The organism is Flavobacterium sp. 90, assembly GCF_004339525.1.
Lineage (GTDB): Bacteria > Bacteroidota > Bacteroidia > Flavobacteriales > Flavobacteriaceae > Flavobacterium.
On sequence record NZ_SMGE01000001.1, the window covers coordinates 4,151,958 to 4,209,628 of the forward strand.

Annotated in this window: 50 protein-coding genes and 1 other RNA gene (2 of these 51 cut by a window edge); 25 read left to right on the forward strand and 26 right to left on the reverse strand. The window is 32.6% G+C overall.

Features of this window, described 5'->3' with window-relative positions; translation table 11 throughout:
* From C8C83_RS17470 to C8C83_RS17505, 8 genes are all read right to left on the reverse strand, one after another.
* Positions 1 to 244: the 5' portion of a YceI family protein gene (locus C8C83_RS17470; RefSeq protein ID WP_121329684.1), read on the reverse strand. The gene continues 311 nt to the left of window position 1, outside the view; the window shows 244 of its 555 coding nt (coding positions 1-244); it begins with the start codon at positions 242 to 244; its stop codon lies off the left edge, out of view.
* Positions 245 to 249: 5 nt separating this feature from the next.
* Positions 250 to 654, reverse strand: coding sequence for a cytochrome c (locus tag C8C83_RS17475; RefSeq protein ID WP_121329685.1), 405 nt, complete (start codon positions 652 to 654; stop codon positions 250 to 252).
* Between the two features lie 23 nt (positions 655 to 677).
* The gene (locus tag C8C83_RS17480) at positions 678 to 1,520 is read right to left on the reverse strand and encodes a DUF5777 family beta-barrel protein (protein WP_121329686.1); all 843 of its coding nucleotides are present in this window, start codon (positions 1,518 to 1,520) and stop codon (positions 678 to 680) included.
* A 7-nt stretch (positions 1,521 to 1,527) separates the two neighbouring features.
* Positions 1,528 to 1,932, reverse strand: a complete 405-nt coding sequence (locus C8C83_RS17485; protein WP_121329687.1) for a hypothetical protein — start codon at positions 1,930 to 1,932, stop codon at positions 1,528 to 1,530.
* 217 nt (positions 1,933 to 2,149) lie between these two features.
* Complete coding sequence (locus tag C8C83_RS17490) at positions 2,150 to 3,052, reverse strand: hypothetical protein (RefSeq protein WP_121329688.1); 903 nt, start codon at positions 3,050 to 3,052, stop codon at positions 2,150 to 2,152.
* A gap of 311 nt (positions 3,053 to 3,363) precedes the next feature.
* Complete coding sequence (locus C8C83_RS17495) at positions 3,364 to 5,871, reverse strand: TonB-dependent receptor (protein WP_233566117.1); 2,508 nt, start codon at positions 5,869 to 5,871, stop codon at positions 3,364 to 3,366.
* A 27-nt stretch (positions 5,872 to 5,898) separates the two neighbouring features.
* A complete protein-coding gene (locus C8C83_RS17500) occupies positions 5,899 to 6,798 on the reverse strand; it encodes a FecR family protein (RefSeq protein WP_121330081.1) in 900 nt (299 codons plus the stop codon).
* Positions 6,799 to 6,847: 49 nt separating this feature from the next.
* Positions 6,848 to 7,363, reverse strand: coding sequence for a sigma-70 family RNA polymerase sigma factor (locus C8C83_RS17505; protein ID WP_121330082.1), 516 nt, complete (start codon positions 7,361 to 7,363; stop codon positions 6,848 to 6,850).
* Between the two features lie 199 nt (positions 7,364 to 7,562).
* Between C8C83_RS17505 and C8C83_RS17510 the strand changes: the two genes are divergently transcribed.
* From C8C83_RS17510 to C8C83_RS17525, 4 genes are all read left to right on the forward strand, one after another.
* Complete coding sequence (locus C8C83_RS17510) at positions 7,563 to 8,585, forward strand: hypothetical protein (protein WP_121329690.1); 1,023 nt, start codon at positions 7,563 to 7,565, stop codon at positions 8,583 to 8,585.
* Between the two features lie 97 nt (positions 8,586 to 8,682).
* Complete coding sequence (locus C8C83_RS17515; protein ID WP_099708680.1) at positions 8,683 to 9,504, forward strand: phospholipase A; 822 nt, start codon at positions 8,683 to 8,685, stop codon at positions 9,502 to 9,504.
* A 740-nt stretch (positions 9,505 to 10,244) separates the two neighbouring features.
* Entirely contained in the window at positions 10,245 to 11,348 is a 1,104-nt protein-coding gene (locus C8C83_RS17520; RefSeq protein ID WP_121329691.1) for a fatty acid desaturase, read from the forward strand.
* A gap of 50 nt (positions 11,349 to 11,398) precedes the next feature.
* Complete coding sequence (locus C8C83_RS17525) at positions 11,399 to 12,064, forward strand: M15 family metallopeptidase (protein WP_121329692.1); 666 nt, start codon at positions 11,399 to 11,401, stop codon at positions 12,062 to 12,064.
* Here the strand turns inward: C8C83_RS17525 and C8C83_RS17530 are convergent, their stop codons facing one another.
* The 8 genes from C8C83_RS17530 to tsaD form a co-directional block, all read right to left on the reverse strand.
* Positions 12,065 to 12,631 (reverse strand): hypothetical protein, encoded by a 567-nt coding sequence (locus C8C83_RS17530; RefSeq protein WP_121329693.1) that lies wholly within the window; start codon positions 12,629 to 12,631, stop codon positions 12,065 to 12,067. It lies immediately after the preceding gene.
* A 2-nt stretch (positions 12,632 to 12,633) separates the two neighbouring features.
* Positions 12,634 to 13,815: a class I SAM-dependent methyltransferase gene (locus C8C83_RS17535; protein ID WP_121329694.1), complete on the reverse strand. Its 1,182-nt coding sequence runs from the start codon at positions 13,813 to 13,815 to the stop codon at positions 12,634 to 12,636.
* A gap of 3 nt (positions 13,816 to 13,818) precedes the next feature.
* Positions 13,819 to 14,910: an AI-2E family transporter gene (locus C8C83_RS17540; RefSeq protein ID WP_121329695.1), complete on the reverse strand. Its 1,092-nt coding sequence runs from the start codon at positions 14,908 to 14,910 to the stop codon at positions 13,819 to 13,821.
* 112 nt (positions 14,911 to 15,022) lie between these two features.
* Entirely contained in the window at positions 15,023 to 15,973 is a 951-nt protein-coding gene (locus C8C83_RS17545; RefSeq protein ID WP_121329696.1) for a zinc metalloprotease, read from the reverse strand.
* Positions 15,974 to 16,278: 305 nt separating this feature from the next.
* Positions 16,279 to 16,776, reverse strand: coding sequence for a TrmH family RNA methyltransferase (locus C8C83_RS17550; protein WP_121329697.1), 498 nt, complete (start codon positions 16,774 to 16,776; stop codon positions 16,279 to 16,281).
* A 10-nt stretch (positions 16,777 to 16,786) separates the two neighbouring features.
* Positions 16,787 to 17,425, reverse strand: a complete 639-nt coding sequence (locus C8C83_RS17555) for a DUF4159 domain-containing protein (protein ID WP_121329698.1) — start codon at positions 17,423 to 17,425, stop codon at positions 16,787 to 16,789.
* Between the two features lie 112 nt (positions 17,426 to 17,537).
* On the reverse strand, positions 17,538 to 18,248 hold the full coding sequence (locus C8C83_RS17560) for a 16S rRNA (uracil(1498)-N(3))-methyltransferase (RefSeq protein ID WP_132011828.1): 711 nt from the start codon (positions 18,246 to 18,248) through the stop codon (positions 17,538 to 17,540).
* Between the two features lie 3 nt (positions 18,249 to 18,251).
* Positions 18,252 to 19,274, reverse strand: coding sequence for a tRNA (adenosine(37)-N6)-threonylcarbamoyltransferase complex transferase subunit TsaD (tsaD, locus tag C8C83_RS17565; protein ID WP_121329699.1), 1,023 nt, complete (start codon positions 19,272 to 19,274; stop codon positions 18,252 to 18,254).
* A 229-nt stretch (positions 19,275 to 19,503) separates the two neighbouring features.
* Here tsaD and C8C83_RS17570 point away from each other — a divergent pair, with 229 nt between their 5' ends.
* The 6 genes from C8C83_RS17570 (at position 19,504) to C8C83_RS17595 (ending at position 28,336) form a co-directional block, all read left to right on the forward strand.
* Positions 19,504 to 23,988, forward strand: a complete 4,485-nt coding sequence (locus C8C83_RS17570; protein ID WP_121330083.1) for a translocation/assembly module TamB domain-containing protein — start codon at positions 19,504 to 19,506, stop codon at positions 23,986 to 23,988.
* 316 nt (positions 23,989 to 24,304) lie between these two features.
* On the forward strand, positions 24,305 to 25,291 hold the full coding sequence (pfkA, locus tag C8C83_RS17575) for a 6-phosphofructokinase (protein ID WP_121329700.1): 987 nt from the start codon (positions 24,305 to 24,307) through the stop codon (positions 25,289 to 25,291).
* Between the two features lie 96 nt (positions 25,292 to 25,387).
* Positions 25,388 to 26,392 carry a type I glyceraldehyde-3-phosphate dehydrogenase gene (gap, locus tag C8C83_RS17580; RefSeq protein WP_121329701.1) on the forward strand — a complete coding sequence of 335 codons (1,005 nt, stop codon included), beginning with the start codon at positions 25,388 to 25,390 and terminating at the stop codon, positions 26,390 to 26,392.
* 122 nt (positions 26,393 to 26,514) lie between these two features.
* Positions 26,515 to 27,366 carry an N-acetylglucosamine kinase gene (locus C8C83_RS17585; RefSeq protein WP_121329702.1) on the forward strand — a complete coding sequence of 284 codons (852 nt, stop codon included), beginning with the start codon at positions 26,515 to 26,517 and terminating at the stop codon, positions 27,364 to 27,366.
* 13 nt (positions 27,367 to 27,379) lie between these two features.
* A complete protein-coding gene (locus C8C83_RS17590) occupies positions 27,380 to 27,754 on the forward strand; it encodes a methylglyoxal synthase (RefSeq protein ID WP_041518369.1) in 375 nt (124 codons plus the stop codon).
* A 195-nt stretch (positions 27,755 to 27,949) separates the two neighbouring features.
* Positions 27,950 to 28,336 (forward strand): methylglyoxal synthase, encoded by a 387-nt coding sequence (locus C8C83_RS17595; protein ID WP_121329703.1) that lies wholly within the window; start codon positions 27,950 to 27,952, stop codon positions 28,334 to 28,336.
* Here the strand turns inward: C8C83_RS17595 and C8C83_RS17600 are convergent.
* Positions 28,317 to 28,697, reverse strand: coding sequence for a Rid family detoxifying hydrolase (locus C8C83_RS17600; protein WP_121329704.1), 381 nt, complete (start codon positions 28,695 to 28,697; stop codon positions 28,317 to 28,319). The two genes, C8C83_RS17595 and C8C83_RS17600, sit on opposite strands and share 20 nt — an antisense overlap.
* 40 nt (positions 28,698 to 28,737) lie before the next feature.
* Entirely contained in the window at positions 28,738 to 31,437 is a 2,700-nt protein-coding gene (locus tag C8C83_RS17605) for a putative LPS assembly protein LptD (RefSeq protein WP_165877244.1), read from the reverse strand.
* A gap of 82 nt (positions 31,438 to 31,519) precedes the next feature.
* Between C8C83_RS17605 and C8C83_RS17610 the strand changes: the two genes are divergently transcribed.
* The 7 genes from C8C83_RS17610 to C8C83_RS17640 all read left to right on the forward strand — a co-directional run bounded on the left by C8C83_RS17610 (position 31,520) and on the right by C8C83_RS17640 (position 38,713).
* Positions 31,520 to 32,641: an N-acetylmuramoyl-L-alanine amidase gene (locus C8C83_RS17610; RefSeq protein ID WP_121329706.1), complete on the forward strand. Its 1,122-nt coding sequence runs from the start codon at positions 31,520 to 31,522 to the stop codon at positions 32,639 to 32,641.
* A gap of 50 nt (positions 32,642 to 32,691) precedes the next feature.
* Positions 32,692 to 33,657 (forward strand): MlaD family protein, encoded by a 966-nt coding sequence (locus C8C83_RS17615; protein ID WP_121329707.1) that lies wholly within the window; start codon positions 32,692 to 32,694, stop codon positions 33,655 to 33,657.
* A 5-nt stretch (positions 33,658 to 33,662) separates the two neighbouring features.
* On the forward strand, positions 33,663 to 35,000 hold the full coding sequence (locus C8C83_RS17620) for a (Fe-S)-binding protein (RefSeq protein WP_121329708.1): 1,338 nt from the start codon (positions 33,663 to 33,665) through the stop codon (positions 34,998 to 35,000).
* A 126-nt stretch (positions 35,001 to 35,126) separates the two neighbouring features.
* Complete coding sequence (locus C8C83_RS17625; protein WP_121329709.1) at positions 35,127 to 35,918, forward strand: (Fe-S)-binding protein; 792 nt, start codon at positions 35,127 to 35,129, stop codon at positions 35,916 to 35,918.
* Between the two features lie 96 nt (positions 35,919 to 36,014).
* Positions 36,015 to 36,497 (forward strand): ABC transporter ATPase, encoded by a 483-nt coding sequence (locus C8C83_RS17630; RefSeq protein ID WP_099708654.1) that lies wholly within the window; start codon positions 36,015 to 36,017, stop codon positions 36,495 to 36,497.
* 629 nt (positions 36,498 to 37,126) lie between these two features.
* Positions 37,127 to 38,278: an N-acetyl-alpha-D-glucosaminyl L-malate synthase BshA gene (gene bshA / locus C8C83_RS17635; RefSeq protein ID WP_121329710.1), complete on the forward strand. Its 1,152-nt coding sequence runs from the start codon at positions 37,127 to 37,129 to the stop codon at positions 38,276 to 38,278.
* Between the two features lie 12 nt (positions 38,279 to 38,290).
* Positions 38,291 to 38,713 (forward strand): protease complex subunit PrcB family protein, encoded by a 423-nt coding sequence (locus tag C8C83_RS17640; RefSeq protein WP_121329711.1) that lies wholly within the window; start codon positions 38,291 to 38,293, stop codon positions 38,711 to 38,713.
* A 305-nt stretch (positions 38,714 to 39,018) separates the two neighbouring features.
* Here the strand turns inward: C8C83_RS17640 and C8C83_RS17645 are convergent, their stop codons facing one another.
* The gene (locus C8C83_RS17645; RefSeq protein ID WP_121329712.1) at positions 39,019 to 39,516 is read right to left on the reverse strand and encodes a hypothetical protein; all 498 of its coding nucleotides are present in this window, start codon (positions 39,514 to 39,516) and stop codon (positions 39,019 to 39,021) included.
* Positions 39,517 to 39,677: 161 nt separating this feature from the next.
* A complete protein-coding gene (locus C8C83_RS17650) occupies positions 39,678 to 40,502 on the reverse strand; it encodes a UDP-2,3-diacylglucosamine diphosphatase (protein ID WP_099708650.1) in 825 nt (274 codons plus the stop codon).
* Positions 40,503 to 40,690: 188 nt separating this feature from the next.
* Here C8C83_RS17650 and aroC point away from each other — a divergent pair, with 188 nt between their 5' ends.
* From aroC to C8C83_RS17665, 3 genes are all read left to right on the forward strand, one after another.
* Positions 40,691 to 41,749, forward strand: a complete 1,059-nt coding sequence (gene aroC, locus C8C83_RS17655) for a chorismate synthase (protein ID WP_056249796.1) — start codon at positions 40,691 to 40,693, stop codon at positions 41,747 to 41,749.
* A gap of 53 nt (positions 41,750 to 41,802) precedes the next feature.
* Positions 41,803 to 43,089, forward strand: a complete 1,287-nt coding sequence (locus C8C83_RS17660) for a dicarboxylate/amino acid:cation symporter (protein WP_121329713.1) — start codon at positions 41,803 to 41,805, stop codon at positions 43,087 to 43,089.
* A gap of 618 nt (positions 43,090 to 43,707) precedes the next feature.
* On the forward strand, positions 43,708 to 45,852 hold the full coding sequence (locus tag C8C83_RS17665) for a response regulator (RefSeq protein ID WP_233566118.1): 2,145 nt from the start codon (positions 43,708 to 43,710) through the stop codon (positions 45,850 to 45,852).
* A gap of 111 nt (positions 45,853 to 45,963) precedes the next feature.
* Here C8C83_RS17665 and C8C83_RS17670 read toward each other — a convergent pair whose 3' ends face one another.
* Together C8C83_RS17670 and C8C83_RS17675 are read right to left on the reverse strand one after the other, a co-directional pair.
* Positions 45,964 to 47,214, reverse strand: coding sequence for a DEAD/DEAH box helicase (locus C8C83_RS17670; protein WP_099708647.1), 1,251 nt, complete (start codon positions 47,212 to 47,214; stop codon positions 45,964 to 45,966).
* 133 nt (positions 47,215 to 47,347) lie between these two features.
* Complete coding sequence (locus C8C83_RS17675; protein WP_121329715.1) at positions 47,348 to 48,385, reverse strand: formimidoylglutamase; 1,038 nt, start codon at positions 48,383 to 48,385, stop codon at positions 47,348 to 47,350.
* Positions 48,386 to 48,481: 96 nt separating this feature from the next.
* Between C8C83_RS17675 and C8C83_RS17680 the strand changes: the two genes are divergently transcribed.
* Entirely contained in the window at positions 48,482 to 49,360 is an 879-nt protein-coding gene (locus C8C83_RS17680) for a hypothetical protein (protein WP_121329716.1), read from the forward strand.
* A 608-nt stretch (positions 49,361 to 49,968) separates the two neighbouring features.
* Here the strand turns inward: C8C83_RS17680 and hutI are convergent.
* Complete coding sequence (hutI, locus tag C8C83_RS17685) at positions 49,969 to 51,204, reverse strand: imidazolonepropionase (protein ID WP_121329717.1); 1,236 nt, start codon at positions 51,202 to 51,204, stop codon at positions 49,969 to 49,971.
* Positions 51,205 to 51,309: 105 nt separating this feature from the next.
* Complete coding sequence (locus C8C83_RS17690) at positions 51,310 to 52,362, reverse strand: glutaminyl-peptide cyclotransferase (protein ID WP_121329718.1); 1,053 nt, start codon at positions 52,360 to 52,362, stop codon at positions 51,310 to 51,312.
* An 88-nt stretch (positions 52,363 to 52,450) separates the two neighbouring features.
* Between C8C83_RS17690 and ffs the strand changes: the two genes are divergently transcribed.
* The 4 genes from ffs to C8C83_RS17710 all read left to right on the forward strand — a co-directional run bounded on the left by ffs (position 52,451) and on the right by C8C83_RS17710 (position 55,209).
* An RNA gene (gene ffs, locus C8C83_RS17695) (signal recognition particle sRNA small type) lies at positions 52,451 to 52,548 on the forward strand.
* Positions 52,549 to 52,896: 348 nt separating this feature from the next.
* Entirely contained in the window at positions 52,897 to 53,700 is an 804-nt protein-coding gene (locus C8C83_RS17700; RefSeq protein ID WP_121329720.1) for an SDR family oxidoreductase, read from the forward strand.
* 269 nt (positions 53,701 to 53,969) lie between these two features.
* Positions 53,970 to 54,626, forward strand: a complete 657-nt coding sequence (gene fsa / locus C8C83_RS17705; protein ID WP_099708641.1) for a fructose-6-phosphate aldolase — start codon at positions 53,970 to 53,972, stop codon at positions 54,624 to 54,626.
* A gap of 88 nt (positions 54,627 to 54,714) precedes the next feature.
* On the forward strand, positions 54,715 to 55,209 hold the full coding sequence (locus C8C83_RS17710; protein ID WP_121330084.1) for a hypothetical protein: 495 nt from the start codon (positions 54,715 to 54,717) through the stop codon (positions 55,207 to 55,209).
* 142 nt (positions 55,210 to 55,351) lie between these two features.
* On the opposite strand, the gene C8C83_RS17715 is transcribed toward C8C83_RS17710, so the two are convergent.
* Together C8C83_RS17715 and C8C83_RS17720 are read right to left on the reverse strand one after the other, a co-directional pair.
* Positions 55,352 to 56,821 carry an MFS transporter gene (locus C8C83_RS17715; RefSeq protein ID WP_121329721.1) on the reverse strand — a complete coding sequence of 490 codons (1,470 nt, stop codon included), beginning with the start codon at positions 56,819 to 56,821 and terminating at the stop codon, positions 55,352 to 55,354.
* A 166-nt stretch (positions 56,822 to 56,987) separates the two neighbouring features.
* Positions 56,988 to 57,671 carry the 3' portion of a LytTR family DNA-binding domain-containing protein gene (locus C8C83_RS17720; protein ID WP_089353920.1) on the reverse strand. It continues 18 nt past the right edge of the window, so 684 of the gene's 702 nt are visible here — the last part of the coding sequence; its start codon lies off the right edge, out of view; the stop codon is at positions 56,988 to 56,990.

A 57,671-nucleotide genomic window follows, 5' to 3' on the forward strand; every position in this document is an offset into this window, starting at 1 on the left:
GTTCTTCCATTAAAGCAACCTTAAAACGAAAACCTTTTATAAGAACCAATGCCGCAAAATCTCCTGTCGATTGGTCTAAAACTGCAGATACACTTTTGTTTTCGGCAGCAACTTCTTCATTATTTGGCGTTGAAGCCTGAAATTTTATACTTCCTGTTTTTGTGATCAGTTTTTGTGCAAATCCATCTGTATTCACAGCAATAATTAGCAGGAATGCAAATAAATTAAGAAACGATTTTTTCATAATAATTAATTTTCTTTTAATCCGTCAGTATTCCATTTTACAATTAAGTCAATATTGGTCTGAGACATTCTTCCGCCTTGAGGCATAAGTCCCTGTTGACCATTTTGCAACTGAATTCGATTTAATAAACCAGCGTTTTGAACCGCCGTTTTAACTTGGTCATAAGTCGTTAAAGGCCTGAAAGAAGCCGATCCGCTACTGGAGTGACAACCGGCACAACTTGCATCAATAATAGATTTTACATCTTTATTGTAAGTAAGTGCTGTGGGAGTTGTTGGATTAGTTGGATTAGTCGGATTTGTTGGAGGAGTTCCTGTATCTATTGGTTTCTCGATATCCTGGTAAGTATCAGAATCACTACAGCTTGCAAATGCTGCCAGTAAAATTGTAAGTGCTAATGTTTTTTTCATGATTTTTTATTTGTTTGTAGTTATTAAAATACTCGGTAGAGGTTAAAGCCGAAAAAGAAGTCTCCTTTGCCCCAATTTCCGGAAGCATTGGTAAGATATCCGCTCTCACTCATCGATTGAGAATTGGTAAAGATTAACTGAAATACGTGTCCGCCGGTTTCGACATCAAGACCTACAGAAAGTGGATTTTTGTAAAACTCAGGTTTATCAAAATTGTGCATGTATTCTAAATTCACAGACAATCTTTTGGTGATTTTATAACGTCCGCCTCCACCAAAAGAAAACTGATTGTCTCTTTCGATATCAGGATTGTAAAGGTTTTTGTGTATAAATGAAGGCACTATTTCTAAGGATAGTTTTTGACCTATTTTTCTGGAAATCAGTAATTGTTGTACATAAGTCAAACGATCGTTAAATTCTAAACGTGGATATTGATCTTTTTCTAAAAACGTATTGATATCCGCAACGCTGTACCCAACAATATCAACCGGGAAATTAGCACTTTGTCTTGCCATTCGGTATTTTACTCCGGTTTCGTACATTTTGTTTAATGTATGTCTGGATAAACTAACAGACAACCAATCTGTAACGCCGTAAATACCGCCCAATTTTGTGGTAGCATTGTCAAGACCAAAAAAGCTGTCAAAGCCATTTTTAACACTTCCAAAACGGTGAGAAACCACAAAATAGAACTCTTTTTTTGCAGCCATTTTTGTGGTCTGTAACGTTACGAGTTGTAAAGCTTTGAAAGTTGCGGTAGAATACGTGTCTTCTACCTGAGTAGAATCAAGGCTTTTTAATAAATCATCTTGCGAATAAGACATCGTGACTAGAAAAAGGCAGATTGTAACTAGAAATTTTTTCATAAATAGATTAATTGGTTTGTTTATTAATGGTGCATTGGTCTATTTTAACCTCTTGAAATAGTTCGTCGTAACCAATGCATTTGCCTTTTACCGTTACTTTATTATTTAAAAGTGCAGGTTTAACTTTTTGAGTAAACAGACAAAAAACATTCATTTCAAGTATGATTTCAGAATCCTTTTGTTTGGTTACTTGGCCTGTTATTTCAATAGTTTTGTTGAGGTACAATGCGTCTGCTTTTTTGGGATCAGCATCATAATCTTCAAGTAATTTTTTTGCCGATATGCTGAAATCCGGCATTTCTGATGCTATATTTCGGGCTTCTTTAAATATAAAGCCGTAATAAAAATAAATGCCCGCCGAAGTCACTATCAATAAGGCCGCAATTACAAATACTATTTTTTTTCTTTTCATATTTTTTCATTTGGTAATAGACAATAGTCTAACAGCCTTGGTAGAAATTACGCTACCAAAGAATTGTTATTTGTAATAAACTAAAAGAGGAAAACAAGATTCTTTAAAATCCTGTCACAATAGAATTTTGAGATTCATAATATTTCAAATTAGCCCAAAAAATATTGGACTAATCTGAAATATTGCATAAAGGAATTAACTAAATTTCTTTGCTGCTTTATATCGCAAGTGGCGAATCTTTTACCGGAACTGGCCAAACAGCCGGAGCAGGAAAACTGATTCCTTTGTTTGAACCTCTTACGCTTGCGTCTTGTCCAAAATAGTACAAAGGCCAACCATTGTAAGCTATTTGAGATTTACCAAATACTGTAATTACACTAAATTTAGCTTTGTCAAGAACAGAAGGAACTACAATTTTATCAGTTTCATATATTGGCCAAACTCCATTGTTTGAAAAGTCTGATTTTGTAAAATTGTTTTTCTTGAAATTATCATTTTTGAATGTATACAAAGTCAAACCTTTAGCATCTGTGAAATAAGTAGTTGCACCATCTCCAACTGTATAATCTGATTTGTAGTTTTTGCCGTCATGACCTACAAGCTGGCTTCTTACAAGCATAATCGAATAATCTGGTTTTGCAATAAACCAAATACCGCCAACTCCGTCTCCTGTTGTTTGACCTGCAACTTCAGGTACGTTTTTACCAGCATTTCCGTATCCATCACCTGCAGAAACCGGTGCGTAGTAATACAAAGGCCAACCTTTATATGTTACTTGTTTTTTGCCGGATGCATTAGTTACTGTACCAAAATCTGCTAATGCTAATCCTGTACCTAATTTATCTGCCGTTAAATTATCTACGACAAAAGCTGGCCATAAAGCTTCACAACCGCCTGTGCACGAAACTTGTCCGTTTGCATCCGTTCCGAAAAAATATAGAGATCTACCGCTTTTATCTGTCAGATAAGAACCCAAAGTTGCACTTGTAGAAAGATTAACTTCTGTTTTTAAGACCGGAGGAGTAGGAGTGCTATTGTCATTGCTGTTATCACTACTACAAGCGAAAAATGTAGTTGCTACAAAAGCAGTCAAAACGAGTTTAATTTGTTTTAATTTCATTGTCTTTTTGATTAGATTAATTTTATATAAAGGGGGAAAAAGTACTTTACAGAAATAGTAAAGTGTTTTATTGTTTGATTTGATATCATGAAGTCATACTTGTTTTTAAGAAGTATTTCGTTCCGTTATTTTAGACTATGAACTGTCATGAAAATAAAGTGTCAAATTTTTTATAGGCGTCATATTTACTATTTGAAAGGATTCAATAGTAAAACAAGCTTGTAGTAATTTACCCTACCAAAAAAATGATATTTTATGAAAAAAAATAAAAATAAGAGAAAGAGTTTAGTAGAAACCTTGTAGAAATAGTATTATAAAGAAACTCTAAAGCTCACGTTTGGAGTTCTTTGCAATGCGAATGTTTCAACTTCTTCGATAGAATTTGTTAGAGAACTAATTCTATAATATTCGCTGATTTCGTTTTTTCTGTTTAGGATATTCAGGATTGAGATTCCTAGTTTGTACTGAATTCCATTTGTAGTTTCCCACTTATAAGTAGAAGAAATATTAACCTGCGAAAATATATGCAAATTCGTATTATTTGGTCTGTTGTAAATTAATATAGGATTCGCCTGATCAATTTGAGAAACATCCGGAGAAGTTTTTGGTCTTCCTGAGGTCCATTTTGTCCCTAAGGCAATTTTAAAATTATTTCTTTCATAAATTCCTGCCCAGGAAACGCTGTGCATTAACTCGAAGTTGTTTGGAAAAACAGGGGGTTCGAAATTCGGAAAATGATAATTATTATGATTATAAGTATAGCTTAACCATGTCAGAAAATGATTCATTCTTTTTTGAACAAGCATTTCTGCTCCCCAAATTTCATAATCGCCGGTTGTTCTGACAAATTCTAACTGATTTTGAAAGCCCTGACTCGAAGTTGTGATTCCGGTTACTTTTTTATAAAAGTTTTCGATATCAAGTAACCAGTCATTCTTTTTGTAGAATAAATTTAAAGACAATTGTCTGCTTCTTTGAATAGGAATTGTGGAGTTGTTGGAGATAATCCAACGTCTTTTTTCGATACCAAAATAATCCTTTTGCAAATCGATAATTTGTTGTGAATTTTGACTTTTTAGTTCGCCAAGTAATTCTAAATTCAGGCTTTTACTAATGCCATAACTAAATTGAACTCGTGGTTCTACAATGAATTTTTTAAATTTTTCGATATAATTTATTCGGGTTCCAACTTTAAAATAAGTTCTTGAAAGTGTGTCGTTGTATTTTCCTTCCAAGATTAAAGCGTGAGTTCTCAAAACGTCTTTTACTTTACGATAGAAATCAGGATTTGTAACTTCTTCCAGATTAGTAATGCCCATTTCGTTAAATTGATAACCATCGTCAAAACTAAATTTAGAATTAATAATATGATTGTTTTCTAAGTTAACTCCGTTATTGTTTACCGTATTTTCCTGAATTACAATTTGATCTCCAACAGTAGTTTTTTGGTTTGCCAAAAGTTCATACGAAGAATTATAAACATTAATTTTAGTGGTATTATAGTCGTTCCAGTTTCTCTTCCACGACAAATTTCCGCCATAATTTTGCTGGCGTAAAACATTGTTTTCCGATTTGTTTATATTATAAACTGTTGCGCTTTGAAAAACTTCCAGATTGTCTTTTATAGTAATCAAATCAAGTACCAGTTGATCTTTGCTTCCAATTTTTTGAGCGTATTTAAGCGTCGCATCGTAGAAATCAAATTTTTTGGCACTTTGATAATCGATGTTTTGTTTGTCCGAAAAATCAGTGATTGTAGTGTTCTGAAATACTTTATTGAAATATTCTTTATACGTAGGCGTTTCGATAAAATCAGTAATAGATTTACGTGCCGAAATTTCGATATAACTCTTTTTCGAAAGATTATATTTCCCGTAAACATCAGCATTAATCATATTGATTCCTGCGCTAAAAGAGTTTTTTTCGGTAGTTTCCGGAGTCGAAGAAATTGAAACAACACTAGAAACACTTTCGCCGTAAAAGGCTGAACTTCCGTTTTTATAAATAGAAATTGTGTGCGCTAAATTTGGATTAAAAACAGATATTAAACCAAAGAAATGTCCCGTTTGAAACATTCGGATTCCGTTCCACAAAAATAAATTCTGATCGTGAGTTCCGCCTCGAACATTAATACTCGATACGCTTTCGTCTAAACTGTTTACGCCCGGAATTTGCTGCATAGTCTGCAAAGCATCAGGTTCTATAAGTCCCGGCAGAATACCGAATTTCTTAGGTTTTATTTCGAAAGATCCATCGTTATTTTTTGAAATCCCCGAAGCTAAAATTGCAGTGGTTTTAATTTCTTCGAGCTCTGTGATTTGAGGTTCTAATTGTATTTGAAAACAGTTTTTTGGATCAGGATTATCTGCGGCGATTCTTTTGGTTACGAATCCAACGTGACTAATCAGGAATGTATTTGCATCTTGTTCCTGAAACTCAAAATAACCATTTGAATCCGTTGTCACCTGATTTTTATTGGTTAGGCTAATGTTTGCGTTTTCGATAGGTTTTTTATCTGTACTCGAAAAAACGTATCCACAAATTACTTTAGATTCAATGTCTTTTTTATAAATATTAATGAATTTGTTTCCAATATTTTCAAAAGAAAGATTGGTATTTCTGGCAAGATATTGCAGTTTTTGATCTAACGAAAGTGATTTTTTAGGAGAATATATTTGAAGATTAGCAATTAAATCTTCGGTATAATTAAAAGTTACCTGATGTTGCTTTTCAATCTCAATTATGATTTTTTTAATAGGCACAAGTTTTCCTTTGTCCTGAGCAAAAAGATTCAGGACAAGGAAAAATGTAAAGAACAAAAAATGAAATTGTTTGGGGGCCAACATTTATTTTTCGTCAAAAATTATTTTATTGTTTGAGACTTTTTTAGCCTCTAAATTATAAGTTGTACCAATAATTTGTAAAGCAATATCCAGATTTTTGGCTGGTAATTTTCCTGTAAATAAGGAGATTGTGTCTTTAGTTTTCAATTCGATTTTAATGTTATATTGTCTTTCAACTTCATCCAGCAAGGTTCTGATGTTTTCTTTATAAAAACAAATCTGATTTTCTGTCCATTCCGGTTTTAATGAAGTAATTGTCATTTTAATTTGTTTTCCGTTTTCAAAACTTACGCCTTGTCCGTGGGTTAACAGAATTTGTGTGTTTCCATAATTTACTTTTACGCGTCCTTCATAACATACCACATCAAACCTGTTTTTTCGGGCTTTCACGTTAAATTGAGTTCCTAAAACCGATACTTTGCCAAGATTGGTTTGTACTTCAAATCGTCTTCCTTTTGAAACTCTGAAATAAGCTTCTCCCTTTAATTCAAGTCGTCTGTTGTTGTCCCAATTCCATTTTTTATAATTTATTTCAGAACCTGAATTTAGAACCACTTCAGAATTATCTGGCAACGAGAAAGTTGTTTTTTCTCCAAAAGCTGCTTTTTCCGTATGAGGCACATAAACTTTCATTGCAAAGGTAATTCCAAGTGCAAGAATGAATATTGCCGCCGCTCTAAACATCCATTGTTTGTATAAAGGAACCACTTTTGGAGTCACTTTTTCCTGCTTCAAAATGTTCGATAACATGGCATTCTCATCAAAATCATCTACTTCTAAATGTTCTGTATAAATTTTAATTTTCTGGTATTTTTCAAAATCGGGACTTGCTTTAAATGCGGCTAATTCGTCTTCCGACAAATCATTGTTGAGCCATTTTGCTAATAATCGATTTTTTTTCATTGTACTGATATTATATATTAAAACAATTGGAACTAATTTTACCCTACTTTTATAAATCAATTTCTTTACGAAGACTTAACAAAGCCAGATGAATGCGCTTTTCTACCGCCTTTACGCTAATTTCTAACTCCAAAGCGATTTCGCTGTATTTCTTTCCATCAATTCGATGCATCAAAAAAGCGATACGTTGTTTTTCGTTGAGGTTTTCAATAGCTTTTAATAGTTTGGATTGAAATTGTTTTTCTTCTAAAAGATATTCGGGATTTTCATTTGTTTTGTCTAAACCGGTGAAGTTTTTTTCATATTTCAAAACAACTTTCTGATGTGCAATTTCGTTAAGACTGCTATTATTGGCAATCGTATAAAGGTATGATTTCGCTTTTTCGATTGGCACCGAAGCGCAGTTTTGCCATAATTTTACAAATGCTTCCTGAGCAACATCTTCTGCCTGATCACTATTGCCAAACTTGTATAAAAGAAAATTTCGAAGTGCTTTTACGTGACTTTTGAAAAAAGACGAAAAGATTATTTCATCGCAAGTGTTTGATTCGGGTTTATTTGGCATTTGGATTTTCAATTTGTACCCAACAAAAGTATTTGTTTTTATTTTAAGTAGGGTAAAAGTAAAGATGATTGTTTTATATAAGAATAAAATGGTATTGGCTTTTGATAATTTAGTACAGATGCAGCCATCGAAATCCTTGATACCAAATTTATTAAAAAACAATTTCTCTTAATTTTATTATCTTTGTAAAAACATAATTATGTTCCCTTTAAAAAAATATTTATCACTAGTAGCTTTCCTGTTCTTATTGTCTTGTCAAAGCGATATGGTAGAGGAGAATTATAATCCGCAAGGAACAGTTACTAATGTTTCGCCGCTTACGACCTATTTGCAAAGGGTTGCAATGGTTCCAACTGTTCAGGATAATGTTATAGACGGTTCTACTTATTGCACGATAAAACTCCCTTATACTGTTACTGTAAACAGCGCAAAAATTGCCATTAATACAACTGCCGATTATCAAAAAGTAATAGACAATATCAACGCAAGTACTTATGATGATGATATTGTAAAAATTGATTTTCCGGTAACAATGGTTTACTACAATTACATTCAGAAATTAATTCCAAATCAGAATGATTTTCAAGCCTTAATCGATTATTGGAATCTTCTTCCTGATCTTTTATCCAAGATAAATGGATTAAATATCAATTATCCTATCACAATTAATATTTATAACAGCGCCAATCAAGTAGGAAGTTCTGTATCAATTGCAAGTGATGAAGCGTTTTTTAATTTTATACAAAATTTAAACAGCAGTCAGTATATTTCACTAAAATATCCAATTTCTATAGTAGATTATAATAATCAGACCAAATCGATAACAAGTAATTTAGATTTCGAAAATGCAATCAAATATGCGATTGATTATTGTCCGGAAAACAATACGGTAGCACTTGATTTTGCAGCAACAATAACAAATGGTTCGTGGTCAATTCCTTATTTCTTTACTGATTCTGATAAAACTTCTTATTTTTCCGGATATTCATTTGTTTTTAATACTGATAAATCTGTGGTTGCAACCAAAGGTTCAACTTCTGAAACCGGACAATGGGATACTTCTTTGCAATATGGAGTTAGGCAATTGAAGCTAACTTTTAGTTCAGGTTTGTTTAGTAAATTGAATAATAATAGTTGGCAATTGTTTGAGTTTAATAATTCTCAAGTAAGATTACGCGACGTAAGTAGTAGCACGAAATATCTTTATTTCGAAAAAGAATAAATCCTGATTTTTTGAGTTAATTCTTGTTTTTATTGCGTCAATAGGATTCCTTAGAATGATAGATTTTTATAAAAGTTATTTAATTAAACTTTTATAAATGCATTTCAAATATCTATTGGTCTTTTTTGTTTTATTTTCGATCCAATCACATTCACAACTTTTAGAAGATAAGAAAAATTTTCGCGCAGCAGATTCGTTACTGAAAGAACCAAGTTTTTCGGTTCACAAAGACAATTATTTTTTAACTGGAGTTCCAATAAACGAACCCATTACCAGAAATACTGCCGATGTAAAATATCAGGTAAGTTTTAAATTGCGATTAAAATCAAAGCCTTTATGGGGCGGTTTTTTTCCTTATCTAATGTACACTCAAAAAGCCTTTTGGGATATTTATGCAAGCTCAAAACCATTTTCAGAAATCAACTTTAATCCCGGTGTAGCCATTGTTCGTCCGTTTTATTTAAAAGGCGGAAGATTAACTTACGGAACAATTTCGCTCGAGCACGAATCAAACGGAAGAGATTCTATTTATTCCAGAACGTGGAATATGCTTGCTTTCTCTTTAAAATCACAAATTTCTCCGCGTTGGGTTGTTGGCTTAAGAGGATGGATTCCGCTTGTTGATAAAGAAGATAATCCCGGATTGACCAAATATGTTGGATATGGAGAAGCAAGCGCAACGTATCAAATACAGCCTGGAAGATGGAGCGCCGATATTCTTTTCAGAAAAGGAAGCGGACTTATCAATTACGGATCTTTGCAAACGCAGGTGAATTGGAGACCTTATAAAAAGGAGAATTATTATCTCACCTTGCAATGGTTTGTAGGTTATACCGAAAGTTTGATTGATTATCAGGAACACAAAAGTATGATACGTTTGGGATTTACAATCAAGCCAGAAAGTATGGGGATATTTTAAAGTTTCTTTTAGACAATTATGGCTAATTTTTTTTCGCGTAAAGTCGCAAAGGTTTTGTCATTTCAACGAAGGAGAAATCACACTCGAAACTCGACAAAGATTGAAATGTGCCGTTAGGTAAATCGCATTGGTAGAAACCAATGTGTATAGACAAGGTTATAAATGTGCCGTTAGGTACATCACATTGGTAGAAACCAACATGTAATCAAGGTTAGAAATGTGCCGTTAGGTACAAAATATAGGTAGAAATAATATCAAAATGTAATCAAGGTTATAAATGTGCCGTTAGGTACATCATATTGGTAGAAAAAACATTGATTATAATAATTTAGCGTGCCGTAGGTACGCAATGGACATCGTTTTTGTTGCGTACCTACGGCACGCTTGCACATTCCTGCTATAAGTTCTACCAATATTTTGTACCTAAAGGCACATTTTTACTGTTGATTCTCATCATTAATGCAATCGCTCATTGATTAATTTCTACCGATATTTTGTACCTAACGGCACATTTTTTACTGTTGATTCTAATCATTAATGCAATCGCTCAATGATTAATTTCTACCAATATAATGTACCTAACGGAACATTTTTACTGTTGATATACAATGTCAAAAGCCAAATCTTAGCGATGAGATTTGGCTTTTTTGGTGATGTAATTTTTAGCGTAATGGTTTGTTATTGTGTGTTTTAACTTTTTTTTATTAAATTTGGTATGACAATTTCTAGCAATACCTGTTATGGAAAAATTAAAACGCCCGGTTTATTTGAAAGCCGGTACTGATGATTTTTTTAAAAAGTTGCGCACAGAAGTGAACGAAACTATTTTACAAAATTCATCCTTGTACCAATTCAATATTATTAAGTCTCTGGCACTTGTATTTTTTTTCTTTTTATTTTATTCCTGTATTTTGCTGTTTGGAGACCAAACGCCTTTATTATTTCTCTTTTATATTTTGTGCGGTATCACAATGATCGTACTTTTTATAAATGCCTTTCACGATGCGGCACATGGAGCATTGTTTAGGAAATCAAAACATAACGAATGGTTTATGTATGTTCTCGAACTCTTTGGTGGCAACCACTGGCTTTGGACACGCAGGCATATTAATCTACATCACGCTTATCCAAACGTTCCAGATTGGGATATAGACATAAAACAAAGCGATATTATTAGAATTTTTCCCAATAGTCCGTTGTTTGATTATCATAAATATCAGCATATTTATATGTGGATGATTTATCCTTTTTATAGTTTAAACTGGATCTATATCCGTGATTTTAAAGACTTTTTTGGGAAGAAAGACAACTACGTAAAAAAAGTTGTAGATAAGATTCCGAGAAACGAAATCTATAAAATGATTGCCGCAAAAGTGATTAATCTTTTCTATTTGCTTTTTATTCCAATGATGTTACTTCATCAACCGTGGTATATAGTTTTAGGAGGTTGGTTTGCCATGCATTTATGCGGAAGCACGCTTGGAGTTGTAGCGCTCGTATCGACTCATGTTGATGAAGATGCTCATTTTCCGGTAACGGACGATGACGGAAATCTTTCGGCAACATGGGCAATGCATCAAATGATTGTTACTAAGGATTTTAGTACAGAAAGTAAACTGGCGAATTTTCTGTACGGCGGTTTTACGCATCATGTAGCGCATCATCTTTTTCCCGGAGTCGGGCATACTTATTATCCTTATATCACGCCAATAATCAGGCGTTATGCGCAGGAATATGATCTTCCGTATACTTCTTATCCGTTTTATCATGCTGTACGCTCGCATTTCAGGATGTTAAAAAATAAAGGCGTGCATGAAAACATTATGATGACAGGCGAGATTTAGAAGATTAAACTGGTTTTGCTTATATTTACTTCTTTCAATAAATCATCGCTATGAAAATCAACCTGTCTGTATATTTTAGAACATTTTTATTTCTTGGATTTTTTTTCTGTGCTATTGCTGTAAATGCACAACATGAAGTATATGCAACTCCTGCACAACATCAGGTTGAGGATACAACTTTTGTGAATTTAAAGGATTACAGTCAGGATTTTATTTATGATATGAAGTATGCGACAGAAGATAATTTCCTGAAAGCTAAAGTTTATGATTGTGCCGAGTGTATGTTGCGTTATAAAACTGTAAAAGCTTTAATTGCCGCCAACAAAGAATTTATGAAACAAGGCTGCAAAATAAAACTGTTTGATTGTTACCGACCTTTATCGATTCAGAAAAAAATGTGGGAAATCGTTTCGAATCCGGAATATGTGGCAGATCCAAAAAAAGGCTCCATCCATAATAGAGGAGGAGCCGTTGATATTACTTTAGTAAATGCCCAAGGAGAAGAACTCGAAATGGGAACTGCTTTTGATTTTTTTGGAATTGAAGCAAGTCATAATTATAAAAAATTTCCAACATCAGTACGAGCAAACAGAAAGTATCTGAAAATGGTAATGATTCAAAATGGCTTTAATTCATTTGATTCAGAATGGTGGCATTATAATCTAAAAACAGGTTTAAATGATAAAGTTTCCAATCAAAAATGGGATTGCAATTAATTATTCAACACATCTGATGTTGTCAATAAAATAGGTATTTGGATGGTAAACTTTACCATTCAATTCAGATGTTAAATCAGGTCTGACAATATAATCTTCAACATCTGTTAAGTATTTTATTCTCATAATAGAAACCGGTGATTTTTTTAATTCTTCAAAATTATCTTTCAGGAACATAAAATATCCGGTGTTTACACGATTATCAAAACCTTTATCATCGCGAATAAGGGTTCCGCAATTTTCCTGATTGACGTGAATTAAAGTAACGATTTTACCGTTTTCTAATTGCAAAAATAGTTTTGAATTTTTGTCAAAACAATTTGCTTTTATAAAGTCTTTACTTTTTTGAATTAATTGCAGGTTTAAGGTTGGTAAACCATCAGTTTGAGCCAATGAAAAGAAAACATAATTAGATGTTCCTCCAAAGTTTTTCTCACTAATTAAGTATTCGTTAGTTATTTTATAAGTACCAATTGAGTCTGATACATTAGCACTGTATTCACATGGTTTTTGGGCAAATGCAGTAAGGGTTAATAGAAAAAAAGTTAGTGTAATTAGTTGTTTCATTTTTAAGTTATTTTTCTGCAAATTAAAACTATTTTGTTATCATTTTTATCTGTCGTAAAAAAACAATACAAATTTCCACCATTTTTTATTTTCCATTTTTTTCGAATGTTTTCTACCGTGTCCGGAAAGTTTCGTGTAGTAAGGTTTGCCTGTTGATTTGCAAGTTCAGATTTCATCTCATTTTTACTGTACGGAATCACTTTTTCGATTTCGAAAGTTCTTCCCGGAAAATCAATTAGTTCATCTGAAGTATACAAATGAGAATGTTTGTGTAATTTATTAATATCAAAAATAGTGCTTACTTCATCAAAACCGCCGGATTTCATAATCGCCGAATTGGGTTCGTAAACGTACTTTTGAGGTAAATGATAAAAAGCAAAAACAGAATCATCACCTAAAACAAATTCGAAAGTTTCTGTTTTTTGTTTTAGAATATTGGCAGTTTTAATTGTGATGTCGCCCTTGTAATGATTGTGAATTTCAAAAAGCAATTCTTTTACTTCATTTTCAAGCGCAATAATATGAATGTTTTTAACGAATTTGAGTTCAGATAAACCAGCAGAAATATCGAGTAAAGGAGCTGTTTTTATTAGAATAGAATCTGTTTTTTCAAAATAAAAATCTAAAGATTCCGGAACATTCGGCAAACAATCTTTTAGCATAAAAACTTTGCCTTTTGCGTCATTTCTGCGGGAAGGATCAATATAAATCCAATCCCATTTTTGATCTGATTCTTTCAGAACATTAGCAGAATCATTGGCATAACACACACAATTTTCAACTTTAAGCTGTTCAAAATTATGTTTTACAATTGCAGATAAATCTTCGTTTATTTCGCAATGTGCAATGTTTTTAAATCTTTTAGAAAAGTAATAATCATCAACGCCAAAACCTCCTGTAAGATCAATCAAAGATTCTCCCGAAATTAAAGAAGCTTTGTAAGCAGCCGTTTTTTCGGATGAGGTTTGTTCTACAGAGATTTTACTTGGATAAATGATGTTTTCTGTCAAAAACCAAGTTGGCAATTTATCTTTTGCTTTGGATTTTGCTTCAATTTGATTTAAAATCAGAATCCAGTCTACTTCCGGAAACGGATTTTTCTGAAGCGCTAATTTTGTAATTGGGGCACCACTATTTTGAGTTATAAAATCCTGAATATTTTGGCTTAAAATAGAAGTATTCAATGTTTAAATTCTTTCGGTTAATACGGAGACAATTTTGTTGTTAGGAAAAAACTCTTTCAAAATTACTTTCAGCATAGTAAAAACTGGAATTGCGATAATCATTCCGACGATTCCAAAAGTAATTCCGCTGATTAAAGTAACTAAGAATATTTCCAGCGGGTGCGAATTTACACTTTTTGACGAAATTATAGGTTGACTAATATTATTATCAATCGCCTGAACCAGCAAAAAGCCAATGATTACATATATAGTAGTAGGCAAAATTTCGGTTCTGAAATCACTTCCAATTAAACTAATCATCGTTAAAAGCCCAGCTAATATAGTTCCGATAATTGGTCCTATGTATGGAATAATGTTCAAGATGGCACATAAAAATGCAATTACAAAGGCATTTTTATTTCCGAAAATTATCAAAACAATAAAATAGAGAATAAACACAACGGTTAATTGAAGCAATAAACCAATAAAATAGCGTGTTAGAAAGTGATTTATTTTTGTAATAGAATTTAGAATTTTATCCTCGTTTGTATCCGGAAGAATTTTTCTTGCAGTTACTTTAAAAGCGTCCTGATCTTTAATAAAGAAAAAAGTAATAAAAAACACAGAAACTAATCCCATTCCCATATCGGCCATAAAGCCAAAAATCGAATTTAAAAATGCTGTGAAATAACTAAAATCTAATAACGAAGTTACTTTAGGATTCTTTAAAACTTTATCAAAATCAACGTGCTGAATATTGAAATAAGTTTCGATACTTTTCTCGCTTTCAATAAATTGCTGTTGCAAATGATTGGTATCTAATAAAGATAAATTATTGGCTTGCGAAATAATTAGCGGAACAAATAATAGTATAAAACCAACAATTGCGAGTATGAAAATAATCAGAGCAGTTGTTGCTGCAAGTGAATTACCGAATTTCAATCTCTTTTTTAAAAATTGTATCAAAGGATTGGCAATCAGACATAATAGCAATGAAACGCACAAATAAACAATTACGGTTTGTATTTCGTACAAAAAGTATAAAATGGCTGCAATAATCAAGATTGTTGCCAGAGCTCTTAGGATTCCGTTTGAAATAATTTTTGATGTTATCATGTTTCGATTTTAGATGATAAATATAGGAAAAAGCATTTAAAATTTTCGTGGAAACAAAAAAAAGCGAGATGAATACATCTCGCTTTTAAGTTTGCTATCTTGATTTCTTTTATTAGATTCCAAAAGCAGCTCTTGGACCTCCTGAAAGGAATATTGCAGCCATTCTGCTTTTTTGCCCGTTTGAAAACATGTACATTGCGTTATCGTCAACATAATCCATGTAGTTCATTGTCATTTCTACAGGAGTACCAGAACAAGTACTGTAGTGAGGGTAAGCAGGTACACCATAATTTTCCTCATTGTGAGTTGGAGTATCTGATACTAAATCGCTTCCGCAAGTTGCATCTCCCCAAATGTGACGTAAGTTCATCCAGTGACCAACTTCGTGAGTTGCAGTTCTACCTAAGTTAAAAGGAGCATTTGCAGCACCTGATAATCCAAAATATCTAGAATCAATTACAACTCCGTCTGTAGCAGAAGCTCCACCAGGAAATTGTGCATAACCTAGGATTCCGCCGCCAATTGCGCAAGCCCATAAGTTAAGTTTTGTAGTTGGCGAAGTTGGCGCTAAACCACCTTGTGCAACTTTTTTCACGGCGTCGTTTGTTCCCCATGAAGTTTTTGTAGTTGATTTTCTGATGATTTGGTCTAATACAAAAGAAATTCCAACATTAGCTTTTACACCAGCAAAAAGAGCAGGTACGCTATTGTAATCTGAGTTTAATGCATTGAAATCTTTGTTAAGAACATCAATTTGAGATTGAATTTGTGCATCAGAGATGTTTTGAGCAGCTGTTTTGTACAAAACATTTACTACAACCGGAATTTGAACTTTGCCATTTACAAGTTTTCCGGAAAGCATTGCTTTGTTTGTGTATGCTTCAATTTCATTCATTCTGATCGCTAACATCGGATCAGCTTTTAATTGTGCTTCTAAAACTTCTTGTGTGGCGCATCCACGACGAGCTGTTGCACTTGTTTCTGAGCTAGCAGCTTCAGATTGGTCATTTTGACAAGAAAACAGCACTAACGCTGTGAATGCGGTAATCAGAACTTTTTTCATAATAATTTGGATTTTTGTTATAAAAAATTACATTTGGTTAATTATGTAGCAATTTTATAACAAAAACATATTGCAGCAAAACTTTTGCAATAAAATATTTGTGAGAATTTTACAATCCCTTGTATAGTCTAGTTCCTACAAAAATGTTAAAGTTATTTTTAAGATGTTTTTTCTTACTTATTGTTTTTGAATGCACTTTAACGATGTTATTTGTCTTTAATCGAGTGTTTTAAATATTTCTGTTAAATACGATCCAGAATTGGTTCCCATTTTAGTTAATTGTTTTGTAATATTTTAACAAAAACTCACAAAGCAGTAATCTCGTACAAAGCAATACTTGCAGCTTGCACCACATTCATGCTTGAATTTTTGCCAAACATATTTATGTGGACAATTTGGTTCGAAATTTTTAAAAGTTCATCAGAGATTCCATCAATTTCACTTCCTAGTAAAAGTGCAATTTTTTGATTGGCGGGAATAACAACTTCTTTAAGAGGTTTACTATTGCTTGCGATTTCCAAGGCAATAATTTCGAAGTTATTTTGAAGTAAGTAATCTTTAAGAACACTAGTTTCTTCGATTACAGAATGAGGCACGTGAAGATGTGTGCTTCTTGAAGTTTTATTGATTTTACGAGGCGTCAGCGGAATATCTTTTCCTAAAAAGATAATATTTTCGACACCAAAAGCTTCAGCAATTCTAAAGAGAGAACCAATATTCTGTTGAAAATAGATGTGATCACAAACCAGTGTTATCGGAAATGTTTTTCTTTGAAATTGATTTTCTTCGTGAGTAAGCTGCACCTTTTTTAGTTTAATTGGTAAAGATATAATTGATAATATTAGCACCCATTTTCAATGCTTTTTCTCTAACGGCTAATGGATCATTATGCACTTCTGCATCTTCCCATCCATCACCTAAATCACATTCGTAAGTATATAATAAAACGAGTTTATTGTCTACAAAAATCCCAAAAGCCTGTGCTCGCGTTCCATCATGTTCGTGAATTTTTGGTAATCCATTCGGAAATGGAAACGGTTTTTGGAAAATAGGATGATTTGCCGGAAGTTCTACTAAATTATTATTGGGAAAGATTTTTTTAATTTCTTTTCGAATATATTGATCCATTCCATAATTATCATCAATATGAAGAAATCCGCCACCATTTAAATAATTTCGAAGATTTGCAACATCCGAATCGCTAAAAACGACATTTCCGTGTCCCGTCATATGAACAAAAGGATACGAAAGCAAATCCGGATTACTTGGTTCAACCGTAGAAGGTTTTGGTTTTATTCGCGTATTAATGTTTGCATTACAAAATTTAATCAAATTAGGCAAAGAAGTTGGATTTGCATACCAATCGCCGCCGCCGCTATATTTAAGCAAAGCAATTTCTTGTGAAAATGAAGAAACAGAAATCAGTAAAAACAGAAACAATATTTTTTTCATACGATTTTAAATTATCGGGTTGTCATTGCGAGGAACGAAGCAACCTCACTAGTAATTCGGCCTCTAAAGCTTTGTCAAAGTTTTAAACTTTGACAAAGCTAGCGTTAATCAACTAAATATTCTCATTAAAAAACACCACACTATGACAAGCCACAACTGCAGCAGTTTCAGTTCTTAAACGAGTATTTCCTAACATAACCGGCTGAAAATTATTTTCTAAAGCCAATGCAATTTCCTTTTCCGAAAAATCTCCTTCGGGACCAATTAAAAGCGTTACGTTTTCATTTGGTTTCAAAACTTCTTTCAATGATTTTTTATCGGTTTCTTCGCAATGTGCTATTAATTGTAAACCTTCATTTTGTTGTTTGATGAATTCTTTAAACGAAATCGCCTCATTTAATTTTGGTAAATAAGTTTCGTTAGATTGTTTCATTGCCGAAAGAATAATCTTTTCAAAACGCTCTAAATTAATCACTTTACGTTCCGATCGATCACAAATTATAGGCGTAATTTCCTGAATTCCTATTTCGGTAGCTTTTTCCAGAAACCATTCAAAACGATCGTTCATTTTGGTTGGTGCAACCGCAAGATGCAAACGATATTTAGGTTCAGGAGATTTTTTTATCGAAAGTACTTCAACAATACATTTGTTATCAGAAGCAAGCGTAATTTCGGTTTCAAACAATAATCCCAGACCATTTGTAACGTGTAGAATATCTGAATCTTTTTTTCGTAAAACCTTTATAATATGTCGGCTTTCTTCTTTATCAAAGAAAAAAGTTTCAGTCGTTTCGTCAATATCAGGATTGTAAAATAATTGCATAATTTAAAATTGAATTCGCGCTTTAGAAACTACAGCTGAAGTTTCAAAACGACTTGATAAATATTTTTGATATCCTACAATTCCAATCATTGCGGCATTATCTGTTGTGTATTCGAATTTTGGAACAAAAGTTTTCCAGCCATATTTAGCTTCACTTTCTTTCAATCGGGTTCTGATTCCTGAATTTGCCGAAACTCCGCCACCAATTGCAATTTGTGTGATTCCGGTTTCTTTTACGGCTAATTTCAGTTTATCCATCAAAATTTCGATGATCGTATATTGAATAGAAGCACAGATATCATTCAGATTTTCTTCGATGAAATTTGGATTCTTTAATTTTTCCTTCTGAATAAAGTATAAAATTGCGGTTTTTAATCCGGAGAAACTAAAATCTAATCCCGGAACTTTAGGTTTTGTAAACGCAAATGCTTTTGGATTTCCTTCTTTGGCATATTTGTCGATCAAAGGTCCGCCAGGATAAGGAAGACCAAGGATTTTGGCACTTTTATCAAAAGCTTCTCCAACCGCGTCATCAGTGGTTTCTCCGATAATTTCCATATCAAAAAAACCGTTTACTTTCACGATTTGAGTATGACCTCCGCTAATGGTTAACGCCAAAAACGGAAACTCTGGTTTATCAAAACCTTCTTCGTCTATAAAATGAGCTAAAATATGGGCATGCATATGATTGACAGCTATTAACGGAATCTTTAGCGCTAATGACAGCGATTTACTAAAAGAACTTCCAACTAATAAAGATCCCATTAAACCTGGACCTTGCGTAAAGGCAATGGCAGTTAATTGTTCTTTTTGTACATTTGCTTTACGAAGTGCAGCATCAATTACAGGAACAATATTTTGTTGATGTGCTCTTGAAGCTAATTCAGGAACGACACCACCGTATTGGTTGTGAATTAGCTGATTGGCCACAACATTTGAGAGTACTTTATCGTTATGTAAAACCGCGGCAGCAGTATCGTCGCATGAACTTTCGATGGCAAGAATAAAAACCTCTGAATTTTGCATATAAAGGCACGAATTTTGAATTATATTTGACAAATCAAATTATTAATTTTCTTTGACTGTAAGGAGAAGCCAAAATTAAAGAATTTTTATCAAAAACAGGCGTTCTTTGTCTGTTCAAAGTAAATTTAAAAAGAAAACTAAAATTAAAGCAGCTATCAAAAAAGTAAAGAAAATAATATCCAGAACCCTAATTGGGCTAATCTTACTTTTGTTGGCGCTCGCGATCATCTTGTCTTTGCCTGTAGTTCAGACAAAAATTGCCAACTATATTACGGATACATTAAACAAAGATTTTAATGTACATATTACTGTCGAAAAAACAGCAATAAACATTTTTGGTGGCGTAAAGCTGAAGAAAGTGTTGATTTTAGACCATCATAAAAAAACAATGATCTACTCAGATATTGTTGCAACTGATATTTTGGCATTAAAAAGATTGGTAGATGGAGATCTTATTTTTGGAGATATTCGTTTGACTGGTTTAATTTTTAATCTAAAAACCTATAAGAATGAGCATGAAAACAATCTTAATGTTTTTATTCAGGCATTCGAAAAAGGTCCAAAATCTCCTAAATCAAGCAAGCATTTTTTATTAACGGCAAAGAATGCATACATCGACAAAGGTGCTTTTTCTGTTGTTGATGAGAATAAAAACACACCAAAATTTCTTGATTTTAAAAAGTTAAACGCTTACATCAGTGATTTTAAATTGTATGGTCCGGATGTAAATACGATAATTCACAGGTTTTCATTCTTAGATCATCGTGGTTTGTATGTGTCTAATTTTGCAGGGAAATTCAGTTATACCAAAAAGCAAATAAAAGTTGAAAGCTTAGCGATAAAAACCAAAAGGTCCTGGATTTATGGTAAAGCTATTTTGAATTATAAAATTGAAGATTTCTTAGATTTTACAGACAAAGTAAAGTTTAATGTTGCAATGGATTCGGCTTCGATTGCTTCAAATGATATTCGTTATTTCTATGACGGATTAGGAAAAAATCAACATTTTAGAATCAGAACTAAGATTAGAGGAACGCTGAATAATCTTAATCTAAGACATCTTAAATTGAGTGATACAAATGGTTCTAAGATTGCAGGAACTATTAATTTCAGAAATCTTTTGGGTGATAAAACTCAGAAGTTTTCGATGCAGGGAAAGTTTGATAAACTGATTTCCAGTTATGATAATCTGGTTGTTTTATTGCCGGGCGTTTTAGGAAAAAAGCTTCCGAAAGAACTACAAAGAATTGGCAAATTTAATATTGTTGGTAAGGCAAAAGTCTCGACAACAGATTTAGAGACAGACTTTAAGATGATAACTGATTTAGGAAACGGTCAGGCAAATTTGCATATGAATAATATGGACTTTATTGATAAAGCATCTTATTCAGGAAATATTATTTTGGATAATTTTAATATCGGAGCTTTATTAAATCGGAAAGATATTGGAAAAACAACATTAAATCTAGATGTTGATGGTGTTGGTTTTACCGAAAAATATCTGAATACAATCATCAAAGGAGATATTTCAAAATTAGATTATAATAAATATACCTATAATAATATTGTTGTAAATGGTAATTTTAAATTGCCTTATTATAAAGGACAAGTGTCGATAAGTGATCCAAATTTGAATTTGACATTTGACGGTTTGGTTGATTTAAGTAAAAGAGAAAGCAAATATGATTTTCATATCAATGTTGAAAATGCCGATTTGCGAAAACTGAGATTTGTAGACGATTCTATTTCTAATTTTACAGGAGACGCTGTTGTTGAAGTAACCGGAAATTCGATCGAAAATCTTCAGGGAAATGTTTATATTAAGGATGCGGTTTATCAAAATCCAAAATCTACTTATGCTTTTGATGAAGTAACAATCAGTTCTAATTTTGATGCAGATCGCTTAAGAACAATTACCATTAGTTCGAACGATGTTGTAAACGGAAAAATTGTTGGTAAATTCCAGTTTGGACAATTGGATAAACTGGTTATGAATTCGGTAGGAAGTTTATATACCAATTATAAGCCTTATAAAGTCAAGAAAGGTCAGTTTTTGAATTTCAATTTCCATGTTTACGATAAAGTGGTCGAAATGTTGTATCCGGAAGTTAATATAGATTCGTCGACTGTAGTGCGTGGTAAAATCGATTCAGATCTTCAGGAGTTTAAGTTTAAATTTAGATCTCAGAAAATTACTGCTGCAAAAAATACTTTCGATAATATCCGAATTAATATTGATAATAAAAACACGCTTTATAACGCTTATGTCGAATTAGATAGTATCAAAACTCCTTATTATAAGGTACGTGATTTTAGTTTGATTAATGTTACTGCAAAAGACACGCTTTTTGTACGTTCAGAATTTAAAGGTGGAGATAAAGGTCAGGATTATTATAATCTGAATTTATTTCATACCATAGATAAAAACAAAAATAATATCGTTGGTATCAAGAAATCTGAGATGAAGTTTAAAGACTATTTATGGTATTTAAATGAAGACGAAGAAAAAGATAATCAGATTGTTTTTGATCAGTTTTTCAAGAATTTCACGATAGATAATATAGAACTATCGCATGAAAATCAAAAAATTGATTTAAACGGTATTATAAAAGGTGCAGATTATAAAGATCTTGTGTTGAATTTTGAAGATGTTGATATTAATAAGATCACGCCATTTAATTCGAAGTTTGTATTTAATGGTAATTTAAACGGGAAAGTAAATTTTAAGCAAAATAAAAACGTTTATCAGCCCACGGCATCCATTGTTATTGATCATCTTAATTTGAATAAAACAGAATTAGGAACCTTGAATTTTGACATTGCGGGTGACGAGAGCCTTAGGAAATTTACGGTAAACTCTTCGATACAAAATGGATTTACAGAATCATTTAGAGCAAATGGAACTTTTGCAATCGAGAATAAAGAAACTCTTTTAGATTTGAATTTAAAACTCGAAGGGTTTAATCTTGCAACTTTGGGATCTGTTGGAGGTGATGTTTTGTCAAATGTGCGAGGAAGTGTTTCCGGAAATGCTGCTGTTGTTGGGAATCTTAAAAAACCGGAAATCAATGGTCGTTTGTATGTTGAAAAAGCCGGAATGACAATTCCGTATCTTAATACAGATTATGAGTTGAGTGATCGAACGGTAATTGATTTGACGGATGAGAAGTTTTTGTTTAGAAATAATCAATTAACAGATACTAAATACGGAACTAAAGGATTGTTGAACGGAACGATTGAACATCATAATTTTGGCGATTGGAAATTAGATCTTACCATTACTTCTAAGCGATTATTGGCTCTTGATACAAAAGATAGTGAAGATGCAGCTTATTTTGGAACTGCATTTATTAACGGAACCGCAAGTATAAAAGGTCCAACAGATGGTTTGTTTATTAAGGTAGACGCTAAATCTGAAAAAGGTACCGAAGTTAAGATTCCTATTAATAATGCTCAAAGTGTTGGGGAAAGCAGTTGGATTCATTTTGTGACACCAAAAGAAAAATATAATCTTGCAAATGGTATTGTTGAGAAAACGAAAAACTATAACGGACTTGAATTGGAGTTTGATTTTGATATTACGCCAGATGCCGAAGTCGAAGTAATCCTGGATAGAAATTCGGGACACGGTATGAAAGGAAAAGGTTATGGATCGTTATTGTTTAAAATTAATACACTTGGTAAGTTTAATATGTGGGGAGATTTCCAGGCATACGAAGGAACTTACAACTTTAAATACGGAGGTTTAATCGATAAAAAATTCTCGGTTAAAAAAGGAGGATCTATCACTTGGGAAGGAAATCCAATGAAGGCACAGCTTAATCTGGAAGCAGTTTATAAAACATCGGCAAATCCGGCTGTTTTACTAGATAATACTTCTTCATTTAATAAGAAGGTACCGGTAGAAGTAGTTATTGGATTAAGAGGGGATTTAACAAGTCCGGAGCCTAATTTTGATATTCAGTTTCCATCTGTAAGTAACGTGCTTAAATCTGAGATACAATATAAGTTAGATGATAAAGATATTCGTCAGACTCAAGCCTTGTATTTGTTGTCTACAGGTTCGTTTATGAGTACAGACGGATTTAGCCAAGGCGATTTATCCGGAACATTGACAGAAACTGCTTCGAGTTTATTAGGAGGTATTATAAAATCTGATAATGATAAAGTCAATATTGATTTAAATTATATTTCGGCAGATAAGAGATTAGGTCAGGAAGCTGATGGTCAGTTTGTGGCTAATATTTCATCACAGGTAAATGAAAGAATTACGATAAACGGGAAAGTAGGAGTTCCGGTTGGAGGTGTAAACGAATCTGCAATTGTTGGTGATATCGAAATTCTCTATAGAGTTAACGAAGACGGATCTATGAATCTTCGTTTGTTTAATAAAGAAAATGATATCAATTATGTAGGGCAGGGAATTGGTTATACTCAAGGTGTTGGTATCTCATACGAAGTAGATTTTGATACTTTTAGCGAATTGGTAAATAAAATATTTAAAGATCATAAACTCGAACGAGCTATTAAAAGTTCTAATGATGATTTGCAGGATTCTTATTTAAATCCTGATTTTGTAAAATTCTCCAATAAGAAGGACGCTGAGAAGAACAAAAAGGAAAAAGATAAGAAAGACGCTGAGAAAAAACCAGAGCCGAAAAATCCGCCGCCACAAAACAATAATGAGGGTTTGATTCCTGATAACGACTTTTAATTCAGGCAACTTTGTTAAAAATATGATGATATAAAACCATTCGTGACTGCGAATGGTTTTTTTGTGCTAAATTTAGAGATTCAAAAATTTATTTTCGGATTTCTAAAAGCTCGGATTTTTGTAACACTTCATTAATGTATTGTTAATTTTAAACATTTAATTAAAATAAGAGCCTTTTATTATTTTAAATGAATTTTTTGCTATCAAAAAACTTATTAACGAAAACGTTTGAATTTAACACATTTTATTAATTAATGACAAACATCACCTATAAAGTGGTGAATGTTTGCTAATTTTACACTTTAATACTTAAATAATGCCAAAAACAATAAAAAAAGTTGGTGTTCTAACATCGGGAGGAGACTCACCTGGAATGAATGCCGCAATACGAGCAGTTGTTCGAACGTGCGCTTATCATAATATAGAATGCATAGGAATTTATAGAGGGTATCAGGGAATGATCGAAGGTGATTTCAAAGAAATGGGACCTCGTAGTGTAAATAATATTGTAAACAAAGGTGGAACGATCTTAAAATCAGCTCGTTCAGTTGAGTTTAGAACCCCTGAAGGTAGAAAAAAAGCTCATGAAAATCTTTTGAAAGCGGGAGTTGATGCTCTTGTTGTCATTGGTGGAGATGGAAGTTTTACCGGAGGTTTGATTTTTAATTCAGAATATAATTTCCCAGTAATGGGAATCCCAGGTACAATCGATAATGATATTTATGGTACAACTCATACATTAGGATATGATACTGCCTTGAATACTGTTGTAGATTGTATTGATAAAATTAGAGACACAGCAAGTTCACATAACCGTCTGTTTTTTGTAGAGGTTATGGGTAGAGATGCCGGACACATCGCTCTTAATGCCGGAATTGGTGCTGGTGCCGAGGAAATTCTTATTCCTGAAGAAGATTTAGGTCTTGATAGATTATTAGATTCTCTTCAAAAAAGTAAAGCTTCAGGAAAATCATCAAGTATAGTAGTTATTGCTGAAGGAGATAAAATTGGCAAAAACGTATTCGAATTAAAAGATTACGTTGAAGCTAACTTGCCTGAGTATGACGTAAGAGTTTCTGTATTAGGACACATGCAGCGTGGTGGATCACCATCTTGTTTTGACCGTGTTCTTGCAAGCCGTTTAGGTGTAAAAGCAGTAGAATCTTTAATCGAAGGTAAATCAAACTATATGGTTGGTTTACGTGAAGACAAAGTGGCTTTGACTCCGTTAGAGCAAGCAATTAAAGGTAAATCTGAAATTGATAGAGAATTGTTGAGAGTGTCAGACATTATGTCGACATAAAAAATACATACAAAGTTTAAAAAAGGAATGAAGTTTATTGTGAGGAAATTAGACTTTAAATTAGTGTAATAAAAACAAAAGCAAAAATTAAGTAAAATGTCAAAAGTAAAATTAGGAATAAACGGATTTGGACGTATCGGAAGAATCGTTTTTAGAGAAACTTTCAATAGAGATAACGTAGAAGTTGTAGCAATCAACGATTTATTAGATGTTGATCACTTAGCTTATTTATTAAAATATGATTCAGTTCACGGTCGTTTTAACGGAACTGTAGAAGTAAAAGAAGGAAAACTTTATGTAAACGGAAGAAATATCCGTATCACTGCAGAAAGAAATCCTGCTGACTTAAAATGGAATGAAGTTGATGTTGATGTAGTTGCTGAATGTACTGGTATCTTTACAACTATCGAAACTGCAAATGAGCACATTAAAGGTGGTGCTAAAAAAGTAATCATTTCTGCTCCATCAGCAGATGCTCCAATGTTTGTAATGGGAGTAAATCATGAGACAGCAAAAGCTACTGACTTAGTAGTTTCTAACGCTTCTTGTACTACTAACTGTTTAGCTCCTTTGGCTAAAGTTATTCACGATAATTTTGGAATTGTTGAAGCTTTAATGACAACTGTTCACGCTACAACTTCAACTCAAATGACAGCTGACGGACCTTCTAGAAAAGACTGGAGAGGTGGACGTGCTGCTTCAATCAATATTATTCCTTCTTCAACAGGTGCTGCAAAAGCGGTTGGAAAAGTTATTCCTGAATTGAATGGAAAATTAACTGGTATGGCTTTCCGTGTTCCTACAGCTGACGTTTCTACTGTAGATTTAACTGTAAAAGTAGCTAAAGAAACTTCATACGAAGAAATTATGGCTGTTTTGAAGAAAGCTTCTGAAAATGAATTAAAAGGTATCTTAGGATATACTGAAGATGCAGTTGTTTCTCAGGATTTTATTTCTGACAAAAGAACTTCAATCGTTGATGCTACTGCAGGAATTGGTTTGAATTCAACTTTCTTCAAACTTGTATCTTGGTATGATAATGAGTATGGATACTCAAGTAAATTAATCGATTTGTCTGTGCATATCGCTGGTTTAAAATAATAATTTATAATTTTGCAAAATCCCGTTATTTTATAGTAACGGGATTTTCTTATTTTGTTACTTCCTTAATTAATGTATAAAATACACTTATTAAAGAAGAACTAATCCAAAAACTGAATAAAATGAAATTAATAGTTGATAGTGGATCTACCAAAGCCGATTGGATTGCAATTGATGATAATGGAAAAGTATTATTTACCACACAAACTCTGGGACTAAATCCTGAAATTCTTGATGGTCCTGAAATTATAGAAAGATTAAATGACCGTTTTGATATTTTGCAAAACAAAAAAAATGCTTCACATTTGTTCTTTTACGGAGCGGGTTGTGGAACTGATAGAATGAAACAATTTTTATCTCAAATCTTTCAGGAATATTTTTCTAATGCAATTGTAGAGGTTCAGGAAGATACTTATGCTGCAGTTTATGCAACGACTCCAAAAGGAGAAGAAGCGATTGTAAGTATATTAGGAACTGGATCTAACTGCAGTTATTTTGATGGAAAAGTATTGCATCAAAAAGTTCAATCATTGGGGTATATCGCTATGGATGATTGTAGTGGAAATGTTTTTGGAAAAGAATTAATCAGAAAATATTATTTCAATAAAATGCCTAAAGAATTGGCTGTTGAATTTGAGAAAGAATATGATTTGGATCCTGATTTCATCAAGAATAAATTATATAAAGAACCAAATCCAAATGCTTATTTAGCTACTTTTGCGAAGTTCTTAATCAAACATAAAGACACTGAGTTTTGTAGAAAAATCATCTTCAAAGGAATGAAATCTTTCGTAAAAAATTACATTAAGCAATATGATAATTGCAAGGAGATTCCAGTTCATTTTGTTGGTTCTATCGCTTTTTATCTAAAAGATGAATTACAAGAAACATTTAATAAATACGAACTTCAATTAGGGAATGTTTTAAGAAGACCTATTGATGGATTAATTGCTTACCACGTTGCGAATCAATAAATAAACGTAAATGATAGAAATTGCTATTATAGCTCACGACGGCAAGAAGGCAGATATGGTTCAGTTTTTAAATAAAAACAAAACACTTCTTCTTAAAGAAAATATTAAGTTGATTGCTACGGGAACTACCGGAAGTAAGGCTGTAAATGCCGGTTTTAAGGTAAAAAGAATGCTTTCAGGACCAATGGGAGGTGACGCACAAATTGCTGCGCGTGTAGCCGAAGGTAAAACACAGATGGTTTTCTTTTTTAAAGATCCACTTGCAAGCCACGCTCATGAAGTCGATATTAATATGCTTATTCGTGTTTGTGATGTACACAATGTGCCTTTGGCAACAAATGAAGCTTCGGCTCAATTGTTATTAAATGCTGTTGCATTACAACTATAAAGTTTTAATTCATTAAACAATATAAAAAAACCGTTTCATTTGCTGAAACGGTTTTTTATTGCCTGTAAATTTATGATAATACTCTATTTGTAGTCTTTTATTGCTGTTTTGCTAATTGTTTGATATTTATTATCTTATGTTTTAATCTGTTTGCTTTTTTAGATTAAATTTGATTGGTTGAATTATTTGTAAATCATGAAAAAACATACTTTAATTGCGCTAATTGCTCATGATAATAAAAAGGCAGATATGATTCAGTTTTTAATTAAAAACGGAATTGCGCTACAGCATGATAAAGTGAAACTTATTGCAACAGGAATATTAGGGAGAAATGCTGAAAAATCTGGGTTCAAAGTAAAAAAGATGCTTCCTTGTTCAATGGGAGGTGATGCTCAAATTGCATCTAAAGTAGCAGGAGGTAAAATTAATATCGTTTTTATGTTTACAGATCCTTTAGTGACCAATGCTCACGAAGTCGATATTAAGATGCTAGTCAGGATATGCGATGTTCATAATGTGCCGTTGGCAACAAATGAAGCAACGGCACAATTATTTTTAAATGCTATTGTACAGCAATTATAGATATTTCTACATTTACATTTTTTGGTAAACAAGCTACCTGGACAGTTTCACGTGCAGGAGCCGTTTTTTCATTAAAATAAGATCCGTAAACGGTATTTATGGCAGCAAAAATATTCATATCCATAATAAATATAGTTGCTTTTACTACATTTTCAAAAGTCATATTTGCAGCTTCCAAAATTGCAGCAATGTTTTCCATTACTTGTTTAGTTTCATCATTGATATTGTCTGTAACAAGTTCTCCAGAAGCTGGATTAATAGCGATTTGACCAGAAGCATAAAGCGTATTTCCTGATAATACAGCTTGATTATAAGGTCCAATTGGTGCTGGAGCTTTTTCAGTAAAGATGATTTTTTTCATAATAAATTATTTTTATTCGATCAATTATGGTTTTGAGGAATTATCGATTCAAAGTACTTCGTTTGTTCCATTTGATATCACTAAGCATTCCGGATTTGATTCCGATAAAGAAGTTCCAGTTTGAATTTGTTCCCAATGGAGACCAGTTAAACGCCATTCTCCAGCTCATTAAATCTCTTTCAAAACGTAACTGAGTAAAAGTAACTCCCTTTTGTACAAAATCATAACCGGTAGAAATTCCACCTTTCCATTTTGGAGTAATATCCATGTTGACAGACATCATTATCGAGTTTCCTGAGATTTTGTTTTCTCTTCTTATATTGCTGTATGTCATTGAGTAAGCAAGTGTCATGTCCCAAGGGATTTTTGACTTAAAGAATTCACTAATTACATCTTTGTCGTCATCTTTTTCATTTGCAAATTGACTATTTCGAGGATCGGTTAAGTCAGTATTTGTACCAAACAAGTCATCTTTTCTACCACCATTTCGCTGACTTTGAACGTTCTTATCGTCCTTGCCTGTTCCTTTATTCGAGAAAGAATAGTTTAAGGTAACATTGGCATTTGTCATTCTGAATAAACTTCCTCCGTTATCAATATTATACGTACTGATTCTGTCGTTATTGTTATTTAAAGCATATGGATCTAAAGTAGCTCCAAAATTGACATTCATCTTATTTTGGAAAAGCTGTGTTCCACCACTAATAAGTAAAGGTTGCCAGGCTAAAACATCTTTACCATTAGCATTAAAATTATAATTTGTGCTAAGATTTAAGTTGTTAAGCAACATCACTTTTTTAGGTTCTGTTTTTGTACTGTCACGATCTCTTACTTTGGCCTCAAAAGTATTGCTTAAAGCAAAAGCTACAATATTTGAGTTGTCTCTCGAAGGAGCACCATAAACACCACCTTCAAAGCGTGTGTATTGATTAAGTTTTCCGGAAGCATCTACAGAATAGTTGTCATAGTATTTTTCAAAACTAGGAGTATATGAATAAGAAATCGTAGGACGCATTACGTGACGAATCGATTGGATTCTTTTGTCACTTCCAAAATTAAAGGTACCGTAGATCGTTGTTCCTAAACTAGAAGTAAAATTATAAGTTCTAAACGAATCAAAACCATTTACAACCGTATTTACAACTTTGCTCTGATTAGGATCGTAATTTTTGTCAATAGTTTTGGTAACCCATGTTTCCTGGTAGTTTGTCGCAGCTTGCGCACTAAAATATTTGAATAGTTTAAAGTTAGTACTTAACGGAATTGTGTGTTGCATTCCTATTTGGGCATCTCTAAACATTTGTGGTTTAAAAAACAAAGAATCCGTTGTTGTAATATTGTTTTTACCGCTTAAGTTATATTGTAAATTGATGTTTTTTATAAGTCCTTTCTTTACACCATCTTTTCCAACAAAAGGATAAACACGGTCGATACTAGCTTGCAAAGTAGGTAAAGTCATTGTAATGACTTCTGTTTGTGTATTTTGTTGATGCGTTGCTGATAATGAAAAACGAGCTTGCGGAATCGTATTAAAAGTTCTGCTATAGGATATAGAAGAACTCAGGGTATTATTTAAGTTCGAACCAATATTGGCCTGATTGATAGATTGTTTAAAGTATTTACTACTACCCATGTTTACGGAAGCAGAAAATGTCGAATTAGGACTTGATTTAGTGTCTCTTGAATGCGACCACTGAATGTTATAAATATTTTGTTTGCTATAATCGGGGTAACCACGTTCGCTGCTAATTAGATTTTCAAAACGAATATTAACATTTCCACGGTACTTATATCTTGTGGCATACGCCGATTCAAATCGCATGGCGTAACTTCCATTCGTATAATAATCTCCCAAAACCGTTAAATCATAATTATCGCTCAAGGCAAAGTAATAACCCATATTTTGAAGCGAAAAACCTCTTGTATTTGAGTCATTATAACTTGGAATAATAATACCGGAAACACTTTTTTCCTGACTCATCGGGAAATAAGCAAACGGCAATGCAAGTGGAGTAGGTACATCTGCGATAACCATATTGGTTAAACCGGTAATAACTTTTTTACCGGGAATAAATTTTACTTTACTGGTTTGAAAGTAGTATTCAGGATTGTCAACGTCTGAAGCTGTTGTAAAACGAGCGCCTTTTAAGAAGTAAACTGAATCATTTTCTTTTTTAGTAACGGCAGCTTTTATTTTAAATTCACCTTGTTCAGTTCTTGAATTGAAGATTAAGGCTTTTTTTGTTTTGAAGTTAAAACGGATAGAATCAGGTTGAACTTCGCTTGAACCTTGTTTAAAATTTGGGTATTGTGACAAAACTCCGGCAGAATCTTTTATCCTTCCGGCATAAACTTCATCTTTTTCATAGTTTAAAACAATTATACCAGATTTTAATTCTACATCTTTATAGTATAATTCAGCTTCATTATATAAAGTGATCAGTTTTCTTTTCTGATCGATTTTTGCGTAATCTTTAGCTCTGTACTTAACTTTTCCGTCAAGAAAAGTCTTTTTAGGTCTAACAGTATCAAGTTTTATGGTATCTGTAACAGCAGTTGTAGGTTTATCTGTTTGTTTTACAGTTGCTAACGGCTTTTTTTTGTTTTTTATCTCTTGCGAATATAATTTACCACTTCCTAGTGTTAGGAAAAATGATAATAAAACGATATTAAATAAGTTTGTATGCAAAGGTTTAAATGCTATTTTTGTAAAATTATGGCTTGTTTTTTGACATGTCAAACTTACATATAATTTTTTGTCAAAAATAATCAATTGTAAAAATTATAGCTGTTGCGTTTTATTAAAATTAACTTTTAGATTTATGAATAGATTTAACAAAATTAAGGTAATATTTACTTTTTTTCTAACGATAATGTCATTTTGTGCTTACAGTCAGTCAAATGTATTTAAGGTAACTCTTGATGCTGGACATGGAGATCACGATTTTGGAGCAGTTTATAGCGGACGAATTGAAAAAAATATTGCTTTGGCTATTGTACTAAAAGTTGGAAAAATTTTAGAACTTAACCCAAATGTTGATGTAATTTACACTCGAAAAACAGATGTTTTTATCGATTTAGTAGAAAGAGCGAACATTGCAAACCGCGCAAATTCTAATATTTTTGTTTCTATACACTGTAATGCAAACAAAAATACTGCAGCAGATGGAACCGAAACTTATGTAATGGGTTTGAGTAAAACGGCTTCGAATCTTGAAGCGGCGAAAAAAGAGAACTCGGTAATTACTTTAGAAAAAGACTATAAACGTAAATACGAAGGTTTCGATCCAAATTCGCCTGAATCTATGATTAGTATGACACTAATGCAGGAAGAATATTTAGAAAACAGTATTTCGCTGGCAAGTAAAATTGAAGATAATTTCGAGAAACTTGGTAAAAAAATAAGACAAGGCGGAGTTAAGCAAGCGCCATTTATGGTACTTCACAAAGCTTATATGCCAAGAGTATTAGTAGAAACAGGATTTGTTTCGAATCCAGATGAAGGAAATATTTTAAACTCAGAAGAAGGTCAGAACGATATTGCAAAAGCTATTGCCGAAGCTATTTTGAGTTATAAAAGAGAGTTTTTTGGTTCTGGCGCTCCTGAAATTGTAGAAGCAAGACCAGCGAGAGATACAACTCCTGCAAAACCTAAAGTTGCTGAAACTACGGCGGTGAAAAATGCTCCAAAAGGAATCTTCTTTAAGGTACAACTTATAGCAAGTATTAAAAAAACACCAACGGAGCCTAAAAACTTTAAAGGATTGAAAAATGTGACAATGTTATACGAAAATAATATTTACAAATATTTCTATCAGGAAACTGCAGACTACGATGCAGCAAAAAAATATTTGCAAGAGGCTAAAGACAAAGGATATGGCGCAGCTTTTTTAATTGCAACTAAAGACGGAGAAAAAATCAATATTCAGGACGCTATCAAATAATAAGCTTTTGTTCGAATATTTATATTAATTTTGTAGAAACACTTAGAATTTTGAAACTAACAAGAGAAATTAAAACGGCTATTTTAGTCATCGCGTCAATCTTATTATTTATTTGGGGCTATAGTTTTTTAAAAGGCAGAGACCTTTTTACGAATTATAAAACATTATATGTAGAATATAATAATGTAGAGGATTTGTCATCATCAGCTCCAGTTACCATAAACGGACTTACAATTGGTAAAGTAAATAAGATTACAATTAATGAAGTAACAGGTAAATTATTAGTTGAACTTCAATTAAAAACAGATTTTCCAATCTCAAAATCAAGCCAGGCAGCTTTGTATTCTCCAAGTTTAATTGGAGGAAAGCAAATCAAGATTATTCCTAATCTTGCAGACAAAGAACCAGTTGAAGATGGGCAAACGTTAGCATCAACAGTTGAGTTGGGATTAACAGAATCTTTGGGAGGTAAAATCGAGCCAATTCAGCAAAAATTAGATTTAATGCTAGCCAATATTAATACATTGGTCGGAGGATTAAACAATGTTTTAGATAAACAAGGGCAAGAAAATCTAAAAAAATCATTGGCAGAATTAAGCCAGACAATGGAGCAATTTCATAGAGCTTCAGGAAGTCTTAATTCTATTTTAGATACTAATAAAGGACAAATTAACGGAGTTGTAACCAACTTTAATAAAATGTCAAGTAACTTCAATAAAATATCAGATTCTTTGAACAAAGCCGATTTAGGAAAAACAGTTAAAAACCTAAACCAGACTTTGGCTAAAGTTGACAATCTTATGAGTAACTTAAACTCAGGAAAAGGTACTGCAGGTAAGTTGTTAAGTGACGATGCTTTGTATAATAATCTTTCTAAAACTTCAAAAGAATTAGAGTTATTATTGCAAGACGTTCGTCTTTACCCAACTCGTTATGTGAATGTTTCTCTTTTTGGAAAGAAAAACAAACCATATGTAGCACCAACAGAAGACGCTAACACAACTACTAAAAATTAATTAGAATGAGTTATTTAGATAATATTTTATTCGCTATACTTTTAATTGTAGGTTTCGGTTTTTTTGCATCGAGCGTAAAAAAAATCATCCGTAACATCAATTTAGGAGTAGATGTAAATCGAAAAGATAATTCTAAAGCACGTTGGAAAAACATGGCATTGATTGCTCTTGGGCAATCAAAAATGGTGAGACGCCCTGTAGCTGGAATACTTCATATTTTTGTATATGTAGGTTTTATAATTATTAATATCGAATTAGTAGAAATTATAATCGATGGATTATTTGGAACGCATAGAATTTTTGCTCCTTATTTAGGAGTAATTTATGATGTTTTAATTGCTTCATTTGAAATATTAGCAATACTTGTCATTTTTGCGGTTACTGTTTTCTGGATTAGAAGAAACGTGATTAGATTAAAGCGTTTTATTAATCCGGATTTAAATGGTTTTCCTAAAAGCGATGCCAATTACATCTTGTATTTTGAAACTGTTTTGATGCTTCTATTTTTGTTTATGGATGCTTCTGATTTGCATTTGCAAAATGTTCCGGGTGGATTTTCTCATTTTCACAGAGCAGGAAGTTTCCCGATAAGTCAGTTTATTGCACCAATTTTCAACGGAATGTCAAACGAATTAGTTGCATTGCTGTTTGAAGTATTTTGGTGGTTGCATATTGCAGGTATTTTAGTTTTTATGAACTATTTGTACTTCTCAAAACACTTGCATATTCTTTTAGCATTCCCGAATACTTATTTTGCAAACTTAAATCCTGAAGGACAGTTTGATAATTTAGAGTCGGTGACAAAAGAAGTTAAGTTAATGATGGATCCAAATGCTGATCCGTTTGCTGCTGCTCCGGTGGATGAAAATGCAGTTCCAAGTAAATTTGGAGCAAGTGATGTTCAGGATTTAAACTGGGTACAATTATTAAACGCTTACACTTGTACAGAATGTGGTCGTTGTACATCATCATGTCCTGCTAATCAAACGGGTAAAAAATTGTCTCCTCGTAAAATTATGATGGATACAAGAGACCGTTTGCAGGAAGTAGGAAAAAATATTGATGCAAACAAAGGTGTTTTTGTTCCGGATAATAAAACATTATTGAACGATTATATAACTCCGGAAGAGTTGTGGGCATGTACTTCATGTAATGCTTGCGTGGAAGAATGTCCGGTAAATATCAGTCCGTTGTCTATTATTATGGATATGCGTCGTTATCTTGTTATGGAACAAAGTGCTGCGCCAATGTCATTGAATGCAATGATGACAAACATTGAAAACAATGGAGCGCCTTGGCAATACAGCCAACAAGATAGATTGAACTGGAAAAACGAAAATTAAGATAGTTTAAACGGTTATTAGTTTAACCATTTAATCAATTGAATAAAATAAATTTAGGTTTTGGATTGGTTATTCAGAAGAGCGATTAACCAAATAAACGATTAACCGAATTAACAATAAAAGAAGATGTCAGAAAGTTTAGTAGTGCCAACAATGGCTGAAATGCTAGCCCAAGGAACACAACCGGAAGTTTTATTTTGGGTTGGTTGCGCGGGAAGTTTTGATGATAGAGCAAAGAAAATTACCAAAGCATTTGTGCGAATTTTAAATCGTACCAATGTTTCATTTGCAGTATTAGGTACAGAAGAGAGTTGTACTGGAGATCCTGCAAAACGTGCCGGAAACGAGTTTTTGTTTCAAATGCAAGCCATGATGAATATCGAGGTTTTGAATGCGTATGAAGCTAAAAAAATCGTAACCGCTTGTCCGCATTGTTTTAATACTTTAAAAAACGAATATCCTGAATTAGGAGGTCAATATGATGTAATTCATCATACGGAGTTTTTAAAGTCATTAATCGACGACGGAAGATTAACTGTTGAAGGCGGACAATTTAAAGGAAAGAAAATCACTTTTCACGATCCTTGTTATTTAGGAAGAGCAAATAAAGTATACGAAGCACCAAGAGATTTGATTCAGAAATTAGACGTTGAATTAGTCGAAATGAAACGTTCTAAAGCAAATGGTTTATGTTGTGGAGCTGGTGGAGCACAAATGTTTAAAGATGCTGAGCCAGGAAACAAAGAAGTAAACGTTTTGCGTACTGAAGATGCCTTAGAAGTAAAGCCGGATATTATTGCTGCTGGTTGTCCGTTTTGTAATACCATGTTAACGGATGGTATTAAACATCAGGAAAAAGAAGAGCAAGTTAAAGTAATGGATATAGCGGAATTAATCGCTAATGCACAGGATCTTTAATCTGAGGTTCTGAGTAGCTAAGATTCTAAGTTTCTAAGCTTTTTATTTGAAACTTTCTTAAATCTAAAATCCAAATAATCTAAAATCTAAAATTAAATGTATATACCTTTTGAAGATTTACCTGGTGAATCCAGAATCTGGATTTATCAATCGAACAGAAAATTTTCTGAGGAAGAATTTTCTGAAATAGAAACTGACCTGAAAGCTTTCGTTGAAGGCTGGGCAGCGCACGGAACGAGTCTTGAAGCTTCATATCTATTGAAATATAACCGATTCATTATTTTGGCTGTAAATCAGGATGTGCAAGCGGCGACAGGTTGTTCTATTGATAGTTCGGTGGAGTTTATTCAGAGTTTAGAGAAAAAGTATAATGTTGATTTGTTGGATAAAATGAACGTTACTTTTAAACTAGGAGAACATATCGCGCACAAACCTCTAATTGATTTCAAGAAAATGGTTAAAGACAAATCTGTATCTGAGAATACGATTGTGTTTAATAATCTTGTAAACAATATCGAAGAATTTAATGAATCTTGGGAAGTTCCTGCTGCTGATAGTTGGCATAGCAGATTCTTCTAAGAAGACTTTATAAAATATTTAAAAAGGCATGAAATTTAGATTTTGTGCCTTTTTTTGTGGATAATATTAGACAAACCTAACAGGTTTTAAAAACCTGTTAGGTTTTTTTGTATGTTTTAGTTGCCTTTGCGAGGAACGAAGTAATCTTATTTTTTAAATCAAATAGTGGCTCACTGTAGTGTGGTTGCTTCGTTCCTCGCAATGACAAGATTGTGGGAATCTTTGTCAAAGTTTTAAAACTTTGACAAAGATCGAATTACGTTAAACTTGTCGGATTTAGGATAAAGTTCTTGTAGAAAGAAAAACTTCTAATCTAGCTCCGATGGGAGTGATATCCTTTTTCTGGCTTCTTTAGACAGAAAAAGATATAATGGACAGCGGGACAAGTGGTTCTTATGGGAATGTCTTTTCTGCTCCTCAAAATAATTAATGAATTATGAATTATTAGTTATGAATTATGAGTTTTTGTCTGAGTGAAAAAATCCTTTGTAGATGTTAATGAATGTAATTATAAGCTTGAGAATTCTAACAATCTAATACTCTGAGAACTAATGTTCACAAAAATCTAACAATCTAAATCTTCGATTAAACGCTATTTTTGAGTACTTTCGTAGTATTAAATTTAATACATGAAAATAGCTATAGTTTGTTATCCGACATTTGGCGGTAGTGGCGTAGTTGCTACAGAATTAGGTCTAGAATTAGCCAGACGCGGACACGAAATCCATTTTATTACTTATAGTCAGCCGGTTAGGTTGGCACTTTTGAATCCTAATGTTCATTATCACGAAGTAAACGTTCCTGAATATCCTCTTTTTCATTATCAGCCTTATGAATTGGCTTTGTCAAGCAAATTGGTTGATATGGTAAAACTTTATAAAATTGAAGTTTTGCACGTGCATTATGCTATTCCTCACGCATATGCGGGTTATATGGCGAAGCAAATGCTGAAGAATGAAGGGATTAATCTTCCGATGATTACGACGCTTCACGGAACTGATATTACGCTGGTAGGAAATCACCCGTTTTATAAACCTGCAGTAACTTTTAGTATCAATAAATCAGATTATGTGACTTCGGTTTCACAGAGTTTGAAAGATGATACTTTGAAATTATTCAAAATCAAAAATAAGATTAGGGTTATTCCGAACTTTATCGAACTGGATAAAGTGGTTAAAGATCCGCAACAGCCATGTCATCGTTATGTAATGGCGAAGGAAAACGAGCGCATTATTACGCATATCAGTAACTTTAGAAAGGTAAAACGTATTCCGGATATTATTAAGATTTTCTATAATATCCAGAAAGTAATGCCGGCTAAATTAATGATGGTTGGTGATGGTCCTGAAAAAGAAAAAGCAGAGGTTTTGTGTATGGAATTAGGAATTTACGACAAGGTAATTTTCTTTGGAAATAGTAATGAAATCGATAAGATTTTGTGCATGACGGATTTGTTTTTGCTTCCATCAGAAACAGAAAGTTTTGGTTTGGCAGCTTTAGAAGCTATGGCTTGTGGAGTTCCGGTAATTTCGAGTAATTCAGGAGGTTTGCCAGAGGTTAATTTCGATGGAATCTCAGGATATTTGAGCAATGTTGGAGATGTTGAAGAAATGGCTGCAAATGCAATTAAAATACTGAAAGATGACGAAGTTTTGAATCAGTTTAAAGCAAATGCTCTGGAAGTTGCGAAGAAATTTGATATTAAAAATATCCTGCCTAAATATGAGGCCTTATATCAAAGAGCAATTGACGATTATAAAAGTGAAAAGCAGCAATCTTAAAAATAAGCATAAATGAAAAAAGTAATTTCGGTTTTGGCAGTTTTTGCTATGGTTTCTTGTGGAGTAAAAAAGACAACAGATTCAAAAGTTTTGTATGAAGTTCTAACGGAACAATCTGATGGAGGAGGAAATATCAAATTTTTTGAAATTTTGACCGAACCTAACGAAATCAAAATGTTAGAAAATGATCCGCTTTTGGCTGATAAAATGAAACAGACTGATATTAGTAATTCAAATTATGTTATCCTGAATATGGGAGAAAAAAATACCGGTGGATATTCTATTGGTGTTGAAAAAGTTGAAGAAACGGATAAAAATATTATTATTACAGTAAAAGAAAATAATCCTGCTGCAGACGCAATGGTGATGCAAGTGATTACATATCCTTATACAGTTGTGAAAATTCATTCTAAAAAAGATATTATTATAAAATAGATGTCAAATGTTAGATGTGAAATGTGAAAATGTCTGACTGAATTTAACCGCAAGGCACGCAAAGTTTTTTTTCTATATGTGGGTTTTATAAAAACGCAAAGTTCGCAAAGCTTTCTATTGATCCTGCTTTGCGAACTTTGTGTTTGTTAAACGTGCTCCAGAATAAAAACTTTGCGTGCCTTGCGGTTAAATCAGCTCGATAAGAAACTTCGACTTAGTTCAGTCTGATAAAAGCATAAAAAAAACCTGTCGCAGTGAAACGACAGGTTTTCTTTTACAATTATTTTTTACTTTTATTCTAAATTTTAGAATCTAAATTTAACGCCTAAACCAACGTCAAATCCAAAATTGTCATCATCATAATATCCAGAACCAATTTCTGGTCTTGCATCTAATGATAGTGTAATTGGCGCTTCGCTAAATCTGTATTCTATTCCGATGTCTCCAGCTGCAAATACGTATGTTCCGCTGTCGTTATATTTGTAATTGTTGTTGTAATAATCGTGATCCCATGCAGCAATACCACCACCAACACCAGCATACCAGTTAAAACCGCCATCAATGTTCCAAACCCATTGATAAAGTGCAACTGCTTTAATAGCATCAACATCGCTACTGTTTCTAAATCCTAAATCAAATTCAAGTCTGTTTTTTTGATTTAAACCTAATTGATAAGATGCTTCACCACCAAAACCGTTATTGTCGCCTAAACGAATTCCTAAAGCATGTTTTGAAATTTCTTGTGATTGAGCCGTAAACGCTAATCCTAATAGCATAATGGCTGATAAAATTATTTTTTTCATGAAAATGGTTATTAATTATTTTTCAAATGTAATGTGTCACACCATTTTCAAACGTATAAAATTTTTAGAAATTGTTACATAATTCACATTTTTGATCGTAATAAAATCAAATTGAAAGTATGTTTAACTCCTGTAATTAGAGGGATTTAAGTTTGAAAGCTCTATTTGTTTAGAATAATAGATGAAATTAACTGAGAGCTTAAAATGTCTTCCATCTCAAAAAGATTTTCTTCTTCTGTAAAATTACTTTCAGCATAAGAATACAATTTCCAACGCTTTTTATGGTATTCTAAAGCAGTTAGATTTTCGACCCAATCACCTGAATTTAGATATAAAGTAGAGCCGTGTTTGTTTTCTTTAGTAATAATTTTTGGTTCGTGAATGTGTCCGCAAATTACATAATCATAATTTTTTTCGATTGCTAAATCTGTTGCGGTAGTTTCGAAATCTGAAATGAATTTTACGGCCTTTTTCACACTGGCTTTGATTTTTTTAGAAAACGAATAGGGTTCTCTTCCAAGTTTAGCCAAACACCAATTTGCAAAACGATTGGTAAGAATTAAATAATCATAACCTAAGCCGCCAAGTTTTGCTATCCATTTCGAGTGCTGAACGGAAGCGTCAAAAACGTCTCCATGAAAAATCCACGCTTTTTTGTCGTCAAGTTCTAAAACTAATTTATCGACCAACGCAAAATTTCCCATATTCATATCACTGAATTTTCGAAGAATTTCGTCGTGGTTTCCAGTAATATAATACACTTTTGTTCCCTTAGATGCCATTCCAATTATGCGTTGAATGACTCTTAAATGTGCTTTTGGGAAATATGATTTTCTAAATTGCCAAGCATCAATTATGTCGCCATTTAAGACTAATGTTTTTGGTTTAATGCTTGATAAGTAGTTGTTTAGTTCTTTAGCGTGACTTCCGTAAGTTCCCAAATGGACATCTGACAGGATGACCAATTCAACATTTCGTTTTTTCAATTTTTCGTTTTTTGAAGTTTAGCAAATAAAAGAAACTCTAGCTGGATTTATTTTATCAAAAGGTTATCAATTTGGCGACAATTTTAACAAATTGTGATTTTTAATCTGGTTCGCCTTTATATAATAATACTAAGTTTAAATTTTTTAATTTAATTCATAAAACTTACATTTGCTCAAAACTAAATACAATGGCAGGAAATAGCTACGGCACCCTATATAAAGTTACTACATTTGGTGAATCTCATGGTGAAGCTTTAGGAGGAATTATTGATGGATGTCCATCAGGAATAGAACTAGATCTGGAAGCAATTGAAGTTGAAATGTCCAGAAGAAAACCAGGACAATCGGCAATTGTAACACAACGTAAAGAACCGGATGCAGTTCAGTTTTTATCTGGTATTTTTGAAGGTAAAACTACCGGAACACCAATTGGTTTTATTATCCCGAATACCAATCAAAAATCAGATGATTATTCACATATAAAAGATAATTACAGACCAAGTCACGCTGATTATGTATACGACCAAAAATATGGTTTTCGTGATTATCGCGGTGGCGGAAGAAGTTCTGCAAGAGAAACTGCAAGTAGAGTAGTAGCCGGTGCAATTGCAAAACAAATGTTGCCGGAGATTAAAATTAATGCTTACGTTTCTTCAGTTGGTCCAATTCATTTGGATACTCCATACCAAGATTTAGATTTTTCGAAAATAGAAAGTAATCCTGTTCGTTGTCCTGATGAAAAATCGGCGGCAATTATGGAAGAATATATTCGTGATATTCGTAAACAAGGAGATACTGTTGGCGGAATCGTTTCTTGTGTAATTCAAAATGTTCCGGTTGGTTTAGGCGAGCCTGTTTTTGATAAATTACATGCTGAGTTAGGAAAAGCAATGCTTTCTATTAATGCCGTAAAAGGTTTTGAATACGGAAGCGGATTTTCTGGTTCTGAAATGAAAGGAAGTGAACACAACGATTTATACAATCCTGACGGAACTACAAAAACAAATCTTTCAGGAGGAATTCAAGGTGGAATAAGTAACGGAATGGATATCTATTTTAGAGTAGCTTTCAAACCAGTTGCGACTATCATGCAAACTCAGGATTCATTAGATAATAAAGGAAATATTACACCAATGACCGGTAAAGGACGTCATGATCCGTGTGTTGTACCTCGCGCAGTGCCAATTGTTGAAGCAATGGCAGCGATTGTTTTGGCTGATTTTTATTTAATCAACAAAACATATTAATAAAAATTAAGACAGTGAGGGTCTTAATATTTTAATTCTAAATAAATAAATTAATGCAAGTTACAGAAACCAAAAAGAAATCATTTTTTTCAGGATTAACAGGGCAAATTATAATTGCAATGGTACTTGGAGCGGCTTTGGGAATCATTATTCATAATTCAATTTCGCAAGAAGCGGCAGTATCGTTTAGTAATAAAATAAAAATGCTTGCGACCATTTTTATCCGATTGGTGCAAATGATTATTGCTCCTTTAGTTTTTACAACTCTTGTAGTTGGAATTGCAAAATTGGGAGATATTAAAACCGTTGGAAGAATTGGAGGAAAAGCACTTGGTTGGTTTTTTACAGCTTCTTTTATATCCTTATTAATTGGATTGTTTTATGTGAATCTTTTAGAGCCGGGAGTAGGTTTGAAATTGGATCACGTTGATATGGCGGCAGCTACAGAAGTTACTGCTAAAACAAAAGTCTTGTCTGTTGAGAATTTCGTAGAGCATATTGTTCCTAAAAGTATTTTTGAAGCAATGGCAACCAATGAAATTTTGCAAATCGTAATATTTTCTATCTTTTTTGGATTAGCAGCGGCTTCATTAGGAAACACTGTAAAACCAATTATAAATGCTTTTGATAAAGCATCACATATCGTTTTAAAAATGGTGAATTATGTAATGAACTTTGCTCCAATTGGAGTTTTTGGTGCCATTGCAGGAGTATTTGCTATTAGAGATGCAGAAGAATTATTAATTACATATTTTAAATTCTTCGGATCATTTTTAGTCGGAATCAGTACCTTATGGGTTGTTTTGATTGCTGTAGGTTATATTTTCTTAAAAGGAAGAATGACAGAGTTATTAAGACGTATTGTTGGACCACTGGCAATTGCTTTTGGAACAACAAGTAGTGAAGCTGTTTTTCCTAAATTAACAGAAGAATTAGAAGATTTTGGGGTTAAAAATAAAATTGTAGCATTCATGTTACCGCTTGGATATTCATTTAACCTTGACGGGAGTATGATGTACATGACTTTTGCCAGTATCTTTATCGCTCAGTTTTATGGCGTTCATTTAGATTTAGGAACTCAAATGGCTATGCTTTTGGTTTTAATGTTAACCAGTAAAGGTATTGCAGGTGTCCCAAGAGCGAGTTTAGTAATCGTTGCAGCAACTTGTGGGATGTTTAAAATTCCTGTCGAAGGAATTGCGTTAATCTTACCAATTGATCACTTCTGTGATATGTTTAGAAGTGCTACAAACGTTTTAGGAAATGCTTTGGCAACATCTGTTGTTGGACAATGGGAAGATGGTAAAGAAGGAAACTTAGAATTAGAGGAAGAGAATTAATTTTACTTTCTTAATAAATAATAAAAAAACCGTAACAGACTTTAGTGTGTTACGGTTTTGTTTTTAATAATAATTTGCAGTTTTGAGAATATTTCAAACTACAAACTTATGCAGTAATTATGCTACTTTTCCTTTTCTTCCTTCGTCTTCTGGAACATCACCACCTTGAATTGTTTTTTGTTGTGCCTTAGTTAATTTTTCTACTTCAGTAAATTTTAAAAAGTTTTCTAACATAATTTTTGTTTTTAATGCACCAATCTTCTAAAACACTTGGGGCTTGTGTCGTAAATTTTGTTAAAGATAAAATTATTTTTTATTTAAAGTGTTAAAATTTATGTGTTTTCAAGGTTAATTCGTCTTTTTACTGTTTTTATGTTTTTTCGAGGAATTTTGCTTATAATCTTGATTTATCCAATGTCTTTTGGCTTTTTGACAGAGTTTCATTTTTAAGAGGAAAGTACAAGTTCTTTTTTTTGTAAAACATTCTGAGTAAATGATTAAACAAAAAAGAACTTTGTAAAAATCAAGCTGTTTTTTTTTGTCTTAATAATGTATATTTGAATAAATATTCCCCAAATTATGTTTCGATTTCGAATCTTTTTATCGTGTTTCATGTTGATGAATTTATTTTCATTTAATTTATGGGCACAGAATAATTTGTCAACAGAAAAAATCGATAAACTTATATTAGAAGCACTTTCGAACTATAGAGAGTCAAATTACGAAAAATCATTAATTATTTCAAGGGTTGCGCTTAATCAATCAACAATTGCTAAAAATGATTATTTTATTGCCCGATCTTACAATATAATCGGTGCCAATTATAATGATTTGGTAGAATATGATAAAGCAATTTTTTTTTATAAAAAAAGCCTTTTATATGCTGATAAAGCCAAAAATGATGGCTTTAAGAATATGCTATATAATAATCTGGGTAATATATATTGCTTTGAAAAGAAACAATACAAACAAGGAATCTATTTTTATAAAAAATCCATCGAACTAAGTGCTAAGATCAAAGATTTGAGCCAAATATATTTTACAAATGTCAATCTCGCGTGGGCTTATTTTGATATTGGTAATTTCGAAAAAGGATATCCCTATTTAAGTTTTGTAAACAAACACCAGAAGGAAGTTGGAGATGATGATACCGTTATAATCATTAATATGTTAAACGGTATGTATTGCGGCTACAAAGATGACGATGCTAAAGCTCGTGATTATTTTGAGAAAGCTATAAAGTTTGGGAATGAGCATGTAGAAAAATTAGATTTGTCATATGCGCATTTAGAGTATTCAAAATTTTTGACTAAAAATGAAGATTTTAAGGAAGCCTATGCCAATTTATCTGCCTATAATAAAATAACGGAACAAATCTATAATGATGAAAAGGTTAAGAAAGCTTCTATTGCAGGTTTTAATCTTGAATTGGATGAGTACAAAAGGCAAATTGATAAAATCGAAAACGAAAAAATAACGCAATATCAAAGTTTAAAAAAATCCAGAATTATTGTTATTCTGTTTATCGTTATTTCTTTTATTTTACTTTTATTAATTGTCACTTTAATAAAAAACATCAGATTTAAGAAAAGGCACAATTTAGAGCTTTTAAAGGCAAAAGAAATTGCAGAAGAGGCTTCGATGCTTAAAACACAATTTATTTCGACTATAAGCCACGAATTGCGTACTCCGTTGTATGGAGTAGTGGGTATAACTAACATGCTTTTGGAAGAACATAAAGAATTGTCGCAAAGTCAGCATTTAAGTGCTTTGAAATTTTCGGCCAGATATTTATTGTCTTTAGTAAATGATATTCTTCAAATCAATAAAATAGAAGAGAACAAAGTCGTTCTGGAGAGTTTGACATTTAATATTTCGGATGAAATTACAATGATAAAAAACTCCTTGTCCTTTTTATCTCAAAAAAACAATAACAAAATTAATGTATCTATAGACCCGGATATTCCTGAATATTTGATTGGAGATAAGTTGAGATTGGCCCAGATTATAATGAATTTAGTAAGTAATGGACTGAAATTTACTAAAGATGGTGAAGTAGAAATCATTGTAAATCTTGACGGAATAGAAGGTAAAATGTATTTTCTGGATTTTCTAATTAGGGATAATGGCGTTGGAATTGCAGCAATTGATCAGGGAAAAATTTTCGAAAAGTTTGTTCAGGTAGGAAGAAAAGATGAAGATTATCAAGGAACCGGTTTAGGACTAAGTATTGTAAAACGATTGTTAGGGCTTTTTGGAAGTACAATAACACTGGAAAGCGATATTGGCGAAGGAACTTCTTTTTCATTTATGATTCCGTTTGAATATGATCCTCAAAAAACGAAAACTATTATCGAAGAAATCGAAGTTGATTTAACTTCAAACGAAATTTATAAGATATTAATTGTTGAAGATAATCTTATTAATCAATTGGTTACTAAGAAAATAATTGAGAAAAATAACTACATCTGTAATGTTGTAGATGATGGTTTTTCGGCACTTAAAATCTTAGAAAATGAAACGTTTGATCTGATCTTAATGGATATAAATATGCCATTAATGAATGGATTTGAAACTACTAAAAGGATTCGTTTGCAGGGTATAATAACGCCTGTTGTAGCGCTTACTGCTTTTGATAAAGATGAAATTGCAGAAGAAGCGATTTCGTCAGGAATAAACGATATTATTATAAAACCATTTGAACCGGTTAAGTTATTTAAAATTATAAATTACTTAATAAACGAAGCAAAAAACGGTTGTTAAGATGTAAAGAAGTATGAAAAAAAACACGAATTTCACGAATTAGCCTAATTGAAATTAGCGTAAATTGGTGAAATTCGTGTTCAATATTGATTTAATATTTAAACGCTCAGTTTAATACCAGCGTTTTTTATTTTGTTTAGAAGCGTTTGATTTCCTTGATTTATGAGCACCACCGCTTCGGTTTGAATTTTTAGGTTTTTCAGCCGATGCTTCAGGGCTTCCGGAATGCCATGGATAAGGATGATCTGTAATTGTTTTTACATCAACTTTTATCAATTTTTGAATGTCTTTCCAGTAAGGTTGTTCGTCTTTACTACAAAAAGAGATTGCAATTCCTCCGTTTCCTGCACGTCCTGTACGTCCAATTCTATGAACATAAGTTTCAGGAATATTAGGTAAATCAAAGTTAATTACAAATGGTAATTGGTCAATATCAATACCTCTCGCTGCAATATCGGTTGCTACAAGAACACCAACTTCTTTATTTTTGAAAGCATCTAAAACGCGTTGTCTTGCATTTTGAGATTTGTCTCCGTGAATTGCTTCAGCAGGAATATCTTTTTTACGAAGTGCTTTTACAACATTATCTGCACCATGTTTAGTTCTCGAAAAAACCAAAACATTCGATAAATCTTCGTTTTTTATTAAATGATATAATAAATTTCTTTTCTCTGTTTTTTCAACAAAATAAACACGTTGTTCAACATTTTCGGCAGTAGATGATACCGGAGAAACTTCAACTTTTGCAGGATCTTTCAGGAACATTTCTGCCAATTCACGAATTGCAATTGGCATTGTAGCTGAAAATAATAGCGTTTGACGGTTTTTAGGAGTTAGTTTTACGATCTTTTTTACATCGTTTATAAAACCCATATCCAGCATTTGATCTGCTTCATCTAAAACCAAAGTGTGTAAATGATCCAGATCAAGAAAACCCTGTTTTTGTAAATCAAGTAATCTTCCCGGAGTTGCAACCAGAATATCAACACCTTGTTTTAAGGTATCTACTTGCGGGTTTTGCGAAACACCTCCAAAAATCGTTAATTGTGTTAAGTTGGTATATTTTGCATAAGTGTCAAAACTTTGACCAATTTGCACCGCTAATTCACGTGTTGGAGTTACTATAAGAGCACGAATTACTTTGGCTTTTTTAGAAGAACCAACAATTCGGTGTAATTGATGTATGATTGGAATGGCAAAAGCGGCCGTTTTTCCTGTACCTGTTTGTGCGCAACCGATTAAATCTCGTCCAGCCAAAACAATCGGAATTGATTGTTCCTGAATAGGAGTAGGATTTAAGTAGCCTTCTTCAAATACGGCTTTTTGTATACTTTTTGAAAGTGATAAATCTTCGAATAACATATCTTAGGTATTAAGAATTTAGTTTTAAGTACTAAAATTCTGTGCAAAGATAGGTTTATTCAATCAAACCTTGATTTGAAACTTACTTTATTTGGTAAATGACCTGATTTTTAGGGGATAATATTCTCAGTTTTTATTCTTTTTCATTATTGGCTTTAATGAAATCCGTTACTAAATAACCAATTAATTTTCCAATTAAATTGTTGTTCGGAGAATCTGCTAAATCTGGTGCACCTTCGCAAATATGCAAATAAGTAGCATTTCTATGTGATCCGAAAAAGGAAATAAATTGTCTTAATTCTTCTACCGAAAATCCGCTAATTGTCATCGCGCTGCTCGCAATGTTTGGAATTGCATCCAAATCAATTTCAATTCCAAAAGAATCAGTTCTGATAAATTCTAAAGCCAAAGCCATTTCTCTGTCAAAATCTTTTTCTTTACGAATATTTACGCTGTCATAAGTATTGTAGCGAACACGATCTTCTAGTTTTTTGATGATATCTAAGACGCTTTTTGAAGTGTAATTTTCGTGTAAACCGAAGATGAAGTATTTTTTTAGGAAACCTTCTTCATAAGCATAAGAAAAACCGTTTCCGCTGTGACGTCCTTCTAAAATTCTAAAATCAGAATGGGCATCAAAATTAATCGCATTGATTGGTTTTCCTTTGGCTAAAGCCGAACCTTTTATGTTTCCGTAGGCGTTATTGTGGCCTCCGCCGATGATAATTGGAGTTTTTCCTGCTTTTACAATGGTGAAAATAATATGAGAAACTTCTTTATCTATTTTTTCTACTAACTGACTTAGTTTTGATCGATCGTCGATATCATTGAAATCAAGATTTTCGACATCACGCATTTCTTCCAGTACATTAATTTGTCCTAAAACAATAATCTGACTGCCTTTTGAAAAACGATTGTGCTGAATATTAGCAATACTTTTAATGGCGCTTTCCCATGCAGAAGCCGCTCCGGGTCTACCGAAGTTAGCGCGCACACCGATGTCTTCCGGGATTCCCAAAAGCACATATTTAGCTTCACTTTCTTTAAGGAAAGTAAGTTTGTCGACTCCTTTGGGAATGACAATCATTTTCTCTCCAAATTTTATTTCACCACTTCTATGATTTGTGACTTTTGCTAAATCATTTACAGTAAAAGGAATTAGTTTCTCCATTAAAAAAAAATATTTTCCAAAAATAATATAATTGTAACAACTTACGTTATTAAGATATATTAATTCTTAAATTTGTTTTAAAGAAAATTATTAAATATGGAAAACCCAAAGAACAACAACTCAAGTCTAAAGGCGATAATCGCAGTTTTAGCAGTCCTACTAATTGGTAGCTTAGTGTATATTTTTAAACTGTCTTCTGATACAGAGGTGGTTAAAACTGAACTTACAACATCTATGACAGAGAAAGAATCTGTTATGAAAGATTTGCAAGAATTAAAAGCAACTTACGATGCTGCAATTGCCGAAAACACTTCTATGTCTGACGAATTAATTCAGGAAAGAGATAAAGTGGTAGCTTTGATGGATGATTTGAATAAGTCAAAAGGTGATGTATCTAAATACAGATCACAAGTTCAGGCTATGCAAGGAAAAATGAAAACTCTTGTAGCTGAAAACGACGAATTGAAAAAACAAAATGGTGCTTTGACAGTTCAGAGAGATAGTACTATTACAGTTTTAGGTGAATCTAAAAAATATAATGAGGTATTAGTTGGTCAAAACGAAGAGCTTGCTAAGACAGTTGAAAAAGGCGCTAAATTATCAGTTTTAAATACAAAAACTGCTGCATACAAATTGAGAAGCTCAGGAAAACAAATCGAAACAGATAAAGCTAGTCGTGCTGATATCTTAAAAATTAGTTTTACTATTGCTGAAAATCAAATCGCTAAATCTGGAGATAAAACGTATTATGTACAAGTTATCGATGCTAAAAATAATGTTTTAGGCGAAAAGAAAACAGAAAACTTTGGTGATAATTCTTTAACTTATAGTTTTAAAACTACTGTGAAGTACGAAAACAAAACAGTAAATGTTAGTGAAGACTTACCAGGTAAAGATTTTGCTAAAGGAACGTACTTTATCAATGTTTATGATAATGACGAATTAGTTTCTAAAACAAGTTTTAACTTGAGATAAGAAACTACCTGAAATTAGAATACCACTAAAATATTAAAGGTCTGTGAAGTTTTTCACAGACCTTTTTTTATTCAATTAAAAATCACATTAATTGGGTGTCTATTTTCTTTTTTTAGTTTGTTGCTGTTCTAATTTTTTTTGAATTTTCTCTTGTTTTTTTGCTTTCAGATCTGTTGTTGGAGCTTTCTTAGCCATGATATTTTGTTTTTATTATTAAAAAATAGTTTAATCCTGATCCTATAATTTATTCGTAATAAATAAAAACTTTATAGCGAGTCACAACATTCAATCTAAATTGAAATTGTATTGTAAAAAAGTTTTATAGGATTTTATTAAGCACACTCGCGATGCTTAATAATTCGGGAAGATTTTTAATTTTAATAAAGAAGACAATGTTAAGATGTTCTTACAGTTATACATGTATGCATTGGTATTTGAAACGTTTTGTTTCAAACCAAATTTATCTATGTTTACTATTAGAACTAAATTTTTCATATCTAAAAATCTGATTTGTAAACATACTCCCTTATTTCGGAAGGAACTAATTTATGTAAGATTTTTATACTTATTTTAACGATTAAAAAATAATAATAAATTATCGCTTTACATTATATAATTTTTCCTTCTACAAAAACACTTTCGATTAAATTACTTCCAAATGCATATGGAATTTGGTAATAAGATGAAATAGGTTTTGTGAGGATTAAATTGGCTTTTTTACCTTTTGTAATACTTCCGTGAGTTTCTGAAATTCCCATTGCATATGCGCCATTAATAGTTGCGGCATTTATGGCTTCTTCGGGCGTCATTTTCATTTTAATACAAGCCGTTGCAACTACAAAATTCATATTTCCCGATGGAGTAGAACCAGGATTGAAATCTGTAGCCAATGCTAAAGGAAGTCCTGCTTTTATCATTTCGCGTGCTGGCGTATACGGAATACTTAAAAAGTAAGAACAAGACGGTAAAGCGACAGGCATCGTTTCAGAGTCTTTTAAGGCTTCAATGTCTTCAGGATTCATAATTTCAAGATGATCGACAGAAAGGGCTTTAAATTTAACTCCGGATTGTATTCCTCCAATAGAATTGAATTGATTTACGTGAATTTTTGGCTTTAAGCCGAATTCTATTCCTGCCTGCATAATTTGTTCTGTTTCTTCAACAGAAAAATATCCTGTTTCGCAAAATACATCAATGTATTCAGCTAATTTATTTTGAGCAATTTCAGGTAACATTTTAGTGATAATCTCCTCAATATAACCTGCTTTGTTTTCTTTGTAATGCAACGGAAAAGCATGCGCGCCAAGAAAAGTAGCTTTTATTGTAATTGGATAATTTTCAGATAGTTTTTTAATGACACGAAGCATTTTTATTTCGCCTTCGATTGTTAATCCATAACCGGATTTAATTTCGACAGCTCCCGTTCCTAAATGCATAACTTCTTCTAAACGAACTTTTGATTGCTCATAAATTTCTTCTTCTGAAGTTTCGTTAAGCTTTTTAGCTGAATTTAAAATTCCGCCACCGCGATTAGCAATTTCTTCATAGGTAAAACCATTGATTCTATCCACAAACTCTTGCTCACGATTACCGGCATAAACAATATGCGTGTGACTGTCGCACCAAGATGGAAGAATAATTTGTCCCGTTGCATCGATAGTTTTATCTGCTTTAATTTCCGGCAGATTCTCCATAGATCCAAAATCATGAATCAGATTATCTTTTAAAATTAAAAAAGCATTTTTTATCGTTGGAAGAATGGCCATTTCAGCACCTGAAACTTTAGAAATTGAAGTTTCACGAACCTGAAGCAATTCTTTTATGTTTGTTATAAGAGTTATCATGATATAGATTTAATGGTATAAAGGTGTTTTAAAAGACAAATTTCACAAATTATCACGGAATAATTCGTGAAATTTGTGAAATTCGTGTTTTTGAAGTTGTTTCGTTTATTCTGAAACTGTTATTTCAAACATTTTGCTCCAGTTTTTACCTGTTACAAATATAGTTTTGGTTTTAGGATTGTAAGCAATTCCGTTTAAAACGTCATCTTTAGTAATATCTGGCATAGCTTTGCGCAAGTCGGTCATATTCAAAATTCCTTCAACCGCACCAGAAGTTGGGTTAACAACTGCAATTGCATCTTTAAACCAAACGTTAGTATAGATTTTTCCGTTAATCCATTCTAATTCATTTATTGCTTTGATTTTTGAAGTTCCTGAGTAAACATTAATGTAATCAACCATTTTTTGAGTTGCAGGATCCATTTTCCAGATTTTCTCTGTTTTATCTGTTTGATAAATGTATTTACCGTCATTTGTCATTCCCCAACCTTCGATATCTTTATCATAAGCAAAGGTTTTTTCTAGTTTAAGAGTTTTGGCATCATAGATAAATCCGGTTTTATTTTGCCAGGTCAATTGAAATAACTTTCCGTTGATGAAGGTGATTCCTTCTCCAAAATATTTTTTATCAAGATCAATTTGTTTGAAAATTTTTCCTGTTTTATAATCGTATTTTCTTAGGTAAGAAGCTCCTTCCTGACCTGTACTTTCGTATAAAGTGTCATTGTGAAATTCTAATCCTTCAGTAAATGATTTTTTATCGTGAGGATAAGTATTGATCACTTTGTATTTTAATAGTTTTGGTTCAATGTTCGAAACCAACTCAACACGTTTAGTAGCGTCTGAAGAATTAGAACCAAAATAAACGGTAGCTTTTAAGTATTGATATCCTAATTTTTGATCTTTTAATTCAAATTTGAATTTTTCAGCACCTTTAGAACTACCCACTTTTTTGTCGTTAATAAAGTAAGCAACGCTGTCGATTTCTTTCGAATTTGGGTTCAAAATTCCGATAGAAATCGATTCTTGAGGCAAAAAATGAGCCGGAAAAGCAGAATCATCGATGTTAAACAAAGAATTTTCACCTTTTTTTGTATCTCCACATCCAATTAATGTGATTCCTAATAAAATGACAGTTAGGAAGTTATATTTTTTCATAGTTTAAATTTTGAATAAGCCAATATACGATGATATTTTTATAGCAACAAAGGTCTTGCAAAAATATAAAAAGATTGTATATTTGCACCGGCAAGTCCTACACGACCAGCTCCTGCAGACTCCCCCAGGATGGGAACATAGCAAGGGTACGTGGTTGAGCGGTGCGATGTAGGTCGCTTGCCATTTTTTTTTATTTTTATAGTCCCATTTATGGGATTTTTTTTTAGAATTAATTCAAAAGTAGTCTTCCTTATGGAGGATTTTTTTATTTTTGGAGCTGAGAAAAGTGCTGTCAGCTCTAAAATACGTGAAGAAAAAAAAATACCGCAAAGAACGCTAAGCTTTTTACTTTTAAGTTTTTATAAAAAAAAACGTAAAGTTCGCAAAGCTTTGTGTTGATTTAGCTTTGCGAACTTTGTGTTTTCTAAAGATACTTTAAGATAAAAAGCTTAGCGTTCTTTGCGTTAAAATTATTATCCGGTATAATTTAGTAGTGATTCCATTAACTTATAATATTTAACATCTAACCTACAAATGAGCAAAGTCGTTTTAATTACCGGAGGATCCTCAGGGATTGGAAAATCAATTGGAGAATTTTTACATAAAAAAGGTTTCGTAGTTTATGGAACCAGCAGAAATCCTGAAAAAGTATTGAATTCTATTTTTCCACTTGTGGCTTTGGATGTTCGAAATGTTGAATCTATAAAGTCTGCTGTGGCTAAAATTATTGCAACTTCAGGTAGATTAGATGTTGTGATTAATAATGCCGGAGTTGGAATTACTGGCCCGTTAGAAGAAATTCCGATGGAGGAAATTAAGAACAATTTTGAAACTAATTTTTTTGGTCCAATTGAGGTAATGAAAGCTGTTTTACCTCAGATGAGAGAACAAAAATCGGGTTTGATTATTAATATTACTTCGATTGCAGGTTATATGGGATTGCCATATCGTAGTGTTTATTCAGCTTCAAAAGGAGCTTTGGAATTAATTACGGAAGCTTTGCGTATGGAAGTAAAGTCTTTTGGAATTGAAATTACGAATGTTGCTCCGGGAGATTTCGCAACCAATATTGCTTCAGGACGTTATCATGCACCTGTTATTAAAGGTTCGGCTTATGAAAAAGTTTATCAAGACACGCTTGCTGCAATGAATGAGCATGTTGATGCAGGAAGTAATCCAAATGAAATGGCTGAATTTGTTTATAAGATCATGCAGGAGAAAAAACCGAATGTGCATTATAAAGTTGGTGCTTTTATGCAGAAATTCTCAATTGTTTTAAAACGTGCGCTTCCGGATAAAGTGTATGAAAAAATGCTGATGAATCATTATAAGTTGTAATTTTGCACCGGATTTGCGTGAAGGATTTAAGCTAATGTCATTAAGTTAAGCTTTTTTTAGATAATTATGACTAGAAAATCACGCAAAGTCGCAAAGCCGCCAAGTTTAAATACTTTCTTTGCGACTTCGCGCCTTTGCGAGATTAGTTTTATTTCTAAAAGCTTAACTTAATGATGTTGGGATAGAAGTAAACTGTTGAAGTGGTGCGGATAGTTCATTCGTTGCAGTGAACACGCCCAAAATAGGAACACAATTAAATAGATATAATTATGAAATTTTTTATTGACACGGCTAATTTAGCTCAAATTAAAGAAGCACAAGCTTTAGGTGTTTTGGATGGTGTAACAACTAACCCGTCTTTGATGGCAAAAGAAGGAATCACTGGAAAAAACAACATCTTAAAGCATTATGTTGATATCTGTAATCTTGTTGATGGAGATGTGAGTGCTGAAGTTAATGCGCTGGATTATGATGGAATGATCAAAGAAGGTGAAGAATTAGCTGAATTACACGATCAAATCGTTGTAAAATTGCCTATGACTAAGGAAGGTGTAATGGCTGCAAAATATTTTTCGGATAAAGGAATTAAAACTAACGTAACACTTGTTTTTTCTGCTGGACAAGCTTTATTGGCTGCAAAAGCGGGAGCAACTTATGTTTCGCCGTTTATTGGTCGTTTGGATGACGTTTCTACTGATGGTTTAAACTTGATCGAAGAAATTAGATTGATTTTTGATAACTACGGTTACGAAACTCAAATTTTAGCTGCTTCTGTGCGTCATACAATGCATATTGTAAACTGTGCTAAAATTGGTGCTGACGTTATGACTGGACCTCTTTCTGCAATTTACGGATTGTTGAAACACCCATTAACTGATATTGGACTTGCTCAGTTTGTTGCTGATTTCGAAAAAGGAAATAAGTAATTACGAATTACGATAGAATTAAAATCGCCAGTTTCTAAAGAAGCTGGCGATTTTTTTTTATTTTTATATGTCTCAAAAAGAACTACATATGAAAAAAGTAATAGTGTTGTTGGTATTTTTAGCTGCAGGTTTAAATGTGAATGCACAGGCAAAGGTTTTGACAAGTGTAAATGATGCCGGAGATGTGGCTACTTATGAGCTGGATTGTTCGGTTAAATTTCAGACTCTTGCCAAGGGTTTGCGTTATAATATTACACGTCACGAGTTTAAAGGTCCTGATTTGAAAAATTCATACCGATTAATGCTTGTTATGGACGGGTTTTATTCTAAGACATTAAATAATTCGATGACAATTTCGGCAGTATTAAGCGATGGAACTGTTATTGAAGCAAAAAAAATTATTGAGGATGATGGTTTTTTTGATGGCGCTTGTACCTTAAAAATTAAAGATCCAAAAGCATTATTAGCGGCTAATATTGATAAAGTTATAGTTCATGCTGATAAAGATGTTGTTTATACTTTATCGGCGCAAAATAAGGCTATTTTCAAAAAGAATCTCAATGCGATTATTACGGCAAAATAGTTTATTTGGAAAGGTTCAAAGAGACATAGTTGCAAAGGCTCAGAGGTTTGAAATCTGAAAAAAAAAGCAATAAAAAAATTCCAAATTCCAATCATTGATAATTGGAATTTGGAATTTTTAATATTTGAAATTTTATATTTTCTTAGTGACCTCCGCCACCACCTTGTACGTGATCGATACCTTGTCTTTTTAATATTTTTGGACAATAGAATCCGTAGAATCCTAAGTATGCAAAACCAAGAAGTGGTACGATGTATGAGAAGTGTGTCCAAGTGATTCCGAAGATTCCTCCTGGGCTTGTAAGATCAATATCGCAGATACTTCCCTGAATCAAAGGAATAACTCCTCCACCAAGAATCATCATGATTAAGAAAGATGATGCTTTTCCAGTGTTTTTTCCTAAACCTGCAATTGCCAAGTCAAAGATAGATGGCCACATGATAGACAAGAATAAACCTCCAGAGATAAAGAAGAATTTAGCAATTGATGGATCTGGCCATACTAATCCGGCAACCATCATTAATAAACCTGATATTCCGAAAAGCATTAAAGTTTTTCCTGCGTTTTTACCGCCTACAAAACTTACAGCAATGAATAATAGAATCCAAAGTGGGTAGATATAGAATGCAGAAACGTCGTGTGCAGCAAAAATGTTAGCACCAATAATTACTCCAAAAGCAACTGCAGGAACGATGAATTTTAATGCTGTATTTACAAGGTTTGAAGTGTTGAAAACGTTAACACCACCATTCCAACGACCAATCATTAAACTTCCCCAGTAAAGAGCAATAAAAGGTGCGATTGCATCTTCTAATACATTCCCAAATTCTGCGGTATGTAATAAAGCCGGTAAATTACTGATGATTGTAACCTCTGTACCAACATAAATAAAGATTCCTAACATCCCTAAGTATAGTTGTGGGTAATCTAATATGTTGAATTTTTCGTGTGCTACTTTTACAACTTCTTCTTCCTCTTTTGCAGGATCTTCGATTTTAGAGAAGTTCATGAAAATAGCTACTACAATAAATGCAAGTCCAAGGATGATGAATGGTAATTTGATATCTTCTAATGAAAGTGAAGTTCTTTTGTTGTCTCCCATTCCAAATAAAGCGATTCCTAATAAGATTGCTCCAATTGTTGTTCCGAATGAGTTGATTCCTCCTGCCAATGTTAAACGGTGCGCTCCGGTTTGTGGACTTCCCATTTTAATAGCTAAAGGATTTGCTACAATTTGTTGAATTGAAAAACCTAAACCTACAGTAAATAAAGCCGTTAAGAAAAATGGAAAACTTTCCATTGTTGCCGCAGGAATGAATAAAAATGATCCGATAGCTGATAGAACTAATCCAGCAGAAAGCGTTTTTTTATATCCGAATCTTTGTAAAATATCCATTTTTAACGAAATTAAAAAGAAGATAATTGATCCTACAAAGTAAGAAACATAAAAAGCCCAAGCTACTAATTGTGATTGTACTTGAGATAAGGTAAATACTTTTTTGAATACTGGAATTAGGATATCATTGGCCGAACCAACAAAACCCCAAAAGAAGAAAACAATTATCAAAGAGATAAACTGTCCCCATTTGGTTTGAACATTTTCTGAACTCATAATTTAAGAGGTTAATTTTTATTTAATATGTTTTTTGAAGACCGTAAATATATTTGTTAAGTATATCAAAAAAAAATAATTAATAAAAAATAATGTTAAATTTAAACCAACAACAGTATTTATTCAACAAAGTGTTAGTTTTTATAGAGTTATAAATGTTAAATGTTTACTCGAGAATTTTGTTTTTTACCTCTTTACTATAGTTTCTGCCAATAGGAATGGTATAAGACTGAATTTGGATTCGATTTCCTTCTATAGATTTTACTTTATTTAAGGCAATTACATAAGATTTATGAATTCTTAAGAAACGATCTGCGGGTAATTCTTCAGATAATGAGGTTAAAGATTTGTGTGTAATGTAGGTTTTATCAGGCGTCACAACTTTTATGTACTCCTTCATTCCTTCGACGAATAAAATTTCTTCAATATTAATTTTCATCATTTTTTTATCGACTTTGATAAAAATATGAGAATCTCCTTTGGTAGTTTCTACCTTAATATTGTTTTTTAAATTGTACTCGGTTGTGATTTTATTGATGCATTTTATAAATCTCGGTAACGGAATTGGTTTTACTAAATAATCAAGAACATCAAGATCGTAACTTTCGGCAGCAAATTCTCTAAATGCAGTTGTAATGATAACTTTGGTTTTGTTTTCGATTAAGCTAATCAATTCAAATCCCGTCATCATAGGCATATTAATGTCCAGAAAAACAGCATCTACAGAAGTGCTGTTTATAAAATCCAGCGCTTCCAGAGAATTATTAAATGTACCAATTACTTCAAAATCTGTAAAATTGGTAAAGTAATTCTGGAGGACTTTGATAGCCAATGGCTCATCATCGATCAA

What these genes read in the sequence shown, in the direction of transcription:
- C8C83_RS17520 (WP_121329691.1), top strand. Translation starts at nt 10,245, where the DNA reads ATGGAAAAATTAAAACGCCCGGTTTATTTGAAAGCCGGTACTGATGAT.
- C8C83_RS17710 (WP_121330084.1), top strand. Translation starts at nt 54,715, where the DNA reads ATGAAAAAAGTAATAGTGTTGTTGGTATTTTTAGCTGCAGGTTTAAAT.
- gap (WP_121329701.1), top strand. Translation starts at nt 25,388, where the DNA reads ATGTCAAAAGTAAAATTAGGAATAAACGGATTTGGACGTATCGGAAGA.
- C8C83_RS17595 (WP_121329703.1), top strand. Translation starts at nt 27,950, where the DNA reads ATGAAAAAACATACTTTAATTGCGCTAATTGCTCATGATAATAAAAAG.
- aroC (WP_056249796.1), top strand. Translation starts at nt 40,691, where the DNA reads ATGGCAGGAAATAGCTACGGCACCCTATATAAAGTTACTACATTTGGT.
- C8C83_RS17555 (WP_121329698.1), bottom strand. Translation starts at nt 17,425, where the DNA reads ATGAAAAAAATATTGTTTCTGTTTTTACTGATTTCTGTTTCTTCATTT.
- C8C83_RS17485 (WP_121329687.1), bottom strand. Translation starts at nt 1,932, where the DNA reads ATGAAAAGAAAAAAAATAGTATTTGTAATTGCGGCCTTATTGATAGTG.
- C8C83_RS17540 (WP_121329695.1), bottom strand. Translation starts at nt 14,910, where the DNA reads ATGATAACATCAAAAATTATTTCAAACGGAATCCTAAGAGCTCTGGCA.
- C8C83_RS17630 (WP_099708654.1), top strand. Translation starts at nt 36,015, where the DNA reads ATGTATATACCTTTTGAAGATTTACCTGGTGAATCCAGAATCTGGATT.
- C8C83_RS17510 (WP_121329690.1), top strand. Translation starts at nt 7,563, where the DNA reads ATGTTCCCTTTAAAAAAATATTTATCACTAGTAGCTTTCCTGTTCTTA.
- C8C83_RS17670 (WP_099708647.1), bottom strand. Translation starts at nt 47,214, where the DNA reads ATGTTATTCGAAGATTTATCACTTTCAAAAAGTATACAAAAAGCCGTA.
- C8C83_RS17645 (WP_121329712.1), bottom strand. Translation starts at nt 39,516, where the DNA reads ATGAAAAAAATAATTTTATCAGCCATTATGCTATTAGGATTAGCGTTT.
- pfkA (WP_121329700.1), top strand. Translation starts at nt 24,305, where the DNA reads ATGCCAAAAACAATAAAAAAAGTTGGTGTTCTAACATCGGGAGGAGAC.
- C8C83_RS17475 (WP_121329685.1), bottom strand. Translation starts at nt 654, where the DNA reads ATGAAAAAAACATTAGCACTTACAATTTTACTGGCAGCATTTGCAAGC.
- C8C83_RS17480 (WP_121329686.1), bottom strand. Translation starts at nt 1,520, where the DNA reads ATGAAAAAATTTCTAGTTACAATCTGCCTTTTTCTAGTCACGATGTCT.
- C8C83_RS17560 (WP_132011828.1), bottom strand. Translation starts at nt 18,248, where the DNA reads ATGCAATTATTTTACAATCCTGATATTGACGAAACGACTGAAACTTTT.
- C8C83_RS17525 (WP_121329692.1), top strand. Translation starts at nt 11,399, where the DNA reads ATGAAAATCAACCTGTCTGTATATTTTAGAACATTTTTATTTCTTGGA.
- C8C83_RS17505 (WP_121330082.1), bottom strand. Translation starts at nt 7,363, where the DNA reads ATGCCAAATAAACCCGAATCAAACACTTGCGATGAAATAATCTTTTCG.
- C8C83_RS17620 (WP_121329708.1), top strand. Translation starts at nt 33,663, where the DNA reads ATGAGTTATTTAGATAATATTTTATTCGCTATACTTTTAATTGTAGGT.
- C8C83_RS17690 (WP_121329718.1), bottom strand. Translation starts at nt 52,362, where the DNA reads ATGAAAAAATATAACTTCCTAACTGTCATTTTATTAGGAATCACATTA.
- C8C83_RS17665 (WP_233566118.1), top strand. Translation starts at nt 43,708, where the DNA reads ATGAATTTATTTTCATTTAATTTATGGGCACAGAATAATTTGTCAACA.
- C8C83_RS17545 (WP_121329696.1), bottom strand. Translation starts at nt 15,973, where the DNA reads ATGAAAAAAGTTCTGATTACCGCATTCACAGCGTTAGTGCTGTTTTCT.
- C8C83_RS17530 (WP_121329693.1), bottom strand. Translation starts at nt 12,631, where the DNA reads ATGAAACAACTAATTACACTAACTTTTTTTCTATTAACCCTTACTGCA.
- C8C83_RS17640 (WP_121329711.1), top strand. Translation starts at nt 38,291, where the DNA reads ATGAAAAAAGTAATTTCGGTTTTGGCAGTTTTTGCTATGGTTTCTTGT.
- C8C83_RS17490 (WP_121329688.1), bottom strand. Translation starts at nt 3,052, where the DNA reads ATGAAATTAAAACAAATTAAACTCGTTTTGACTGCTTTTGTAGCAACT.
- C8C83_RS17700 (WP_121329720.1), top strand. Translation starts at nt 52,897, where the DNA reads ATGAGCAAAGTCGTTTTAATTACCGGAGGATCCTCAGGGATTGGAAAA.
- C8C83_RS17715 (WP_121329721.1), bottom strand. Translation starts at nt 56,821, where the DNA reads ATGAGTTCAGAAAATGTTCAAACCAAATGGGGACAGTTTATCTCTTTG.
- C8C83_RS17500 (WP_121330081.1), bottom strand. Translation starts at nt 6,798, where the DNA reads ATGAAAAAAAATCGATTATTAGCAAAATGGCTCAACAATGATTTGTCG.
- C8C83_RS17600 (WP_121329704.1), bottom strand. Translation starts at nt 28,697, where the DNA reads ATGAAAAAAATCATCTTTACTGAAAAAGCTCCAGCACCAATTGGACCT.
- fsa (WP_099708641.1), top strand. Translation starts at nt 53,970, where the DNA reads ATGAAATTTTTTATTGACACGGCTAATTTAGCTCAAATTAAAGAAGCA.
- C8C83_RS17625 (WP_121329709.1), top strand. Translation starts at nt 35,127, where the DNA reads ATGTCAGAAAGTTTAGTAGTGCCAACAATGGCTGAAATGCTAGCCCAA.
- C8C83_RS17515 (WP_099708680.1), top strand. Translation starts at nt 8,683, where the DNA reads ATGCATTTCAAATATCTATTGGTCTTTTTTGTTTTATTTTCGATCCAA.
- C8C83_RS17675 (WP_121329715.1), bottom strand. Translation starts at nt 48,385, where the DNA reads ATGGAGAAACTAATTCCTTTTACTGTAAATGATTTAGCAAAAGTCACA.
- tsaD (WP_121329699.1), bottom strand. Translation starts at nt 19,274, where the DNA reads ATGCAAAATTCAGAGGTTTTTATTCTTGCCATCGAAAGTTCATGCGAC.
- C8C83_RS17680 (WP_121329716.1), top strand. Translation starts at nt 48,482, where the DNA reads ATGGAAAACCCAAAGAACAACAACTCAAGTCTAAAGGCGATAATCGCA.
- C8C83_RS17660 (WP_121329713.1), top strand. Translation starts at nt 41,803, where the DNA reads ATGCAAGTTACAGAAACCAAAAAGAAATCATTTTTTTCAGGATTAACA.
- bshA (WP_121329710.1), top strand. Translation starts at nt 37,127, where the DNA reads ATGAAAATAGCTATAGTTTGTTATCCGACATTTGGCGGTAGTGGCGTA.
- hutI (WP_121329717.1), bottom strand. Translation starts at nt 51,204, where the DNA reads ATGATAACTCTTATAACAAACATAAAAGAATTGCTTCAGGTTCGTGAA.
- C8C83_RS17610 (WP_121329706.1), top strand. Translation starts at nt 31,520, where the DNA reads ATGAATAGATTTAACAAAATTAAGGTAATATTTACTTTTTTTCTAACG.
- C8C83_RS17585 (WP_121329702.1), top strand. Translation starts at nt 26,515, where the DNA reads ATGAAATTAATAGTTGATAGTGGATCTACCAAAGCCGATTGGATTGCA.